The organism is Rugamonas brunnea (assembly GCF_014042345.1).
GTDB classification, from domain to species: Bacteria; Pseudomonadota; Gammaproteobacteria; order Burkholderiales; family Burkholderiaceae_D; genus Rugamonas; species Rugamonas brunnea.
Map to the genome: position 1 here is coordinate 1 of NZ_JACEZT010000023.1, position 57,671 is coordinate 57,671.

A 57,671-nucleotide genomic window follows, 5' to 3' on the forward strand; every position below is an offset into this window, starting at 1 on the left:
GACCGACAGGCGCGACTCTCATCGTGGCGCGGAGTACATCTCCAATTAGACGCCGGATAGATTTAAGCGAGCCTTCTTACAGCATACAAAAAATCAGCTTGCAAAAAAGAGGGTGACCATAGATTTTGTTTAATGCAATACGACCTTGCGCAGGAACAGCGACAGGTGGCGGGTGTCGTTCGGGCCGGGCTCGCCCGGCGCTTCGTGCTGCAGCAGGATCTGTAACTGGCCTTGTTCGGCCACGGCGGCCGGCACCGGCAGCGGTTGCGCGTCCTGCAGGTTGTGCCAGCCCAGGTCGACGCCGTTCACGTAGACCCGGGTGCGCTGGTTGCCCTTGAAGTAGTAGCCGGCCACCAGCACCGTGGTCGGCGGGTGCCGGCGGTCGAGCGCGACCTGCAGCCGCGACGTGGGGCCGTCCGACCATACGCCGTCCCAGTCGCTGCCGTTGCCTTCGGGCGTGGCCCAGCCATGCACCAGCAACTGGGTCTGCAATTGCTTGAAGTCGGCGTAGGCCAGCGTGCGGTCGGCGTTGCCGGCGCCATTGTGGCAATGCACGGGGCCGTTCAGGTAGCGCCAGCCGCGCATGCTGTGCGAGGTGCGGTTGTCTTCCTCGGCCAGCGTGTTGCCTGCGCCGCACAGCAGGGCGCCGATGGCGGTGTTGCTGCGGTTGTAGAGGATTTTCTGGCTGGGACCATCCACGCTGAGCGCCACCACCTGCTCGGGCAGCAGCATGGCGTCGTTGTGGGTGTTGCGCTCGGCGAAAATCTCGGGCTCGGGGTTGACCCAGGCCGGATGGCGTTCCATCAGCCAGGCGCTCAGCGGGCTGAGGTGGACGTAGTTGTAGCCGAACGCCTGCCAGGTGGCCACGCCCTGCACGAGGAAGATGGCCAGCAGCGGCGCGACCGGCCAGCGCGGCCAGGCGCGCAGCCGCCACAGCAAGGGGAACAGGAAGGCGCTGCCGGCCCAGAACGCGTAACGCATCTCGCCGGTGGCGGCCGAGTTCCAGTTCAGCACGGCCAGCGCGGGCAGCGCCAGCGCCAGCGAGAACACGGTGCACACGGCCAGCAGCGCCAGGTTGCGTTGCCGTTCGGCGCGCGGCCGGCCGCGCCAGCCCAACAGCAGCAGCGCGGCCCAGATGCCGGGTATGCCGATCAGCATGCCCTGGTTCAGGTCGAAATAGAAGGAGTGCAGCCGGGTGCCGTTGATTAGGCCGGGGTCGGAGAACAGCTTGGCGATCACGTTGGGCACGCCGAACTGCCACAGGTTGAACAGCGGCGCCAGCGCGAACACGGCGCCGCCGGCCGCCAGCGCGACCAGGTAGCGGCCGCGCGGCAGGGCGGCCAGCACGCCGGGCCAGCCGCTGCCCGGTTCGTAGTGCAGGCACAGCCGCAGCAGCGGGGCGAAGCCGAGGAACACGACGATGGTGGGGTTTTGCAGCGACGCCAGCCCGGCCAGCAGGCAGGCCGCCAGCGGCAGGCCGTCGCAGTACAGCACCAGCGCCGCCAGCAGGGCCGCTGCGCTCAGGCATTCGGGGCTGCCCCAGTCCCAGTATTGCAGGCCGCCGCACAGCATGAACAGGGCCACGCCCAGCAGCGCCTTGGGCCCCGAGCGGAACAGCCGATACAGGCTCAGGCCGAGGATGAACACCATCGCCAGGTTGACGATCTGGTAGGCGCGGAACGGTTCCGCGCCCACCGCTTGCAGCAGCTTGAACGGCAGCGCCGTCAGCAGCGCGTAGCCGAAGAAGTGGACCGCGTACACCTGGCCATCCTTGCCGCGCGTGAAGGCCGCGTACAGCGTCGGTTGCCGGGTCACCATGTCGTGTTCGATCAGTTCATACACTGGGATGCGGCTGGGCACCAGTTGCTTGGCCACGGCGATGTCGTCGAGCCGGATGTCGGGCGAGGCGTGGCGCACCAGCGCGATCGTTTGCAGCGAGTATTCGACGGCGTCGCCGTTGTGGTCGGGGCCGCGCGTGAACAGCAGGGCCAGCAGCAGGGCGGCCAGCAACAGGGCGAAGCGGAAGGGGCGCAGTGGCGTTGTCGTCATGTGCATGTGTGAGCGTGGGGTCAGGGCCGGCCGGCAGGCAGCCGGGCTGGCGTGGGGGACCGGCGCGGCCGGTCCCCGGCTTAGCGCAGGGCCGGCTTAAGCGCGATTTCCTGCAGGAAGAACGCCAGCTGGCGCGTGTCGGGCTGGCCCGGCGGCGGCTGGTAGGGCGCGTCATGTTCCAGTTCCAGCGTCAGCGTCGGCGCGTCGGGCAGCGGCAGTTCGGGCAGCTCGCGCAGCGCGAACCAGCCCAGGTCGCGCCCGTTGATGATCACGCGGGTGCGGCTGTTGCCGGTGAAGTAGTGGCCGATGATGAGCAGGGTGCGGTACTGGTGGCCGGCCGGCAGCGGCACGGTCAGCACCGAGCGCTTGCCGTTGGACCAGCTGCCGTTCCAGATGTCGCCGCCGGACTCGGGCTGGCTCCAGCCTGTGCCCAGCGTGATGCCGTCGTGGCTGAGGAATTGCGCCAGGCCGTAGCGCAGCGGCGCCGGGCCGGCCGGGCCGCACTGCGGCTGGCCGTCGATGTAGCGCCACATGCGGGTGGTGTCGTGGAAGCGGTTGGCGGCCGTCAGCGCGCGGCCGGCGCCGCACAGGGCCTGGTCGGCGTCCAGGTTGGCGCGGCTATACATGGTCTTGTAGACCTTGCCGCCGTCCTCGTAGACGGCCACGCGGCCTTGGGCCAGCTCGTATTCGCCGTGCCAGCTGCGTTCGGCGAACAGTTCCGGTTCCGGGTTGTACCAGGCCGGCGCGTGGCGCAGCACGGCGCGCGCCAGCGGGCTGAATTCCAGCGCGCCGTAGCGCAGGTCGTTGCGCATGGCCAGCCCTTGCAGTACCAGCAGCACGGCCAGCGCCGCCACCGGCCAGCGCGGCAGGCGGCGCAATTGCCACAGCAGCACGAACAGCAGCGGCATGGCGGCCCAGAACGCGTAGCGCATCACGCCGGCCGCGCCCGAGTTCCAGTTCTGGATCACCAGCGTGGGCAGGGCCAGCGCCAGCGTCAGCACGCAGGCCAGCACCAGCATGGCGAGGCGGCGGCCACGGCCCGGCGCGCCGCGGCGCCAGCCCCACAGCAGCAGGAAGCCGGCCAGCGCCGGGATGGCGACGATCATGCCCTGGTTGAGGTCGAAATAGAAGGAGAACAGCCGCACGCCGCTGGCCATGGCCGGGTCGGCGCCGACCTTGGCGATCACGCTGGGCACGCCGAACTGGTACAGGTTGTACAGCGGCGCTAGCGCGAACAGGGCGCCGCCCAGCGCCAGGCCGGCGATGCGGCGCGGCGCCACGCACGGCGCCAGCGCGGCGCGCCAGCCGTCGCCGGGGCGGTACTGCGACACCAGTTGCAGCAGCGGCGCGAACGCGAGGAAGAACACGGTGGTGGGGTTTTGCAGCGTGGCCAGCCCGCCCAGCAGGCCGGCCGCCAGCGGACTGCCGGCCGTGTACAGCAGCAGGCCGGACAGCAGCATCGAGGCCGTCATCAGTTCCGGGCTGCTCCAGTCCAGGTACAGCACGCCGCCGCACAGCAGGAACAGCAGCAGGCCGACGGCAGCGCGGCCGTTGCTGCCGAACACGTGGCGCAGGGTCAGGCCCAGCACGAACACGCAGGCCAGGTTGAGTGCCTGGTAGCACTTGAACGGATCGGCGCCCAGCGCGCGCAGCAGCTTGAACGGCAGCGCCGCCAGCGCGGAATAGCCGAAGAAGTGGATGGCCTGGGTGCTGCCCTCGCGGCCACGGTAGAAGCCGCTGAGCGGCACTTCGCGGTGAGCCTGCATGCCGTCGGCCAGCTGGGCCAGGGCCGCGTCGAACTGCGGCATCATCTTGCGGCCCAGCGCCACGTCGGCGGGACGGATGTCGGGGCTGCCATGTTCGGCCACGGCCACCGTCATTAAGGTGTATTCGGCCGCGTCGCCCGTCAGCAGCGGCGCGCGCAGGGCCAGCGTGGCCAGCAGCACGGCCGCCAGCAGCCACGCGAAGGCCAGCGGGCCGCGCAGGCCGGTGCGCGCGGTGGGCGCGCCGTGGAAGGGCGCCGCTGCCGGGGCGGCAGACGGGGACGCGGGCAGGGAGCGCGGCATGGTGCTCACCGCGTGAGCGCGAACGCGCCGGCCGCGATCAGCACCAGGCCGGTCAGCTTGGACACGCTCATCGCTTCGTTCAGGGCCGCGTAGCCGGTTAGCGCCACCAGCGCCATGGTGATGGCCGTCATGGCCGGGTAGGCCAGGCTGATCTGCAGCCTTTGCAGCGCCACCGAGTAGCAGATGAAGCCCAGGCCGTAGGTGGCGCAGGCACCGCCCAGGAAGGCCAGGCGGCGCAGGTTCCAGTCCGTGCCGGCCAGGCTGGACAGTTTAATCAGGAAGGTGGCGGCGGCGCTGGCTAGCGCGGCCAGCGCACACCACAGGTAGCCTATCAAGGTCGGGGACATGGCGAATACTTTCAACAATACAGGGGGCGGTCAAAGCGCGGCGGCTACGGCCAGCGCGCCGCACAGGGCGATGATGAGCAGGCTTAGGCGATCCTTGCTGACGAACAGCACCGGGTCTTCGTGCACCTGGCCACGGTAGCCCAGCATCCACAGCCGGCCCAGCCAGAACACCAGCAGCGGCACGATGCCCATCAGGTAGGCCGGATGCGGGTACAGCGGCAGCACGCGGTCCGAATTCATGTACAGCATGAAGATCAGCACCGACAGGAAGCCGGCGTTCACGCCCATGGTGCCGATCGGTCCCTTGTCGGCCGTGGTGTAGCCGCGCCCGCTGGTCTTCTCCTTGCCCTGGCGCTTCAGGTTGAACAGTTCGCTGTAACGCTTGAGCATGGCCAGCGACAGGAAGATGAAGAACGAGAACGCCAGCAGCCAGAACGAGGGCGTGATGCCGGTGGCCGCGCCGCCGCCGAGGATGCGCACCGTGTACAGCAGCGCCAGGGTGACGATGTCGACCATCAGCAGCCGCTTGAGCACGAACGAGTAGCTGAGCGTGCTGACGAAATAGATCAGCACCACCGGCAGCAGCCAGGTGCCGTCGAGCGTGCACAGCAGCAGGGCCGCCACGGCCAGCAAGGCGCTGGTGCACAGGGCCAGCGACAGCGGCAGGCTGCCGGCCGCGATCGGGCGCCGGCACTTGGTCGGATGCTGGCGGTCGTCGTGGGCGTCGAGCGCGTCGTTGAGCAGGTAGGCGCTGGACGCGCACAGCGAGAACGCCGTGAACGCCAGCAGCGATTCGAGCAGCGTCGGCAGTCGCAGCACGTGGCCGGCCAGCATGGGCAGGAACACCAGCATGTTCTTCAGCCACTGGCGCGGTCGCATGGCCTTGAGCAGGGCGGCCAGCGGATGGCGGCGCTGCGCGCCCAGCGGCTGGGTCTGGCGGCCGTCGGCCAGCCGGAACGGGCGCCGGCTCACGCTGTACGCTTCGCGGCTGCCATGCCACACGGGGACGTCGACGCTGGCGTTGCCCACGTAATCGTAGCCGCGCGCGCCGTAGTGCTGGGCCAGCGTGGCGGCCTTGTTGTGCGAGGTCAGGTTGACGCCGGCCTCGGTGGCCAGCACCAGGTCGAACAGTTGCAGATGGGCGGCGATGGCTTCCGCGTAGGCGCGCTGGGAACCAGTGGCCAGCACCACGCGCCGGCCGCGCGCCCGTTCCTCGCGGATGTGGGCCAGCAGGCGCTGGTCGTAGGGCAGCGTGGCCGGGTCGATGGCCACGTGCGCGGCCAGCTTGTCCTTGAAGCCGGCTTTGCCCAGCAGCAGCCAGCCGGGCAGGCGCCAGGCTTGCCAGAAGCGCTGCTTGAGGAACAGCAGCAGCGCTTCCCACAGCAGGTCGGAATAGATCAGGGTGCCGTCCAGGTCGATGACCAGCGGCGGTTCAGCGTGGACCGGGATGGCGCCAGGCGGGGTCAGGGGCTGGTGCGGAGAATTCATACGGTGGCGCTCTCAGGAATAGCTTCGGTTTCAGGGGCGGCGTCGAACAGCAGCGCGGCCAGCGCGCGCGCGTTGTCGCTCCAGCATTGCCAGGGCATGGCGCCAGACGCCACGGCCTGGCCGGCCGCGTGGCCGTCCAGCCAGGCGCGCAGCGCCAGCGCCAGCGCGGCGCCGTCGTGGCCGCTGAAATACTGGGCATGCTGGCCCGCCACTTCGCGGAACACGGGCAGGGCGCGCGCCAGCACGGGCAGGCCGTGGCGGGCCGCCTCGATCAGCGGCAGGCCGAAGCCTTCGCCCTCGCTGGGCGCGAGCAGGCAGGCGCAGGCCGCGTACACCTGCTCCAGGTAGTCGTCGCTGATGCCTTGCAGCCAGTGCAGGCGGCGGCCCGCTTCCGGGTGGCCTTGCAGGCGCGCGATGATGGCGGGGATGGTGCGGCGCTGCGATGGCGGCAAGCCCTGCCAGCCTTCGCGGCCGACGATCACCAGTTGCGCGTCCACGCCCTCGGCCCACAACTGCTCGAACGCGTCCAGCGTCTGCAGGTGGCCCTTGCGCGGCTCGATCGTGCCCACCATCAGGAACGCCGGGCTGGCCGCCAGCCGCGCCAGCACGGCCGGCGCCTCGTCGGGCAGGCCGGTGCTGGGCTGGGAGGCGGCGATGTCGGCGCCATGGTGCAGCACGGCCAGCGGCGGCACCGCCAGGCCGTTGGCGCCCAGCCACTGGCGCGTGTCGTCGGCCACGGCGGCGCTGATGCAGACCAGGCGGTCGGCCTGGGCTGCGATGCAGCGCAGCCAGCGGCCATGGGCGTCGCTGGCGCCGGGCGGGAAGAAGGCCGGCTGCAGCACGGGCAGCAGGTCGTGGATCAGGAAATTGACGGACACGCCGGCCGTGCGCCAGCGCTGGTACAGGCCGGCGGCGGCGGCCGCCACCACGGCGCCGGGCGCGTAGTCGGGGCTGTAGTAGACGTCGCCGCGGACCACCTTGACGGCGTCGTCGGCCACGCCCGCTTCGTTGATGCCGAGCAGGCGGTGCGTGTAGCGCTTGGCGTAGCGGTAGTGCCAGTGGCCGCCCTCATCGCTCAGGTACACGGGGCGCACCTGGTAGCGCGTGGTGGGCGTGCGCAGCAGTTCGGACAACTGGGCCCGCACCACGCGCTCGATGCCCGTTTGCAGGTCGTTGGCGGCGATGGTGGTCACGTCCACCAGCAACTGGGGCGCGGGCGCGCCGTCACCACCGAGCTGGCGGTACCACTGGCCGTGCAGCACCACGTCCATCAGCTGGTCGGCGCTCTGCTGCCAGTTCAGCCAGCGCAAGCCTTGCGGCTGCGGCGCCTGGCCGGCCGCGTGCAGGTCCAGCCAGGCGCGCAGGGCGCCGGCCAGCGCCGGCGCGTCCAGGCCGTCGAAATAGTAGGCGTGCTCGCCGGCCACCTCGCGGAACACGGGCAGGCCGCGCGCGATGATGGGCAGGTCGTGCTGGGCCGCCTCGATCAGCGGCAGGCCGAAGCCTTCGGCCTCGGATGCGGCCAGCAGGGCCGCCGCCGAACCGTACAGTTGCAGCAGCATCTCGTCGGACACGCCCGACAGCCAGAACAGGCGCTGGCCGCGCAGCGGATGCTGCTCGAGCCGCTTGATCAGCGTGTCGACCAGCCAGCCCGCCTTGCCGACGATGACGAGGTTGATGGCCACGCCCTGCTGCCATAGCAGTTCGAACGCGTCCAGCGCCTGGGTGTGGCCCTTGCGCGGCTCCAGCGTGCCCACCATCAGCAGCGTGGGGGCGGCGGCCACGGCGGCCAGCACCTGCCCGGCCTCGGGCGGCAGGCCGCTGGTGGGCGCGCTGGCGCCGATGTCGGCGCCCAGGTGGAAGTAGCCCAGTTGCAGCGGCGCCACCCGGCGGCTTGGGCGGTTCTCCAGCCACGTGGCCAGCTCGTCGGCCACGGCGCGCGAGATGCACACCACGCCATCGGCCACGTGCGACACCGTCTCCAGGTAATCGCCATAGTATTTTTCCGCGCCGAACGGGAACGATTCGGGGCGCAGCAGCGGCAGCAGGTCGTACACAACGAAGTCGATGCGCACGCCGCGCTGGTGCAGGCCGGCCAGCAGCGCTTCGTTCTGCGCCGTGCCGTTGGTGAACAGGTCGAGGCCGAGGAAATGGTCGCCGGCGCGCGCCTCGATGGGCGCGTCCTCCAGCTGCAGGCCGTGCACGCCCACCATCTCGAACGCCCAGCGGCGCGCGTAGCGGTAGCAATGGTTGCCGCCTTCACTGTAGACCGGCTCGACCCGGTAGCCGGCCGGCGGTTGCTTGAACAGGGCCAGCAGGATGCTGCGCACCACGCGCTGGATGCCGGTCTTGTGGTCGGCCTGGATCAGCGCCGAGATGTCGATCAGCAGCTGGCGCGGCGCCGTGGCCGGCAGGTTGGCGGCGATGGCGCTGGCGGCGGCGATCAGTTCCTGTTCCTGCGGCTTGGGCGACAGCGCCGCCAGCCCGTCCAGCAGCGCGCGGTAGCGGCTGGCGTGGCTGTCGCGCGCGAAGCGCTCGATGGCGGCATGGTACTGGCGCGCCACGGCGGCCGGCGCGTGGTGCGCCTGCACGTGGGCGCGGCCCCGCTCGGCCAGGCCGGTGCGCAGCGCCGGGTCGTCATACAGACTGGCCAGCGCGTCGGCCAGCGCGTCGTCGCCGAACTGGTCGGGCAGCTTGATCAGCACCGATTCGGGCAGCGTGGCGGCCGCGCCGTGGGCGTTGATGATGGTGGGGATGCCGTACAGCAGGCAGTCGAGCACCGAGGCCGACGTTTCGCCGCGGGTCTGGGTGCGCAGCTGGACGGCGGTGTCGGCCGCCGCCAGGTAGCGCCCGTAGTCGGCGGCCGTGACGAAGCCGGTCACGCGGATGCGCTCGGCGCACGGGCTGTGGGCGATCTGGCGCAGCAGTTCGTAGCCGTAGGGGCCGGGGTCGTTCTCGCCCACGAACACCAGCTGGCAGTTGCGCTGGCGCGCCAGCGGCGAGGCCAGGAAGGCGTGCAGCAGCCGTTCGTTGAGCTTGGTGCTGCCCAGCATGCCGAAGCTGCACACCAGGAAGGTGTCGTCGTCCAGGCCCAGTGCCTGACGTGCCGCCTGGCGCGCGGCCTGCGGCGCGTGGCCGGCCGGCAGGCCGCGCAGCAGCGGCAGCGTGACCCACTGGTCGGCATAGCCGGGGCCATACCACTGCTCGGCCAGCTGGCGCGAGAAATCGGCGTGGACGATCAGGCCGCTGGCCTGGTCCAGCACCGGCTTGTTGCACGGGTAGGCCCAGATCGTGTCGTTGCGGCCCAGTTCACCATGCCGCAGCAGCGCGCTGTGGCCGTGCGAGGCGTACAGGGCGGCCAGGAAGGCCTGCGGTTCGACCCGGTCGCGCTCCATGTTGTCGAGCACGCCGCTGAGGAAGAAGTCGTGCAGCACCACCACGCCGGGCTGGCGCGCCAGCAGGCCGAACATGTGCTGGTGGGCGTTGGAGTTGCCGAAATGGTAGAGCACGCGATCATAGCTGGCGGCGCGCTGCTCGAACTCGTCGGGCGTGCGCAGCGGCCAGCGGGCGGCCAGCGCCGGGTCGGCCGGCACGCTTTGCTGCACCACCAGTTCGATCTCGTAGTACGGGTCCAGCTCGGCCAGCAGTTCGGCGCTGTAGTCGGCGATGCCCGATTTTTCCGGCGGCAGCGGCGAGACGAACGCCAGCCGGGGCCGGACCGTAGCGGCGGCCGTGGCCTTGCCGGCTTTGCTCGTTTCGGCAGCGGCGGTTGCCGCCGTTGTTTCGGTGGCGGCCGCAGTTGTTTCAGTGGCCGCAGTTGTCACGCTTGAGCCGGCCACATTGCCGCCCGTGGCCGTGGCGGCCGGGCTGGCCGGCAGCGCGGCCAGCGCCTGCCACAACTGGGCTGCCGCCTCGTCCGGCTGCTGGCCCGTCACCAGCACCGGCACCGGCGCCAGCGCCGCCTGCAACAGCGCGCCATCGGCGGCGGCCGGCGTCAGCACCACGCTGGCCGCTTGCAACTGGCGGCGCTGGCGCGCGGCCACCGGCCGCAGCGCGGACGCGGAGGGCGCTTGCAGCGGGCCGGCGTCGGCCAGCCAGTAGGCGCAGGGCACGCCCAGCGCGCCGTGGTCGCACAGGCTGTCGTCGAGCGGCCGGTCCAGCAGGCCGGGGCAGAACAGGGCGTCGGGCCGCAACTGGGCCAGCGCGTTGGCACGGATCAGTTCGGCCGCGCCATGTTGCCACGCGCCCGAGCCGGTGGGCGCCGCGTAGCAGACGATGTGGGCCGCCGGCAGCAGGCCGGCGAAGGCATGGCGCAGCGCCTCGATCTGGTCGCCGTGGCGGCCGTCGAGGGCCAGCAGCACGGTGTGGCCGGCGGCGCTGCGCACCACGGCCTGGGCCAGCGCCACCACGGCGGCCGGCTCGCGCGCGGCGCCGTTCTGGCAGGATTGCAAGTCAATGACGAGACGCATGTTCAGTGTTCAGTATGTTGTTGGGCGCGCCGCAGGTCGGCCAGCACCTGGCGGGCCGATTGCGGCAGTTCGCGCAGCTGGTAGGGCAGGTCGGGCGCGTGCTGGGGCAGGCCATGGTCTTGGCGCACCACGGCCAGCACCCGCTTGAGCCGCAGCGACAGGGTCGGGAAGCGCATCTGCAGCGGCACCGTCACGCGCCGCACGGCCGGGCGCGACAGCACCCACGCCAGCGCCCGGCGCAAGGCGCTGCGGGCGCGCCGGCGCGCGATGCGCGGCAGGCTCTGCTCGCCGCGCCGCAGCAGCACGCGCATCGGCGCCGTGATGCGCCACGAGCGACTGGCGCGCATGGCCAGCAATTGCTGTTCGAGGCCGGCGGCCCAGGCCGCGTTCTGGTGCAGGCTCGCTTCGAACGCGCGCGCGCGCTGGTCGGCCTGGTGCAGCTCGGCGCGCACCTGGGCCGTGTCGTCGGCGGCCAGCCGGGTTTGGCGCTGGGCGTCCAGGATCGCTTGTTCCAGTTCCGCCTCGCGCGCCTGGTGCTGCTGCTGGTGCAGCGCCAGTTGCGTGTTCATCTCGGCCAGCGCGGCGTCGAGCCGGTCGGCCCGCTGCCAGGCCTTGTCCAGGTGATGGCTGATGTAGTCGTCGAACACATTGGGCTGGACCGTCAGGCGTTCGGCCAGTTGCGGGTGCTCGTCGGCCACGTAATAGCGGTTCAGGCCGTCGAAGTAGCAGAAGCGGTAGCCGTGGTCGGTCACCAGCGCTTCCCAGCTGTCGTGGTTGCTCACGCGGCTGTTGGGCAGGGTCGCTTCGACCACCACGATCCACGGGCGGCACGCGGTCCAGTCCATGCCGCGCAGCACGTCGCCCTCGCAGCCTTCGACGTCGATCTTGAGGAAGTGCACGGGGCCGCGCACGTGCTCGCGGCAGATGGCCGCCAGCGTGCACAGCGGCACGGTCTGCTCGACCACGCGGTGGCCTTCGGCCCGGTGGCTGGCGGCCACGGCGGCGTCGGTCGAGGCCCAGCCGTTCACGTCGGTCACGTCGAACAGCGTGATCTCGCCTTCGGCCGCGCCGGCCGCCACCGTCAGCGTCAGGTCACGCGGGCGCTGCTCGAGGAACGCGGCCCGGAATGAGGGCAACGGTTCGATGTTGATGCCGTGCCAGCCGCGCTCGTAGAAGGCCTTGGTGACGGAGTGCTGCTCGGGGTCGTTGGCGCCGACGTCGATGTAGAAGCCGTCCGGCACGTCATGCAGGGCGCGCCACAGCAGTACGTCTTCGCCGTTCTGGGCGTAGGAGATGAAGCTCATGGCTGGCCTTCCCGGAACAGGGCCGCCAGCGCCGGATCGGCGCGCACGGCCAGCGCCTCGGCCAGCGAGGGCTTGTCGTACACGAACAGCGCGATGGCGGCCTGGGCCAGCAGGTCGCGCCCGCTGAGCAGGCCGGGCGACTTCATGAAGATGGCGTCGCCCCAGCCGAGCCGGTCGCGCGACTGGCGCGCCGCCGTGCCCTCGCTGGCGTAGCGGCAGGTGCTGTGGAAGTCGATGAATTCGAAGCCCTGGCCGCGCAGCAGTTGCTCGATGTCCGAGAACAGCGCCTGGCCGGCGTAGATGGGCGTGAACGACACTTCGCAATGGACCACGGCGGTGCGCGCCAGCACGGCCGTCGCATGGCGCAGGGCCGGCAGCTCGAAGCCCTGGATGTCGAGCTTGAGGAAGTCGACCGGGGCCGCCTCGGCCAGCACGGCGTCCAGCGTGCGGGTGTCGACGTCGGCCGTGCGCACGGTGCGCAGGTGGCTCAGGTCCACCAGCTGGTCGGTCACGGCGCGGTTGAACGGCAGCAGCGACGAGGTGGCGTCCGGTTCGTTGATGTGGAACGGGTGGCGCTGGCCGTCGCCGATAAAGTCGGGGTACAGCCGGACAGTGGCCTGGCCGTCGTGCTGTTCGCGCTGTTCGCGCTTCTCGTCCAGCGGCTCGAAGCCGGTCACCTGGCAGGGCAGGCCGTGGTCGGTCAGCGGCGCGTACACGTGGCGTTCGTCGTCCAGCATCTGCGCGCCCACGTCGACGATGTGCAGGGGCTGGTCCGCGAACAGCGGCGCGCAGTGGGCCGCCAGCCGGGCGCGGGCCGGGCCGTGAGCGGCCAGGCTGGCGGTGCGGGCGCGGTATTCGTCGCTGCCGGCCAGGGCCGCGGCCAGCGCGGCCACGTCGCCGCCGCCGGTCAGCACCGTGCGCCAGTGCTGCAGGCCGACCGGGTCCGCGTCGCGGCCCAGCAGGGCGCGGTACAGGCCGTGCACCAGCGCGTCGGCGGCGTCGGCGGTGGGGAACAGGGTCTCGGACATGATCTTTCCTGAGGTTCGGTTGAATTCGGCGTTACAGTTTGTCGACGTCCAGCCGCGGCGCCAGGTTGGCCAGGCCGGACCAGGTGATGGCCGCGCTGTTGGGCAGGACCACGAAGGTGCTCACCTCGTGCAGGTAGTTGAGCACTTCGCGGAAGCTGCCTTCATCATAGCCGCCGTTGCCCAATCCGACCGTGAGCGTGTACTCGTCCGGTGCCAGTGCCATGGTGAAGGCGAAGCTGGCCGACAGCACGCCGCCGGCGGCCACCGGCCCCGGCTGTTCGCGCATGCAATAGGTGTTGGTCTCGAACAGCACCACGCCATAGCGGTTGCGGATCTTGAAGCCCACGTGCGGGTCGTCGAGCTCGCGGTGGGCGCGGTATTCTACGCGCAGCCGCACCGGCTGGTCGGCGATGATGCTCGCTTCGGGTGTGCCATCGTCGCGCACGAAGGCCACGCCCACGCAGTCGGCCAGCGGCGTGGTGATGCTGCCGTCGCTGCCGGTCAGCACGGGCGCGTCGCGCAGGCGTTCGGCGGCCGACACGGCCACCGTGTGCTGCTGGGGCGCGTGGTCGAGCCGGCCCAGCAGTTCGGCCTGGTAGCGGTCGGCGGCCGCCTTGGGGGCGCCGTCGAAGGCCAGCGCGCCCTGGCGGATGTACAGGCAGCGGTTGCAGATGTTCATCACCGTGCCCATGCTGTGCGACACGAACAGCAGCGTGGTGCCGCTGGCCGTGAAGTCACGGATGCGGTCGAAGCATTTCTGCTGGAAGTAGACGTCGCCCACGGCCAGCGCCTCGTCCACGATCAGGATGTCGGGCCGCACGCAGGTAGCCACGCTGAAGGCCAGCCGCATCTGCATGCCGCTCGAATAGACGCGCACCGGCTGCTCGATGTAGTCGCCGATCTCGGCGAACTGCTCGATGGATGGCATCAGCGCGTCGAGCTGCTGGACGGTGAGGCCGGCCAGCTGGCCGGCCATGTAGACATTCTGGCGGCCCGTGAAGTCGGGGTGGAAGCCCATGCCCAGTTCCAGCAGGGCCGCCACCCGGCCCGTCAGCGCCACGCTGCCCGTGGTGGGCTGGGTGGTGCCGGTGATCAGCTTGAGCAGCGTGCTCTTGCCGGCGCCGTTGATGCCGATCAGGCCCACGGCCTCGCCGGCCTTCACCTCGAAATTAATGTCCTGCAAGATCCAGCGCAACTGGTGGCGCGGCCCGCGCATGGGCAGCAGCCACTCGCGCAGGCGGGCCCAGCGGGTTGGATATTGTTTGTAGGCTTTGCCCAGTTGGGCGACGCGGATGGTGCCCATTACAGTTCGTCCGCCATTTCTCCCGCGCGGCGGCGGAACAGTTTCAGGCCCAGCAGGCACAGGCCGGCGGCCAGCACGGCGGCCGGCGCCAGCGAGGCCCAGTCCGGCATCTGGCCGGCCACCAGCAATTGTTGATACGACACGGTGATGGCGCTCATGGGGTTCAGGGCCAGCCACGGGCGCAGCGCCTCGGGGATGATGGTGGCCGGATAGACGATGGGCGTGAACCAGAACCAGAATTGCAGGAAGATGGTGAAGAACTGGCCCACGTCGCGGAAGAACACGTTGAGGATGCCCAGCACCAGTCCCAGGCCCACGGCCAGCGCCAGTTGCAGCGCCAGCAGCGGCAGCAGCGCCAGGGTGACCCACCCGGGGAACTGGCCCGACACCAGCAGGAACAGCAGGAACAGGCCGAAGATGATGGCGAAGTTGAGCAGCGCGTTGAGCACGGCGATCAGCGGCAGGCAGATGCGGGGGAAGCTGACCTTCTTGAGCAGGTTGGCCTGCTCCAGGAACATATTGAGCATGCGCGTGGTCAGTTCGGCGAACAGGCCCCAGGTCAGCACGCCGGCGCACAGGTAGATGCTGTAGGCGTACTGGCCGCTGGCGCCGGGCAGCTTGCTGCGCATGACCTGCGAGAAGATCAGCGTGTAGACCACGATCATGGCCAGCGGGTTGAGCACGGTCCAGGCCGCGCCCAGCATGGTGTTGCGGTACTTGGCCTGGAATTCCCGCTTGACGCTGCCCAGCACGAAACCGCGGTAGGCCCAGATGGCCCGTAGCATGGCGGACATCAGGCGGCGCCTCGCGGACGGAACGACGGTGGTGCAGAACTCATGGCAGACGGTGCGGCTCGCAGACAGTCTGCTGGCCCCTGAAATTGAAAGGGTCAGATTATACCGTACTGGCTTGCCACAGTTGTAATAGGTTGTTACGCCTCAGGCGTCGCCTTGCACCAGTTTTTGCAGCGCGTCCGGGTCCTTGATGATGAGCCGGTGTGGTTCTTTTTGCACGATGCCCTGCTGCACCAGCGTGAGCAGCGCCCGCGTCACCGTCTCGCGGCTGGTGTTGATCATGTTGGCAATGTCCTGGTGGGTGGGCAGGTTCTCCACCACGGTGCCGTCCGGGTTTTTCTTCTGCATCAGCACCAGGAAGGTGTAGATGCGGCGCGTCGTGTTGTTGATGCTGAGCAACGCGCGGAATTCCGAGTCGCGCTGGATCTTCTGCGCCAGGTGGCGCAGCATCTGCTTGGCCACCGACGGCGAATGGGTGAACAGGCGCAGTGCAATGGGCGCCGGCAGGAAGGCCACCAGCACCTCCGTCATGGCCACCACCGAGGCCGAACGCGTCGATTCGTTGATCAGCGCGATCTCGCCGAAAAAGTCGCCCGGCGCCAGCATGCGCAAGCCCACGGCGCGGCCATCCTCGGTCACGTCGATCACCTGTAACTGGCCCGACAGCAGGAACAGCAGGCCGTCGCCGCTGCCGCCCTTGTGCAGCACCACCTCGCGCTTGGCGTGGTGGCGGATGCGCAGCTCGGCCTTGACGGCGTTCATCTCCTCCTCGGACAGCTCGGCCAGCAACGGGATCTTGCGCAGGTAGATCTGGATCTGGCCCGGCGGTTCCTTGGGCGGGGTGCCCGGTGCGTCCGGCAGCGCTGCTGGTTCGCTCATGCGAATGCTCCCAGCGTGCTGACGGCGCCATAGGCCAGCCCGATCAGGCCGGCGCACGCCACCCCGGCCGCGTTGGCGGCCAGGTCGCACCAGCAGAAGCGCCGCTCCGGCACCAGCACCTGCAGGCACTCGATGGCCAGGCTGGCCAGCAGCACGCCGGCCAGGCACCACATGCCCTCGCGGCGGTCGTGCGCCAGCGGCAGGGCCAGCAGCGCCAGCAGGCCGAAACCGGCGAAATGCATCAATTTATCGTTCGGCAAGGCGGTCGGCAGCCAACTGTTGGGCAACAGACAGCCCACGGTCAGCAGCACGGCCAGTGCCGAAAACATCACCCATTTCCAGTCCATACACTACCTTGATTCGATCACGGCGGCCCCTGGCGGCGCCCCGTCACGGCGTCTGCCATTGCCAGCTCAGTTGCAATTGGCGGTCATTGTACTGAAAGATCGAGATGCTTTCCTGATTCCGGACCTGCCTGGCCTCAAGCAACAGCGATTGGCTGGCGCTGAGCGGGTAGGTCAGGGCGGCGCGCAGCAGCGTGGTGCGCTGGCGCCGCACATCGTCGATGAAGCCCGGCGAATAGGCTTCGGCGCCGTTCCAGCGCTGGTGGCTGAAGTTCAGTTCGCCCGTGAGCTGGTAGGGCAGCTGGTGCTTCCATTGCAGCGTGGCCAGCCAGCCGCGCCGGTCGCCGCCGGGGCGGGCCGCCAGCGCGCGGTCGTCCAGCCCGGCCAGGCCGATGGCGGCCAGGTCGGCGTCGCGGTGGTAAGTGAACTGGCCGCGCAGCTCCAGCGTGTTGGCGTCGAAATGGCTGAGCGTGAGGTAGTTGGCGCGGCTCACGCCCGCCGTCAGGTGGAACTGCACGCTGCCCGGCAGCGGCAGCGGCGGCCCGACCTTGACCTGCAGCTGCGCCTGGCGCTGGTAGAGCTGGCTGCCCAGCGTGATCAGGCCCATGCTGGCGCTGCCGCGCACGGTCCAGTGGCCGAAGCGCCACGGCGTGTCGGCGCCCGCGTACAGCGCCGTCGAGTTGTACTGGCCCAGGCTGTCGTAGCGGCGCGATTGCAGTTGCAAATAACCGCTGCTGCCGTTGGGCGTGAGGTCGCGCAGGTAGTCGGCCGACAGCCAGCTGAACTGGTCATGCTTGGGCTGGAAGTCGATCGGCTGGGGCAAGTCCACCTGCACCCCGGCCTGGGTCACGCCATAGCTGCTGCCGTAGGAACCCTGGTTGACGTTCTGGTCCAGCCCGCGCCCTATGCTGAGCGTGGCGTGGCTTTGCGGCTGCCAGTTGCTGCAACCGCCGGCCCGCGCTTCGCTGATCAGTTCGAGGATGCCCTGGGGCGGGTTGAAGCGCACCTCGATGGCAGCGAACAGCCGCTCGGCCTCGTCCGCGTGCCCCAGCGCGCACTGGATCAGGGCCAGGTCCAGCCAGGCGCCCGCGTGCAGCGGCTCCTTGGCCACCACTTCGCTCAGGGTGGCGCTGGCGTCGTTCTTGCGCCCTTCGGCGATCGATTGCAGCGCCTGCTGGTAGAGCAACTGGCTCTCCGTCTCGCCCGGCTCATCGGCGCGCGCGGCCGGGGCCAGCGCGAGCGCGCAGGACAGGCCGGCCAGCGCGGCCAGCCAGCGCGATGGGGTACCGATGGCCGCCCTCACGCGTGCCGCTCCCGCACGCCGGTGGTGGAGGGAGCAGCGCGTTCGGCCATGTTGTGCGTGTCGTTGATGGTATCGATGGTGGTGTCTATCGTGTAGAGCGTGGTCGGTTTTTCCTTGCCGCGCAACAGCCGCTCGCCCAGCGGCAGGAACTGGTGGCCGGTGGCGCGCGCCACCGTGCCGGCGCCCACGATCACGTCGTGGGGGTAATCGCGCGCCGCCTGTTCCAGCCGCGCCGCCGTGTTGACGCTGTCGCCGACGGCAGTATAAATGCTGCGGAACGCCGTGCCAAAATCGCCGGCCATGGCCAGCCCGCTTTCGATGCCGATGCGCACCCGCAGCGGCGGCCAGCCCTGGGCCACGCGCGCCTGGCTCAGCGCACGCACGCGGCGCACGATGGCCTGGGCCGCGTCCAGCGCCAGGTCGGCGTGGCGCGGGTGGGGCAGGGGCGCGCCCCAGAACGCCACCAGGCCGTCGCCCGTGTACTTGTCGAGCGTGCCCTGGTTGGCGATCACCGGCTCGGTCAGGCATTCGAGGAAGTCGCGCGTCAGTTTGGCCGCCTCGTCCACGGGCAGCGCTTCCACCTGCGAGGTGTAGCCTTCCATGTCGGCGATCAGGGTGGTCACGTCGAGCTGGCGCGGGGCCAGCGGGTCCTTCAGGTCGCTGCGCATCAGTTCGCTCACCACGGCCGGCGCCACGTACTGGCGCAGGGTGTCGAGCAGGTAGCGCGAGCGGTGCTGGGTCTGCTGCCACTGGAACGGCACGGCGAACGCCAGCAGGAAGGCCACCGAGGCCAGCGGCGCGCTGGGCGAGAAGCTGGCGTCGTGGGCGCTCACGGCCAGCGCGAGCAGTAGCCACAGCGCGGCGCCCGCGCCCAGCAGCAGGCCGTTGCGGGCGGCCGACAGGCGCGGCATGGTGTAGCTGGCCAGCGCCGCCAGCAGCAAGGTGTAGGCGCAGGCGATCCAGCGGCCCGGCCACGGGGCCGGTGCGTTGCCGTCGCGCCGGTCGAGCAGGGTCGACAGCATGGTTGCCTGCACGCCCAGACCGGGGCGGTTGGCCGCCAGCGGCGTGGTGACGCGGTCGGCCAGGCTCAGCGAGGACGAGCCCACCAGCGCCAGGCGGCCGCTGGCGCCGTCCGGCGCGATGCGGCCGGCCAGGATGTCGGCCGCGCTGACGACGGTGTAGGCGCTCCAGTCGCGGCGGTAGTCGATGCGGGTGGCGGCGGCGTCGGCCGGGAAGGGGGCGGGTTGGGACGACGTTTGAGGGGATGCTTGGGCCGGTGCCTGGTGTGAAGTCTGGGGCGACATTTGTGGTGAAGCTTTGCCCGAAGCTTGGGGCGGCGTGTTGGCCGAAGCTTGCGCCGGAGCCTCGGCCGATGTGGGGGCCGATGCCTGGGTGGAGGCGCCGGCGCAGCAGTCGAGCAGGGCCTGGGTGAGCGCGGGGTAGACTCGGCCTTCGAACGAGGTCAGCAGCGGCAGCCGGCGCAGCGCGCCGTCCGGGTCGGGGATGAAGCCGATGTTGCCGATGTGGGGCGCTTGTGCCAGCAGCGCGTGGTTGGCCAGGTAGCCGGTGGCGGGCTGAGTGGAGACAGCGGCCGGCGCCGCCGCCAGCGCGCCGCCCAGCACGCCGGCACGCAGTGGCTCGGGGCGGGTGGCACTGTAATCGAAGGCCTGGGCCAGCACCAGCGGGCCGTGGTTGGCCAGCAGGGCCAGGCGGGTGTCGCCGTCCGGGTCACCGGCCTTGGGCAGCACGATGTCGAGCGCCACGCCGCGCGCGTTGTAATTAGTCAGCAGCATTTCCACCAGGTCCGCGATACGGCTGCTGGGCCAGGGCCACGAACCGAGCGTGGCCAGGCTGGCCTCGTCGATATCGACTACCAGCACGCGCGGCTCGGGGGCGTTGGTGGTGTGCAGGCGGATGTAGCGGTCGCGCAGCCATTCTTCGGCGAAATAGCCGTGGCCGGGCAGGAATTCGGGGACCACCGTCAGCAGCAGGGCGACCAGCGCCATCAGCCAGCGCAACTGGCGGGGCGAAGGGCGTAGCGAGCGCAGGGCCGAGGCTGGAATCATGGAGACGGTAGGGATGGCCGGTCGGCGCGGCTTGATAAATGGCAAGTTAATGACTGGAACAGGCAGAGTATAACGGGAAACCTCGAACAACTGTCGCGGCAACCGAGGGGCAGGGAAACATGGAAGTCGGGCCGCAACCGGGGTCAGGTCATACCATTAAGCAAGATGTCCGCATCTTGCTTAATGGTATGACCCGACCCCGGTTATTGGTGCTGCTGACATTTGCTACAAAGTGTAACGCTTGGGGGGCGCCCCGGTGCTTGCAGTAAAATGTGACCTGCATCACGGAAACATCCGTGGCCGGCGCGCGATAATCGGCCTTGTAATAGGAGAAGAATATGATACGTCAACTCATTCTGGCTGCCGGCGCACTGCTGGCTGCCCACGCGGCCAGTGCCGCGGAGGCCGGCAAAATCATATTTGTCGCCGGCGCGGCCCAGGTCGTGGACCATCCGGCAGCGCTGGGCGGGGCCGTCAACGAGGGCGAATTGCTCACGACGGGCGCCGATGGTTATCTTTATGTTAAGACCGTTGACAACGGCCTGTTCATCCTGCGTCCCAACACCCGCGCCCGCATCGCCACCTACCACGTGGACCGCGAGCAGCCGGCCAACACCCGCGTCAAACTCGAACTGCTGAGCGGTGTGGCGCGCAGCCAGTCCGGCGAAGCCGTCAAGCAGGCGCGCCAGAATTTCCGCTTCAATACCCCCGTGGCCGCCATCGGCGTGCGCGGCACCGACTTCACCGTGTTTACCGACCAGGATACGTCGCGCGTGACGGTGCTGTCGGGCGCCATCACCGTCAGCGGCTTTGGCGGCGGCTGCCGCCCGGACGGCGTGGGCCCGTGCGAAGGCAACACCAGCCGCGAACTGACGGCGGCCCAAAAAGGCCAGTTGCTGCAAGTGCAGCGTGGCCAGGTGGCGCCGCAGTTGATGCAGGGTAACGGCCTGCTGGCGCCCGACCTGGTGGCGCCGCCCCGTTCGGACGAGCCGGCCAAGGGCGCGGCCGCCGGCGGCAACGTGCTCGGTGGCGACAGCCTGGTGGCCGTGGAGGTCAAGAAGATCAGCGACCAGGTCCGTAACCAGTCTGGTGGCAATAGCGGCAACGAGTCGCAAACGGTGGTGCCGCCGCTCACACCGCCCATCATCGAGGTGCAGCCGGCGCCGCCGCCGGTGCCCGTGGTCTACAAGGACATCACGTGGGGTCGCTGGACGGCCGTGCTGAAAGATCCCGCCACGTCGGGCGTGTCCAAGGACGGCTGGGACCGGATGGGCATGAACAGTTACTTCGTGTTGTTCCGCGAACACAAGGGCAACGATTTCGTCACACCGGAAAAGGGCAGCGTCAGCTTCGCGCTGGCCGACAGTTCGGCCTATGTACGCGACATCAATACGGAGAAGAAATCGGCCGCGCAATTACAGAATGGCGTGCTATCGTTCAATTTTGATAAGTCCAGTTTCGCCACCCAGTTCGATTTGCTGACGGGTGGGGAAAGTTTCCACATGGGTAACAGCGGCATCGTCAAGCGCGATGGCTCGTTCTCTGTGCTGAATCCGAGCTTGCCTGGCGCCAACATTGGCATCACGGGTTTCATGCGCGACATGAATGGCGCCACGTATCTGTTCGATGGCAGCCTTGATGCGCGCCGCGCCGTGGATGGTGTAACGGTATGGAAAAAATAATAAAAAATTAATACCGTTTTATTTGAATAGGGATTCCCGCTGTCGCTTGGTCGGCAGCGGGATTTTTATTGCCGGGGTCGTCATGGTGCGCTGTGGTGACCCCGGTAGCAGTAGGGCTGTGAGCACGCCGGCCGGCCGCAGCCGTGGCCGGTTGGCGTTGTTATATGGCTAATGCAAGGATTGATTTATCCACAGGCATATCCCATAATGTCCGCGCGGTAATATCAATGCTGCAAATTTGCAAAAAGAGGGAGTTAATTGAGGTTTGGTGTGATGACCATCACATCCATCCCCAACTATCTTCTGACATGATTCGGTACGCTGTCTTGCGGTTCCGCAAGCGTCGTGTGCCGAAGTGCTTATTTTCTAACTCAGGAGTTTTACATGGCTACAAATACCGAATTGGTCCAACAGCTGTACGTTGCGTACTACAACCGCCCAGCCGACGTTGACGGCCTGGCCTTCTACGTGAAGGCACTGGACAGCGGCGCGACCGTTGCCGAAATCGCTAAGAATTTCGCTACCGGCCCTGAGTACGTTGCTACCTTCGCTGGCATGCAAGCTGACGAAATCATCGACACGATCTACGTGAACCTGTTCGGCCGTCACGCCGACAAGACCGGCCTGAACTTCTGGGGCAACGAACTGACCTCCGGCATCTCGCCACTGGACGTGATCGTACGTAACATCGCTGCTGGCGCCCTGAACGCCGACGGCACCCTGAACGCCGACGGCAAAGTCTACGCTAACAAAGTAGCCGCTGCTGTTGCCTTCACCAAAGAAATCGACACCGTTGGCAACGAGCAAGAGCGTGTTGCTTACGCTTCGGGCCACGTGAACGGCCTGGCCAAGACCTTCCTGGCTGGCGTGACCGACGACGCATCGCTGGTTGCTGCTACCAACGCAATCCACACCACCGGCGTGGCTCTGGTTGATGCCTACACCCCAGTGACCACCACCGCTCTGACCACCGGCGTTGACCTGCTGACCGGCACTAGCGGCAACGACGTGTTCAACGGCGTGATCGGCACTGGCGACACCCTGAACGCACTGGATTCGATCGACGGCGGCGCAGGTGCTGACACCCTGAACGTTCTGGACGTCGTTGGCGGCACCGCGATTCCAACCAGCGCTGTTATCAAGAACGTGGAAACCATCGCTATCCGTAGCGCTGGCGCCACCACCTTCGATGCAACCGCTGACGCGAACATCACCGGCCTGACCAAGATCGCTGTGACCCAAGCTGCTGCAGCCACCATCACCGCTGGCAGCACCACCGCGATCGCCATTTCCGGCGCAACCGGCGCGATTGAAGGCCACGGCGGTTCGACCCAGACGGTTTCGACCTCGACTGGCAACGCTATTACCCTGGATGGCGCCGCAGGTGCGATCTCCGTAACCGACACCAAGCAAGGTGCTGCAGTTGTTGGCATTGATGGCGGCACCAACGTTGCTGTCACCGCTTCGGGCGTTTCGACCGGTACCGTCACGATCGGCCACACCACCCACGCAACCGGCGACGTGATCGTTTCGTCCACCGGCGCTGCATTCGCTAGCGCTGGCGTGACCCTGGGCGCGATCGGTGTTGAAGGCGGTGCAACGGTTTCCGTCACCCAAGCTGCAACCTCGGACGCTTCGGCTGCCGCTAAAGACACCGGCGCTACCGGCCACGCAATCGTTGAGAGCGCTGTAACCATCGCTGGTACCAAAACCACTTCGGTTACCGTTCAGCAAACCGCTACTGCTGCTGGTAAAGACGCTGTCGCCGCTGCAGCTGGTGCTAGCACCGTCGACGTGGTGACCTTCGCCGCTATGGCTAAAGGTGACACCATCACCGTTGGCGGCCTGACCTTCACGGCAGCCAAAGCCCTGACCGCTGCCGAAGCCGCTGCTGCATTCGCCGACCTGAGCGCCGGTACCCACCAAGGTAACGCTGCTGCGTCGAACGGTACCTACTCGGGTTCGTTCTCCACGAAGTTCAACTCTGGCGACATCGTTGTCAGCGGTACTAACCAGACCGTGACCTTCACCTCGGCCGCAAAAGACGGTTCCGCTACGATCGTTACCGCTGGTAGCGCTGCTGCTCCTGCAGTTTCGGAAACCACCGCTGGCTCCGCTGCTAACGATGCCACGACCGGCGTTCTGGCTGTGACCGCAGGTCAGGTTCTGATCACCAGCACCGACAACAAGATCACCACCGTGACCCTGGACGGCTACGGCGCATCGTCGAGCGTTTCGTCGGAAGCTCTGAGCACCCTGAGCCTGGCTCACAGCGATGCATCGCTGGCGATCGTCAACGGCACCGCCACCACCCTGGGCCTGACCCTGGATGGCGTTGGTGTTGCTGCTCACGCTGCCCTGGATCTGGGTACCACCTACACCACCCTGAACATCACCACCGCCAACGCCAATTCGGCTGTTGACCTGTCGAACGATGGCAACGTTGCTGCACTGAACGTCGCCGGCACGAACGTGGTGAACCTGCTGGGTTCGGCTGCACTCTCCGGTCTGAAGACCGTAACCGTGACCGGCTCCGCTGGCGTGAAAGTTGACGCTTCGGGCGCCAACGTGACCGCAGTTGACACCTCGGGCACCACCGGCAACAGCTCGGTGACCGTGAACGGCCAAAAAGCCACCTTCACCGGCGGCGCTGGCGTTGACACCGTGACCCTGTCGACCACCGCTCCTGCTAAGGCAATCGCTCTGGGCGCTGGCGACGACGTCCTGAAACTGGCTGCTGGCACCACCAGCATCGCTTCGACCGGCTCGCTGGCTGGCGGCGACGGCACCGACACCATCGTGTTCGCCGACGCAGCTGACGCTAACGTCGCCGCAGGTGCTACGCTCGACGGCGCTTTCGCTAGCAAGATCTCCGGCTTCGAAGTTCTGGGCCTGACGACCTTCGGCGCAGACAACACCGTCAACCTGCACAACCTGGACGACATCAACTCGATCGTGATCGGTGGTTCGACCGCTGGCACCCTGACGCTGGACAAACTGCTGGCCAACAGCACCGTTGAATTCGACGGCGCAAGCGCTGGTACCGTTGTCGCCAAGCTGGCTGACACCTCCGGCACCGCTGACGTGCTGAACGTAGTCACCAAGGTTGCTGACGTTGCTACCGGCTTCAACAAGCTGGTTGCTGACGGTGTTGAGACCTTCAACCTGACCGCTACCGACACCAACGACGACGCCGACGCTACCACCGTGGCTCAGCACACCATCGACCTGCAGGGCGATTCTGTGAAGTCGATCGTTGTGTCCGGTAACGCGGACGTGGTTCTGACGGGTCACCTGGTTGCTGACGCGATCAACGTGAAACTGGCACTGGTGGACGCAACCGCCATGACCGGCGCACTGACCGCTACCACCAACGGTACCCTGGCTGAAACCATCAAGGGCGGCGCTGGCGCCGATACCCTGACGGCCATCGGCAACGGCGACACCCTGAACGGTGGTGCTGGCAACGATAAACTGGTTGCTCAAGGCGACCTGGATATCCTGACCGGCGGTGCTGGCAACGACAAGTTCGACGTGTCGCACGCTACGACCAACGTGAACAGCTACGCTACGATCACCGATCTGACCGCTGGCGACTCGATCGTGTTCTCGGCTGCTGCAACGTTCGCTGCCTCGAAAGTTGTTCTGGGCGACACCGCAGTGTTCCAGGATTACGCCAACGCGGCAATCAAGGCGACCGCTAACGGCGATCTGTCGTGGTTCCAAATCGGTGGTAATACCTACATCGTTGAGCACGACAGCGGCGCATCGACGAGCTTCGTCAACGGCCAGGATATGATCGTCAAGATCACTGGTACCGTGGATCTGAGCCACGCGTCCCTGAACACCACCGACCACATCCTGCTGGTGCACTAATCTCATCCCTCCCTTCCGTTAGTCGGAAGGGATTGAGAATAGTCAAAAACCTCCAGTGCTCCGGCACTGGAGGTTTTTTTTCGTTCAATCTGCACAAAAAAGTGGCAGATCGGTAAAAATTTGTGACGAGCATCACATTTTTGACCAGTTTTGAGGGATAATCTCTCGTCTTTAATTGAGAAGACGTGCTTGCGCGCCGCCCAGGCGCCCTTTCCTTCAAGCTTATGAAAAAACTCCTGAACCCCAAGAATGAAATTGAACAGGTCCTGCTGACCTTCAAGCGCACCTTCTACACGGTGGGTGCGTTCAGCGCCATCATCAACCTGTTGATGCTGGTTCCCTCGTTCTACATGCTGCAGGTCTACGACCGCGTACTGGGCAGCCGCAACGAGATCACGCTGCTGATGCTGACGCTGATTATGCTGGGTGGTTACGCGCTGATGGCCACGCTGGAACTGGTGCGCAGCTTCGTGCTGGTGCGCGTGGGCGCCCGCTTCGACATGGAACTCAATCGCCGCGTGTACACGGCCGCCTTCGAGCAGAACCTCAAGAGCGCCGGCGGCAACGCGGGCCAGTCGCTGATCGATCTGACCAATCTGCGCCAGTTCCTGACCGGCAACGCGCTGTTCGCCTTCTTCGACGCGCCCTGGTTCCCGATTTACCTGATCGTGATCTTCTTCTTCGAGCCCAGCCTGGGCGTGTTCGCGCTGTGCGGCACGGCGGTCCTGGTCGCGCTGGCCTTCATCAACGAACGCGCCACGCGCAAGCCGCTTGCCGAAGCCAACACCATGGCCATCACGGCCAGCAACCTGGCCACCAACAACTTGCGCAACGCGGAAGTGATCGAATCGATGGGCATGCTGCCCAACCTGATGTCGCGCTGGTTCAAGCTCCATGGCAAATTCCTGCACCTGCAGGCGCAGGCCAGCGAAAAGGCCGGCATGATCAGCTCCATAACCAAATTCGTGCAGACTTCGCTGCAATCGCTGATCCTCGGCTTTGGCGCCTTGCTGGTGCTGGAGAACAAGATCACGCCCGGCATGATGATCGCCGCTTCCATCCTGGTGGGCCGCGCGCTGGCGCCGGTGCAGCAAGTGATCGGCGTGTGGAAGAGCTGGAGCAGCACCCGTAGTTCCTACGAGCGTCTGGCCAGCCTGCTGGAAAAGAATCCCGCGCGCGCCGCCGGCATGGAACTGCCCAAGCCGCAGGGGCAGCTGTCGGTGGAAGGCGTGACGGCATCGCCACCGGGCGTGACCGTACCCATTCTGCGCGGTGTGACGTTCGCGTTGCAGCCCGGCGATGTGCTGGGCGTGATTGGCCCCAGCGGTTCGGGCAAGTCCACGCTGGCGCGCCTGATGGTGGGTGTGTGGCCGGCCGTGATGGGCAAGGTGCGCCTGGACGGCGCTGACATTTATCACTGGAACAAGGCCGAGCTGGGCCCGAACATGGGCTACCTGCCACAGGATATCGAACTGTTCGGCGGCACCATCGCGGAAAACATCGCGCGCTTTGGCGAAGTGGATGCCGAGAAGGTGGTGGACGCGGCCAAACGCGCTGGCGTGCATGACATGGTCCTGCATTTCCCGAATGGCTACGACACGATGCTGGGCGACGGCGGCGCCGGCCTGTCTGGTGGCCAGCGCCAGCGCCTGGGCCTGGCCCGCGCCATGTACGGCGATCCGTCCCTGCTGGTGCTGGACGAACCCAATTCCAACCTGGACGATGTAGGCGAAGCGGCCCTGGTGCAAGCCGTGCATGAATTGCGCAAGCGCGGCAAGACGATCGTGCTGATCACGCACCGCACCAACGCCATTGCCGCCACCACCAAGCTGCTGATGCTGCGCGACGGCGCGGTGGCCATGTTCGGCCCGAGCAACCAGGTGCTGGCCGCGTTGAACGAACAGAACCAGAAGCAGATCGCGGCCCAGCAAGCGGCCCAGCAGAACGCAGCCCAGCAAGCGGCCGCACAGCAGCAGGCCGCCCAGCAGGCAGCAGCCCAGCAGGCAGCCGCCCAGCAAGCGGCGCAGCAGGCAGCGGCCCAGCAGGCGGCCCAGCAGGCGGCCGAATCCGCGGCACAGCAAACGATGGCGGCCGAGCAGCGCGCGCGCGCCGCCGCGAGCGAACAGGAGTAATCGATGGCGAACATTATCAACAAGCCTGCGGAACCCGCAGTGGAAGTATTGGCGCATGACGTGACGCCGCTGACGGTCAACACCGACGCCGGCGCCTACGCCAAGCTGGGCTGGATTATCGTGCTGTGCGGTGTGCTCGGCTTCATCGTCTGGGCCACGTTCGCGCCGCTGGACAAGGGCGTGCCGCTGTCGGGCGTGGTGGCCAAGGAAGGCAATCGCAAGGCCGTGCAATACCTGCAGGGCGGCACCATCCAGGACATCCTGGTCAAGGATGGCGACGTGGTCAAGGCCGGCCAGGTGCTGGTGCGCATGAACGCGGTGCAGGCTGACGCGGCGCTGGAAGTGTCGCGCGCCCAGTACATCTCGATGCGCGCGGCCGAGGCCCGGCTGCAGGCCGAACTGACCGGCGCCAAGTCGGTGGCCTTCCCCAAGAGCCTGGAGCCGTTTAAGGCCGATCCCCGCACGCAGGCCGCGATGGCCCTGCAGCAGCAACTGTTCAGCTCGCGCCAACTGGCGCTGCAAAGCGAACTGGCCGCCATGAATGAAACCATCGAAGGCTTGACGGCGCAGGCGCACGGCCTGGAGGAATCGCGCGACAACAAGAAGGCCGAACTGGGCTTCCTGCGCGAACAGCTCGACAACAGCCGTGACCTGGCCAAGGAAGGCTATATCCCCCGCGCCCGCCTGCTGGACCTGGAGCGCACCTACGCGTCGGTGAACGGCGCCGTGGCCGAGGACGTGGGCAACATCGCGCGCGCGCGCCGCCAGGTAGCCGAGCAGAACCTGCGCCGCGTGCAGCGCACCCAGGAATTCCAGAAGGACGTGCGCAGCATGCTGTCGGACGTGCAGAAGGAAGCCGAATCGCTGGAGAGCAAGATCAAGGCCCAGGACTTCGACCTGGCCGCCACCGACGTCAAGGCGCCGGTGGACGGCATCGTGGTGGGCAGTAATGTGTTCACCAAGGGCGGCGTGGTTGGTCCGGGCGCGCGCATGATGGAAGTGGTGCCGTCGGAAGACGGACTGGTGGTGGAAGGCCAGCTGGCCGTCAACCTGATCGACCGCGTGCACGTGGGCTTGCCGGTGGAGCTGATCTTCTCGGCCTTCAACAGCAACCGCACGCCGCACATTCCCGGCACCGTGGTGGCGGTGGCGGCCGACCGCGCCGTCGATGAGAAGACCGGCCAGCCCTACTACAAGGTGCGGGCCCGCGTGACGCCGGCCGGCGCCAAGCTGATCGCTGCCAAGAACCTCGACATCGTGGCCGGTATGCCGGTGGAACTGTTCGTGAAGACAGGCGAGCGCACCATGATGAGCTACCTGCTCAAGCCTATCTTCGACCGTTCCAAGTCGGCGATGACGGAGGAATGACCGTGGCCCGTACTCCATTGATGAAGCGGCTGCTGCCGCTGGCGCTGGCTGCGGCCGGCCTGCTGACGGGCGCCAACGCGTCCGCCATCGGCCTGCTGCAAGCGTACGAGGCGGCGCTGAAGAACGACCCGACCTTCCGCGCCGACGTGTACACGGCCGAGAGCGCGAAGGAGAACCGCGTGCTGGGCCGCTCCAACCTGCTGCCCAACATCTCGGGCAGCTACAGCGGCAACCGCAACAACACCACGGTCGAGCAGCAGGGCCATATATTCCCGGAAGACTACATCTCGCGTTCGGCCACCGTGCAGGTGCGCCAGTCGCTGTTCAACCTCGATGGCTGGGCCCGTTATAAGCAAGGCGTGGCGCAGAGCGAATACGGCGAGGCGCAGTTCGCCAGCCGCCAGCAGGAAGTGATCACGCGCCTGGTGAGTGCTTACGTGGACGCGCTGTTCAAGGAAGATCAGGTGGCGCTGGCGAAGGCCGAGCGCGACGTGTACGTGGAGCAGAAGAAGGTCAACGAGCTGCTGTTCAAGAAAGGTGAGGGCACGCGCACCGACGTGCTGGAAACCCAGTCGCGGCTGGACCTGGCCGAAGCGCAGTTGCTGGAAGCGCAGGACGGCCTGGTGGTGGCGCGCGACACGCTGGGCGGCATCGTCGGCGGCGATACGGCCGAACCGGCGCCGCTGCGGCCCGGCTTCCACGTGGCCGAGCGCGACACGCTGGGCTACGAGAGCTGGAAGAAGACGGCGCTGGAGCACAATCCCGATCTGCTGACGCTGAGCAAGGGTGTCGAGATCGCCACCCAGGAGTACAACAAGCAGCGCGCCGGACATGCGCCGCGGCTGGACCTGATCGGCACCTATGGCAAGACCGGGTCCGAATCGCTGACCACGATCAACCAGTTCAACACGATCCGCAGCGTGGGCTTCCAGCTCAACGTGCCGATCTACAGTGGCGGCTCGGTGAACGCCTCGATGCGGCAAGCGGCGGCCGGGCGCGAGAAAGCCAAGGCCGACCTGGACGCGCAGACCAGCAAGGTGCTGGTGGAATTGCGGCGCAACTACAACCTCGTGCTCAGCAGTATTGCGCGGATCGAAGCGCTGGACCGGGCGGTGGAATCGGCCCAGTTGCTGGTGACGGCGACCGAGCAGAGCATCAAGGGCGGGGTGCGCATCAACCTCGACCTGCTGACGGCGCAGCGCCAGTTGTACATGGCCCGGCGCGACCGGTCTGAAGCGCGCTACGGCTACCTGCTGGCCTCGACGCGTCTGCGCGCGGCCGCCGGCATCCTCACGCCCGACGACGTGCGCCTGATCGCCGCCTACTTCGAATAAGCCTGCCAGACAGCAAAACCGGGGTCAGGTCATGCCTTCGAGCAAAATGCGCGCATTTTGCTCGAAGGCATGACCTGACCCCGGTTTTCAGTTTTTGGTTTATTTGCCGTAGCAGTGCGGGCAGGATTTCTCGTACACGTATTCGGGCGACAGCTGCTGGCGCGGCGTGACGACGGCGCGGCAGTTGAAGCATTGCACGGTTTCCGTCGGCTCCAGCTTCGGATTGAGGGCGGTGCGGTAGTCGAAGACGAAGCAGTCGCCCGTGTAATGGGCGCCGCCCACTTCTTCAAAATACTTCAGGATGCCGCCTTCGAGCTGGTACACGTTTTCGTAGCCGATGTTCTGCATGTGGATGGCCGCCTTTTCGCAGCGGATGCCGCCGGTGCAGAAGGTGACCACGGTCTTGCCGGCGAAGTCGTCCTTGTGGTCGGCGATCACTTGCGGGAATTCCGTGAATTTCTTGATGCGGTAATCGACCGTGTTGTTGAAGGTGCCCACGTCCACTTCGAAATCGTTGCGGGTGTCGACCATCACCACCGGCTGGCCGTTGTCGTCCACGCCGTTGTCGAGCCAGCGCTTGAGCGTGGCCGCTTCCACGAACGGCGCACGGCCTTCCTCGGGCTTGATCAGTGGCATGCGCATGGTGATGATTTCCTTCTTGATCTTCACCAGCATGCGCTTATGCGACTGTTCGTTCGACAGGCTTTCCTTCACTTCCAGGTCGGCGAAGCGGGCGTCGCTGCGCACCCAAGCGAGGAACTGGTCGATCTGGCCGCGCGGGCCGGACAGGAACATGTTGATGCCTTCGGGGGTGAGCAGGATGGTGCCCTTCAGGCCCAGTTCATTGCAGATGGCCTGGTATTGCGGCCGCATTTCCTCCGTGTTGTCGAAGGTGATGAATTTGTAGGCGGCGATGTTGACGTGGACGGCGGCGGCCGTAGCGGCTGCGGCGCCGACGGCGGCGCTGGTGGTGTGAGCTTGCATGGTGCGTAGGGGGAAGAAAAGCGGATCAGGCGACATTATACGCGTAACGGCTTGATCTTCATCAAGATTGCTCAATTAATGGGCAGGGGCTGCGCGGCCGCCATGTCCCCCAGTAATCAATTCTCGGCCCAGGCCGCCGCACGGTAAAATAGCGGGTTATTGAACCAGCTTTGAGCGGCGTATGAACATGGTAGCAATCGAACAAGATAATGCGGCGGCGGAGACCCCGGCCGTCCCCGCCGGCCCGGACTTCGTCCACCTGCGGGTGCACTCGGAGTATTCCATCGTCGATGGCCTGGTGCGCATCGACGACCTGGTGTCGGCCGCCGCCAAGGACAAGCAGGCGGCGCTGGCCGTCACCGACCTGTCCAATATGTTCGGCATGGTCAAGTTCTACAAGGCCGCGCGCGGCAAGGGCATCAAGCCGGTGGTCGGGGTGGACGTGTGGATCACCAACGACGATAACCGCGACAAGCCTTCGCGCCTGATGCTGTACGCGAAAAACCGCATGGGCTACCTGCAGCTGTGCGAACTGCTGTCGCAGGCCTGGCTCACCAACCAGTACAAGGGCCGCGCCGAGATCCGCACCGAGTGGCTGATGGAGCTGACCTCGAAATCCTATCCGCTGCTGGCCGGCGAGGACCCGGCCAACGGCCTGATCGCCCTGTCCGGCGCCCACTTCGGCGACGTCGGCATGGCCATCGAGAACGGCAATCCGGAGCTGGCCGAGCGCAATGCGCAGAAGTGGGCCGCCATCTTCCCCGGCCATTTCTACATCGAGATCCAGCGCGCCGGCCAGGCCAACCAGGAGCAGCAGGTGCGCCACGCGGTGGCGCTGGCCGCGCGCCTCGGTTTACCGGTGGTGGCCACCCATCCGGTGCAGTTCCTGTCGGCCGATGAATTCATCGCGCACGAGGCCCGCATCTGTATCGCGGAAGGCGAGATGCTCGCCAACGCCAAGCGCGTGCGCCGCTTCAACGAGCAGATGCGCTTCCTGTCGCAGGCCGAGATGCGCGAACTGTTCGCCGACCTGCCGGCCGCGCTGCAAAACTCGGTGGAAATCGCCAAGCGCTGCAACCTCACGCTCACGCTGGGCAAGCCGCAGCTGCCGAACTTCCCCACGCCGGGCATGACGATCGACGAGTTCCTGGTCGCCGAAACCAAGAAGGGTCTGGAGGAACGCCTGGTGCACCTGTTCCCCGATCCGGAGCGGCGCGAGAAGGAGCGCCCGCGCTACGAGGCGCGGCTGGCGTTCGAGAACGAGACCATCATCAAGATGAAGTTCCCCGGCTACTTCCTGATCGTGGCCGAGTTTATCCAGTGGGGCAAGAACAACGGCGTGCCGATCGGCCCCGGCCGGGGTTCGGGCGCCGGTTCGCTGGTGGCCTACTGCCTGAAGATCACCGACCTCGATCCACTCAAGTACAACCTGCTGTTCGAACGTTTCCTGAACCCGGAACGGGTCTCGATGCCCGACTTCGACATCGACTTCTGCCAGGAAAAGCGCGAACTGGTGATCCAGCACGTGAAGGACCTGTACGGCCGCGACGCCGTGTCGCAGATCGCCACTTTCGGTACGATGGCGGCCAAGGGCGCCATCCGCGACGTGGGCCGGGTGATGGACTTCGGCTACAACTTCTGCGATGGCGTGTCCAAGCTGATCCCGTTCAAGCCGGGCAAGCCGGTGACGATCGCCGACGCGATCGAAGAGGAACCGATGCTCAAGGAGCGCCAGGAGAACGAGGAGGAGGTGCGCCAGCTGCTCGATCTCGCGCAGCAGGTTGAGGGCATCACGCGTAACATCGGCATGCACGCCGGCGGCGTGCTGATCGCGCCCGGCAAGCTGACCGACTTCTGCCCGCTGTACACGCAGTCGGGCGATACGGGCGTGGTGTCCCAGTACGACAAGGACGACGTGGAGGCCGTGGGCCTGGTGAAGTTCGACTTCCTGGGCCTGACCACACTGACCATCCTGGACCGTGCGGTGCGCTACATCAAGCAGCTCGACCCGGCGGACGCCGAGTTCGACCTGGCCAAGCTGCCGCTGAACGACCGGCCCTCGTATGAACTGCTGACCAAGGCCAAGACCGTGGCCGTGTTCCAGCTTGAATCGCGCGGCATGCAGGGCATGCTGAAGGATGCGCGGCCCGACCGCTTCGAGGACATCATCGCGCTGGTGGCGCTGTACCGTCCGGGCCCGATGGACCTGATCCCCGACTTCTGCAAGCGTAAGCACGGCGAGAAGTTCGACTATCCCGATCCGCGCACCGAGTCGATTTTGTCCGAAACCTACGGCATCATGGTGTACCAGGAGCAGGTGATGCAGATGGCGCAGATCGTCGGTGGCTACTCACTGGGCGGCGCCGACATGCTGCGCCGCGCGATGGGTAAGAAGAAGGCCGAGGAGATGGCCGAGCACCGCGCCATCTTCCGCGCCGGCGCCGCCAAGGACGGGCTGTCGACAGAAAAGGCCGACGAGATCTTCGACCTGATGGAGAAGTTCGCCGGCTACGGCTTCAACAAGTCGCACGCGGCCGCGTATGCGCTGCTGTCGTACCACACGGCCTATTTGAAGGCGCACCATCCGGCCGCGTTCATGGCGGCCAACATGTCGCTGGCGATGGAGGACACGGAGAAGGTCAAGATCCTGGTCGAGGATTCGATCGACATCTGCGGCCTGACCATCCTGCCGCCGGACATCAACCTGTCGCAGTTCCGCTTCACGCCGGACGGCCCGCCGCCGTCCGTGACGGGCAAGAAGGTGACGCAGATCCGCTACGGCCTGGGCGCCGTGAAGGGCGCGGGCCAGAACGCGATCGAGGCCATCATCGCCGCGCGCGAGGCGGGCGGGCCGTTCGCCAGCCTGTTCGATTTCTGCAAGCGGGTCGACAAGAAGCAGATCAACCGTCGCACCATTGAGTCGCTGATTCGCGCGGGCGCCTTCGATTGCCTGGGCGTGGACCGGGCGATTTTGCTGGCGTCGGTCGGTTTCGCCATGGAGTGCGCCGAGCAGGAAGCCCGCTCGGCCAACCAGGTCAGCCTGTTCGGCGGCGACGACAGCGACCTGGTGGCGCCACCCGAATATGTGAAGTGCGCGCCGTTCACGGACCGCCAGAAGCTGGCCGAGGAAAAGATCGCGCTCGGCTTCTACCTGTCGGGTCACATGTTCGACTCGTTTGCGCCCGAGGCGCGCCGTTTCGCGCGCACCAAGCTGTCGGAGTTGGAACCGTCGCGCGAGCCGCGCATGTTGTGCGGCGTGATCACCGGCATCCGTCCGCAGATGACCCAGCGCGGCAAGATCCTGATCGTCACGCTGGACGACAAGAGCGCCGTGGTGGAAGTGACCGTGTATTCGGAAGTGTTCGAAGAGAACAAGAAGATGTTCAAGGAGGACGAATTCCTGGCCGTGGTGGGCAAAGTGTCGGAGGACCGCTTCTCGGGCGGCCTGCGGATCTCGGCCGAGAAGGTGTTCGACATCGTCACGGCGCGCGTGCAGTACGGTCGCCAGTTGGGGCTGTCGCTGCCGGCCACGCTCGACAGCCGCAAGATCGCCGACGTGCTGGCGCCGCACCGCCATGAGCAGGGCTTGCCGATCGCGGCGCGCATCACGCCGCAGGGCGTGGCCTGCGTGCTGCAGTTCGGTGACGACTGGCGCGTGGCGCCATCGGACGAGCTGCAACTGGCGTTGCAGCAGGTGCTGGGCGCGCGCGAAGTGGCGGTCGAGTACTAAACTGCGCTGAAAACCGGGGTCAGGTCATACCGTCAAGCAAGATGCGCGCATCTTGCTTGACGGTATGACCTGACCCCGGTTGTTATCCTTTGCCGTTCAGCCCGGTGATGGCATAGCCCTTGTCGCGGATTTGCGCCAGCGGATGGGCGATGTGGTATTGGGGCAGGGTGTCGGCGCCATCTTCGTCCACTTCCACCCGCTGGGCGGCCGGTTGCCAGTCGGTGCTGATGGCTTCCTGGGGGATGGCTTTGTCTTCGGGTACGGCCAGGTAGGAAAAATCGCCGTTGTGTTCAGCTCTGCGATAGATGTCCACGCGCATGTCGCTCCTCCTTGTTGGGCAAGGCGGCCAATGGACCGGGAGTTCGATCCGGGCCGACCACCTTTGCCTATGTTACAGGAAATTGGTGCGCGTGGAGCTTCCAGTCAGGCCGGGACAGGCGCGGTGGCGCGGCTCAGGCCAGCGCCGAGCGCAAGCCCTCGTCGTCGTGCGCTGCATCGTGCGCGGGGGCGGCGTTGGCGCCGGCCGTGCTGAAGTCGTGCAGCGGACCGGCCACCGGTGCCAGCCGCGGCGCCTGCAGGCCGGCCTGCAGGATGGCGGCCAGCGCTTCCAGCGTTTCGTGGCGCTTGCGGTACTCGGAGCGCTTCTTCGAGGGGATGGCGGCCATGTCCGGCGCCGTCAGCGGCGCGCAGGCCAGCTGGTAGTCGCCGTCCGGACGCAACTGGGCGTCCAGTTCCTGCCACAGGGCGTCGTAGTCGGCATGCACCTTACCCTTGCGCAACGCCGTGCGGGCCGTGCGGTTGGCGTTGCCCACCAGCCGCAGCTGGTCGCAGCCGTAGGCGTGGCCCAGTTGGCGCAGCAAATAGACGATCAGGTTCTTGGGACGCAGGCCGTGCAGGTCGCGCGTCGCTTCCTTGATGCGCTGCTGGCCTTCGTCGTCCTGCGGCCCCTGCATGCAGCCGACGCCCAGCGTCATGCCGCGCTCGCCCTGGAAGAACACGAACGAGGTGGAAAACACCCGCTCGCCATCCTGCAGCAGGCGCAGCATCAATTCGCCTTCGCGCTCCAGCGGCGCCACGGCGTGCATTTCCAGTTGGTAGGCGCGGCCCGATTTGCCTTCCACCTGGCCCAGGATCATAGGCGCGCGCGCGAGGCGCACCGTGAGCGGGCCCAGGCCGTGCCGCAGCACGAAGCGGTAATGGTCCTCGATCGCCTTCAAACGGCTGGCGCAGTTGAGCGCGTTGCTGAGGTAGGGGCGGTAGATCTTGTACACCATCATCGGGTAGATTTGCACCAGCTCGCGGTACAGCGGATGCGAGTTGAGCAGCTCCAGCCAGTCCACCGTGGTCCGCCGGTTCAGCGAGGCCCGCAGCGAGAGCTTGAGCGTGTCACGCAGCCAGGACAAGGCGCCGTCGCGGGCGGCCAGCCCCGTGCGGAGAGTGATTAACTGCGCCACCGGGGCGGATGCCTGCATCGTCATGGGGAGGGGCTGGACGGAATACGGAATCGGATATGATATGCCCCGTGTAACATATTGTAAATTGGCAAAAGCTCTTACGGTTTTCCCTTAAGCGACGCCAGCCTGGTGCTCTGCGGCTACAGAGGCTGCGCACGGCGATTCCGTGTGTGAATAAGGGAAACACGTAGTGGCTTGCCCTAGTGTGTTTTGACAAATTGCCATGCATAATGCTACATGTCGTTACAAGCCCATTCCATGCGCCATTTTTCGCTCCGCTACCTGCATTATCCGGCGTTCATCGCGCTCTACCTGCTGTTCGACTGGGCTACTTACCTGTATCCCTTGTACGGCCTGAACATCACGCCCTGGAATCCCGATCCGGCCCTGGGCCTGGTGTTCTGGCTGCGCTATGGCTGGCCCGCGGCGCTGCCGCTGTTCCTGGCCCTGCTCGGCGGCGAACTGCTGGTGCGCGGCATGCCGGCCGGGCCGCTCGTCACGCTGGCCGGCGCACTGTGGCTGACGGCCGCCTATGGCCTGATGGGCGCCATCCTGCGGCGTGATTTCTCCAGCGCCGACATGTTCGACAACCGCAGCCGCCTGTTCCACTGGGTGCTGGTGGTGGCGGCCGGCACCCTGTTCAACGGCATCGGCTACATCTCGCTGCTGTCGGCGGCCGGGCTGGTACCGCCGGCCCAGTGGGCGCTGGCGCTGATGCGCTTTGGCATCGGCGACACGGTGGGCATCCTGGTGTCGATGCCGCTGATCTGGATGCTGGCCAGCGCCCAAGGGCGGGCCCGGCTGCGGCGCATCCTGGCCCGCGGCGAAACGCTGGCCTACCTGGCGCTGGCCATGGTGGTGTTGTACGCCGTGTTCGGCTCCATCGCCAGTTCCGAATTCAAGCATTTCTATTTCCTGTTCCTGCCCGTGATCTGGGCCGCCTCGCGCCAGGGCCTGTATGGCACGGCGCTGATCGTGTTCGTGTTGCAGACGGGTATCATCACGCTGGTGAAATGGCATGGCGCGCGCGACCTGGCCGTCTATGAATTGCAGATGCTGGACGCGATGCTGGCGCTGGTCGGTTTCTTCATCGGCATCGTGGTCGATGAGCTGCGCAAGGTGGCGGCCGATTTGCGCCAGTCGTTGCGGCTGGCCGCCGCCGGCGAGATGGCGGCCGCGCTGGCCCATGAACTGAACCAGCCGCTCACGGCCCTGTCGGCCTACTGCAAGGCTTGCGAGCATTTGCTGGAGCGGGGCGAGAACGAGGCCTTGCTGCGCGACGCCATCGGCCGCATGTTGGTCGAGGCGGGGCGGGCGGCCGACGTGGTGCGGCGCCTGCGCGATTTTTTCCGCACCGGCGCCATGCGTTTCGAGACCGTGTCGGCGGCCGCCTTGGTGCAGGGCATCGCGGCCCAGTTCCAGCTGCCGTTCCGCCAGCATGGCATCGTGCTGACGGTGGACGTGGACCCGGCCTTGACGCTGCGGGCCGACCGCCTGCAGGTGGAACTGGTGCTGCGCAACCTGCTCGACAACGCCAGCGACGCCGTGCTGGCCCAGCCGGCCGGCGCGCGCCGCGTCAGCGTGACGGCCGCGCCCACGCCGGACGGGCGGCTGCGCCTGAGCGTGGAGGATAGCGGCTCGGGCGTATCCGAAGCGCTGGCCGCGCGCCTGTTCGAGCCGTTCGCCTCATCCAAGGCCAGCGGCCTGGGGCTGGGCCTAGTCTTGAGCCGCGCCATCGTCGAAGCCCACGGCGGCAGCCTGTGGGCCGAAGTCGGCGGGCACGGCATCTTCCGATTCGATCTGCCCATGGCGGCAGCTGGAGAACAACTTGCCACATAATCTGACTGTTTTCATCGTCGACGACGACCCGGCCGTGCGCGACGCGCTGGGCCTGCTGCTGGGCGTGCGCGGCTACCGTACCGCCGTGTTCGCCAGCGGCGAAGCGTTCCTGCAGGCGTGGCGGCCGGACTGGGCCGGCTGTTTGCTGATCGATATCCGCATGTCCGGCATGGATGGGCTGGCGTTGCAGCAGGAACTGAATACGCGCGGCTGCACCATCCCCGTCATCATCGCCACCGGCCATGGCGACGTGGGCTCGGCGCGCGCCGCGTTCAAGGCCAATGCCATCGACTTCCTGGAAAAGCCGTTCGACGACGCCAAGCTGGTGGCCGCCATCGAGGAAGGGTTTGCGCGCGAGCGGGTCCAGCGCGGCGCCCAGCAATTGCGGGCGCGCGGCGCCGACCTGCTGCGCGAACTGACGCCGCGCGAGCGCGAAGTGATGCGGCTGGTGGTGATGGGCCAGCACAACCGCGACATCGGCCCGGCGCTCGGCATCAGCGTGCGCACGGTGGAAGTGCACAAGGCACGCCTGATGGCCAAGCTGGGGGTGGACAACGTGGCCGACCTGGTGCGGATCAGCCTGTCGCAGGGCGAAAGCTGAACCGGGGTCAGGTCATGCCATTACGCATCTTGCGCGACGGTATGACCTGACCCCGGTTTGCGTTTGTTGCGGGCGCGGCGCCATAGCTTGAACTGGCGGCTGGCTGTCTGGCGCAGGTGGAACAGCCAGGCGCCACGCAATATTTGACCCAGCTGGCGGGCGTTGCGGCGGTCGGCCTTGCTGGCGCCGGGGGCGCTCAGGCTGGCCCGCAGTTGCTCCACCGGGGTGAACAGGCTGGACAGGAAGATCGCGCGCAGGCGTGCCCGCACGGCCTTGCCTTCGCCCCCCGGCAACTGGTAGCTGCATTTGACGGTGCTGACGTAGAAGTCGCAGACGGTCGCATCGAAACGCTGCTGCACGGCCGCGCTGATGCCCGTTTGCGCCAGCGGCGCGCGCGCGCTGGCCAGCGCCGTCACCACGTCCTCGCACCAGCGCGCGCTGACGGCCTTGGTGATACTGGCCGGGTGCTGGCGGTAGTCGAGCAGCACGAACGGCAGGTACACCATGCTGCGGCAGTGCGCCAGCAGCAGCGGCACCACGGACAGGTCCTCGAACAGGCGGCCGGTGGGGAAGGGCGGCTGCGGCAGCCGCGCGTACACCTCGCGCTTACAGACATTGTTCCACAGGTAGGTGTGGCGGTCGTTGAAGAATGGGACCAGGATCGCGTCCTGCCCTTCGATGCGCCGGCCCGCCGGGTAGCTGAGCTGCACGTCGCGGTCCTTGTGCGGCGCGTCCGGGTGCCAGAAGCGGAACGCGGTGCTGATCACGTCCGGCTGTTCGCGCGCGATCACGGCGTCGAGGGCGGCCAGCGCGCCGGGGCGCAGCCGGTCGTCGCTGTCGATGAAGGCCAGGTACTGGCCGCCGGCCAGCGCCAGGCCGGCGTTGCGGGCGCCCGCGATGCCGGTGTTGGCTTGCTGGTGCAGCACGATGCGCAGCGCCGGATGGCGGGCCTGGATGGCCCGCACCTGCCCGGCCGTGTCGTCGCGCGAGCCGTCGTCGACCACGATCAGTTCATGCGCGGCCGTCATCTGGCCGGCAATGCGCTCCAGGGTGTCGCTGATGAAGGGGGCCGCGTTGTAGGCGGCCATGACGATGCTGATGCTGGTATGGCTCACGCCTGCAATCCCTGGGCGGCGCGGACGGTCTTGTCGGCGATGCGGCGCACCACCAGTTCACGGTTGCTGCTGGCCTGGTCGCGCTTGCTTTCGGGATGCCACAGGTGCAGCACTTCGGTGGCGAAGGCGCCATCCTTGCGCATCACGCCGGCGTTGAACAGGCGCACCACGATGTCCGAATCCTCGTAACCCCAGCCGCGGAAGCTTTCGTCAAAGCCGTTGATGCGTTCGAGGTCGCTGCGCCACATGGCCAGGTTGCAGCCCTTGATGCGCCGCCAGCTGAACTGGCGGCGGGCGCGGCCCACGTCGGGCCAGCGCGCTAATAATTGTAAGATTTTGTTAAGGTGGCCGCCGGCCCGCAGCCGCAGTTTGTCGGCCAGCGTGAGCCGGTTGACGTCCACTTGGCCGGCCAGCACGCGCGCCGTCAGCTGCTCGCTGAGCAGGATGCGGCTGCCCGAGACCATGTAGCCGCGCTGGGCCAGCTTGCGGTGCTGGCTGACGAAATCGGGCTGCGGCACGCAGTCGCCGTCGAGGAAAATCAGGTAGTCGCCGCGCGCGTCCTGGATGCCCAGGTTGCGCACCCGGGCCAGCCGGAAGCCCAGGTCTTCCTGCCACACATGGCGCAGCGGCACGGGCGCGTAGGGCTGCAGCTCGGCGATGCGCTGGGCCGTGCTGGCCGTGGAACCATCGTCGGCGACGATGATTTCATAGTGGCGGTCGTCCTGCGCGAAGCACGCTTGCAGCACGGCGGCCAGGGCGTCGGGCCGGTTGTAGGTGGAGACGACGATGGAAATGGTAAAGGGCTGGGACATACGATCAAAGAGGAGAGTGCACGCCGCCGGGGCGGATTGCCGGCACAGCAGAGTACGCATAGTACCCCAAACGGCGCCATGGCCCAACCTGGCCGGGGCGGCGTCCGCTAGCGGATGAGCGGGCTACGGCGGGGCGGCGATCCCTTATAATACTGTTTTTTACAACAACAGCGGGCCCGCTGTTGCCGCCACACCCATGAGTATAACGATCGCCGAACGTGTCAGGAACGACCCCGCCGCCATGTACGCCAGCCTGCTGGTGTTCATGCTGCCGGCGCTGGTGCTGAGCACGCGCGACGGCATGGGGCTGAGCCAGTTGCTCATGGTGCTGGGCCTGGGCTGGATGGGGCGCGCGCGCCTGGCCGCGCTGTGGGCCGAACATGGCCGCGCGTTCGGCCCCGTGGTGCTGGCCTTCGGCGGCTATTTCCTGCTGTCGCTGGCCCGGCTCGTGATCTACCAGCAGCGCCTGCACACGCTGGACGGCCCGTTCCGCCTGCTGTTGAGCCTGACCTGTTTCCTGTTCGTGGCCGGCTACCGGCCGCCGATCCGCTGGTTCTGGCTGGGCCTGTGCCTGGGCAGCGTGGCGGCCGGCGTGGTGGCCGTGGCCCAGTGGCTGGCCTGGGGCACGGACCGGGTGGAAGGTTTTACCCACCACGCCATCACCTTCGGCGACCTGGCCGTGGCCATGGGCATGCTGTCGCTGTGCGCACTGTCGTCGCTGCGCCAGACGCGCCTGGCGTGGCTGCCCGTGCTGGCTTGCGTGAGCGGCCTGACGGCGTCGGTGCTGTCGGGGTCGCGCGGCGGCTGGCTGGCCCTGCTGCTGGCCATCGTGCCCCTGCTCAAATATGGCAGCGCCGTCCATGGCCGCCGCCTCGTCGTCGGCGTGCTGCTGGCGCTGGCCCTGTGCGCGCTGGCCTGGATGGTGCCGGCCACCGGCATCGCCGCCCGCGTGGCGCAGGCCGTCGATGAAGTGCGGCTGTACCAGCTCCATGGCGACGCCACCACCTCGGTCGGGATCCGGCTGGAGCTGTGGAAGGCGTCGTGGATGATGATTGCCGAGCACCCGTGGCTGGGCGTGGGCCGCGAATCGTTCCACCAGGCCCTGAACGCGCTGCACACGCAAGGCCGGCTGCAGCAGTCGCCGGCGCTGATCTACAGCAGCAGCCATAACGACGCGATCCACATGCTGGCCACCGGCGGTGTGCTCGATTTCAGCTTCCTGCTGCTGATGTACGGCGCGCCCCTGCGCCTGTTCCTCGGCGTGCTGCGCGAGGCCGGCGCCGGCGCCGAACGGCGCGCGGCCGCGCTGGCCGGCGTGACGCTGGTGGTGTGCTTCATCGGCTTCGGTTTGACGGACGTGATGTTCTGGCTGATGATGCCCAAGGTTTTCTACGGTGTGATGGTGTGCATGCTGGCCGCGTTCTGCCTCGATGGCGGCGGCCGCGCCATCCCCGCGCGCCCGTGACGGGCCTTCACTCTTACTTAGGTTTGCATGCGTCCGCCCTTCGACCATATCCTGATTTGCCGCACTGACAATATTGGCGACGTCGCCCTGACGTTGCCGCTGGCCGGTTACCTCAAGCAGCGTTTCCCCGCCGTGCGCATCGACTTCCTGTGCCGCGCCTATGCCGCGCCGCTGGTGCGCCACTGCAGCCACGTGGACCGGGTGATCGAGCTCGACTCGCTGGGCGACCGCCAGCAGTTCTTCGCCGGCGCCGGCATCGACACGGTGATCTTCGCCTTCCCCGACCGCCGCCTGGCGCGCGCGGCCAAGCGGGCCGGGGTGCGCAACCGGGTCGGCACCAGCCACCGCTGGTATCACTGGTTCAGCTGCAACCGGCTGGCCCATTTCAGCCGCGCCCGTTCGGCGCTGCACGAGGCGCAGCTGAACTTTTCGCTGCTGCGCCCGCTGGGCCTGGACCCGCGCCCGCCGCTGGCCGAACTGCCGCCCCTGTACGGCCTGACGGCGCCGCGCCAGCCCGATTGCGACGCGCTGCGCGCCGAGGCGCCCCATTGCATCATCCTGCACCCCAAGTCCAACGGCAACGGGCGCGAATGGCCGCTGTCGCACTACACGGAACTGGCGCGCCGGCTGCAGGCGCGCGCCGACATCGTGCTGTGGGTGACGGGCAGCGCGGCCGAAGGGGCGCAATTGGCGCTGCAGGCGCCGGAGCTGCTGGCCCTGCCCAATGTGCGCGACCTGTGCGGCCGCTTCGACCTGGCCGGCCTGTGCGCGCTGATCGGCGTGAGCACGGGCTTGCTGGCCAGCGGGACGGGGCCGCTGCACATGGCCGCCGCGCTGGGCCGCCCCACGCTGGGCCTGTTCCCGCCGCTGAAGCCGATCGACGCCACGCGCTGGGGCGCGCTGGGCGCGCAGGCCCGCTCGCTGAGCGTGGAGCAGGCCTGCGCCGCCTGCGCCGACCCGGCCAGCTGCCGCTGCATGGCCGCCATCACGCCGGCCCAGGTGGAGCGCGAACTGCTGGCCTGGTGCGGGGAGGGCGCCGCGTGAACGCGCCGGCACTGCCGCTGATCGCGATCGACGCGCGCGAGCTGCGCACCACCACCGGCCGCTACGTGGAGCGGCTGCTGCACTACCTGCAGCGCGCGGACGCGCCATACCGCTACGTGGTGCTGCTCAAGCCCAAGGACATGGCGGGCTGGCGTCCCAGCCACCCGCGCTTCGCCACTGTCGCCTGCCCGTACCGCGAATTCAGCTTCGGCGAGCAACTGGGTCTGGCGCGCCAGCTGACCCGGCTGCGGCCCGACCTGGTGCACTTTCCCATGGCCCAGCAACCGTTGCTGTACCGGGGCGCCGTGGTCACCTCCATCATGGACCTGACCACGGCGCGCTTCGTCAACCCGGCCAAGAACCGGCTCGTGTTCGGCGTCAAGCAAGCGATCTACCGCGGCCTGGTGCGGCGCGTGGCGGCCCGTTCGCGGCGCCTGATCACGCTGTCGGACTACGTCAAGCACGACCTGCAGGCGTTCGCCCACATGGGGCTGGACAAGGTTACCACCACCTACCTTGCGGCCGACGCCATCGCCGCCGCGCCCGAGCCGGTGGCCGCGCTGGCCGGCGCGCCCTTCATCATGTACGTGGGCCGGCCGCAGCCGCACAAGAACCTGCACGCGCTGATCGACGCCTATGCGCTGGCGCGCGCGCGGCTGCCGGCGCTCCGGCTGGCGATCGCCGGCAGCGGCGACGTGCTGATGGACGGCTTGCAGGCCTATGCGCGCGCGCGCGGCCTGGGCGACGGCGTGGTGTTCACCGGCTACGTCAGCGAGGGCCAGTTGCGCTGGCTGTACGAGCACACGGCGGCCTACGTGTTCCCCAGCCTGAGCGAGGGCTTCGGCCTGCCGGGGCTGGAAGCGATGGTGCACGGCGCGCCCGTGGTGGCCAGCGACGCCAGTTGCCTGCCCGAGATCTACGGCGACGGCGCCCACTATTTCCCGCCGCGCGACACGGCCGCGATGGCGCAGGCCATCCTCGACGTGGTGCAGGACCCGGCGCGCGCCGCCGCTCTGGTGGCGGCCGGGCGCGCGGTGGCGGCCCGCTATAGCTGGCAGCGTTGCGCCAGCCAGACCCTGGCCGTGTACGATCAGGCCTTGCGTCCCGCGCGCACCGCCTGACGCCCGATTTTTTACTGAAGGAAGCCGCATGAGCTCAGCCGCGCCCTCGCGCACTCTCGTCATTTCGCCCAACTGGATCGGCGACGCCGTCATGGCCCAGCCACTGCTGCAACGGCTGCGCGCGGCCCATCCGGAGCGCCCCATCGACGTGCTGGCACCGCCGTCCGTCTCGCCCGTGTGGCGCCAGATGGCCGAGGTGGACGAGGTGCTGGAAACGCCGTTCCGGCACGGCGCGCTGCAACTGCGCGAACGGTGGAAGTACGCGCGCGCGCTGCGCCGGCGCGGCTACGTCGATGCCTACGTGCTGCCCAACACGCTCAAGTACGCGCTGCTGCCGTGGCTGGCCGGCATCGCGCGCCGGGTCGGCTACAAGGGCGAGAGCCGCTATGGCCTGATCAACGTGATGCACCACGACGAGCTGCCGCCGCGTCCCATGGTGGCGTTCTACGCGGCGCTGGCCGAGGCGCCGCAGACGGTGCAGGGGCCGGCCTGGCGCGCGGCCCTGCCACGGCCGGCGCTGCGCGCCAGCGCGGAGCAGATCGCGGCCGCCTGCGCGCGCGCGGGGCTGGACCCGGCGCGGCCGCTGCTGGCGTTCGCGCCGGGCGCCGAATTCGGCGGCGCCAAGCGCTGGCCGGCCGAGCATTTCGCCAGCCTGGCCGAGGCCGTGCTGGCCGCCCATCCGCGGGCGCAGATCGCCTTGCTCGGCTCCCCCAAGGACCGCGAAGTGTGCGACGCCGTGCGCGCGGCGGCCGGCGGCAACGACGCCATCGTCAACCTGGCCGGCGCCACCAGCCTGGCCGAAGCCGTGGCCCTGATCGCGCACGCGGCGGCCGTGGTGGCCAACGATTCGGGCTTGCTGCATATCGCCTCGGCCCTGAACCGGCCCGTGCTGGCCCTGTACGGCCCCACCGATCCCGACCACGCGCCGCCGTTCTCCGACCTGGCCGCCTCGCTGTCGCTGCGGCTCGATTGCGCGCCGTGCCGCCAGCGCGAATGCCCGCTCGGCCACCAGGACTGCATGCGCAAGCTGGCGCCGGCCATGGCGTGGCAAAAACTGCAACCGATGCTGGCCCCGGCGCGCTGACGCGCCGTTAGAATATCGTCTCTTTTAGTCAGGTAAAGTCCTCCGCCATGGTGTTCAGTTCCGTTTCCTTTCTGTTCTACTTTCTGCCCGCCTTCCTGTGCCTGTACTACCTGCTGCCCTGGAAAAACGGCGTGCTGCTGGCCGCCAGCCTGCTGTTCTACGCCTGGGGCGAGCCGCGCTTCGTGCCGCTGCTGATGGCCTCGGCCCTGCTCAACTACGTGTTCGGGCTGGCCATCGCGCGCGCGGGGAAGCGCGCCATGGCCGTGCTGACGGTGGGCGTGGGCCTGAACCTGGCCGTGCTGGCCTACTGCAAGTACGCCAACTTCCTGACCGAGATCCTCAACCTGGTGCTGACCCATCCGCTGGCGCTGCCCGGCATCGCGCTGCCGCTGGGGATCTCGTTCTTCGTGTTCCAGGGCGTGTCCTACCTGGTGGACGTATACCGCGGCCAGGTCGACGCGCAAAAGAGCTTCTGGAACTTCGCCATGTACAAGGCCATGTTCCCGCAACTGATCGCCGGCCCCATCGTGCGCTACCAGCAGATCGCCGGCGAAGTCGAGCACCGCGAGGTGGACGCGGCCCGCATCTGGCGCGGCCTGCAGCAGTTCATGGTGGGCCTGGCGCAGAAGGTGTTGATCGCCAACGCCGTGGCGCTGCCGGCCGACAGCCTGTTCGGCGCCGGCCCTGAACACCTGAGCAGCGCCGGCGCGTGGATCGCCGTGGCCTGCTACAGCATCCAGATCCTGTATGACTTCGCCGGTTATTCCAACATGGCGATCGGCATCGGCCACATGATCGGCTTTAGCTACCCGCCCAATTTCGACCGGCCCTACAGCGCGCTGTCGCTGACGGAATTCTGGCGCCGCTGGCACATCAGCCTGTCGAGCTGGTTCCGCGACTACCTGTACATCCCGCTGGGTGGCAACCGGGCCGGCGCGCTGCGCACCTATCTCAACCTGGGCCTGGTGTTCCTGCTGTGCGGCCTGTGGCACGGCGCGGCCTGGACCTTCATCGTGTGGGGCGCCTGGCATGGCGGCCTGCTGATGGTGGAGCGCGCCGGCCTGGATGCGGCCCTGCGGCGCTTGCCGCGCGTGCTGGCCCAGGCCTACACGCTGCTGGTGGTGATGCTGGGCTGGGTGTTCTTCCGCGCCGCCGACGTGCCCACGGCGCTGCACCTGCTGCGCATCATGTTCGTGCCCAGCGACGGCGGCGCCTTGCCCCATGACTGGCACCTGTCGATCGCCGCGCCGCAGTGGACGGCGCTGGCCATCGGCGCCGCGCTGGCGCTGTGGCGCCGCCCGGCCGCCGCGACCACCGCCGACGCCACCGGCGCCGCGCCGGCGCCGATGCCGATGCCGCGCTGGCAGCAGCCGGCCCGGCTGGCGCTGGTGCTGGGCGCGTTCATCCTGTGCAGCGCCAGCCTGGCGGCCGGCACCTACAATCCCTTTATCTATTTCCGTTTCTGATGATGTCACACCGCGAACCGCGCGCCAGGGCGCGCCTGGCCAAGATCCTGCTCGTCGCGTTGCTGGCCGCGCCAGCGCTGCTGGTGCTGCCCTCGAAGCATGACGAGGGCGAGAACCGCCACCTGGCGCCCTTCCCGTCGGCGCCCGACAGCCCGGCCGCCGCGCTGCACTACACGGGCGCGTTTGACGCCTGGGCCAACGACCATTTCGGCTTGCGCGCGCGGCTGGTGGCGCTGCACACCAAACTCGATTACGCCTTGTGGCGCCAGTTCCCCACCCACCAGGTGATCGCCGGCCGCCACGGCCGCATCTTCACGGCCGCGTTCCAGGCCGAAGCGCCGCCCTACAGCGGCATCCTGTCCGTGTGCGGTTACCAGGCTACCCAGGCGCCGATGCTGGCGCAGCAGATCGACCAGTTCGTGGTCCAGACCCGCGCGCGCGGGCTGGACGCCAAGCTGCTGGTGGTGCCCACCTCGCCCGTGGTGAACATGGAGCAGTTGCCGCGCTGGCTGTATGGCATGTGCCGCGATTCGGTCACGCCGATGTCGCAGGTGCTGGCCGGGCCGCTGGCGCCCGAGGTGCGGCGCCAGCTGTCCTATCCGCTGGCCGCCATGCGCGAAGCCAACGCGCGCGAACCGCTGTTCCCCAGCACCTATTTCCACTGGGCCGGCGCCGGGCCGCGGCTGGTGTCGGCATGGACCGTCCAGCAGTTCTGGGGCGCCACGCCGCAGCAGGCGACGCCTTACGTGAGCAAGGTGGAACGCCAGCCATCGGACATCTCGCATCTGTTCCATGGCCTCAAGCTCGAAAGCGACGTGGAGACGCTGGACTGGCAAAAGTCCGGTCTGGAGCTGTGCTATGGCGCCACCTGTTTCGACGGGCCGCTGCGGCCGGTGGTGGAGAAGCTGCGCGAGGCGATCCGCGTCACCAATCCGCGCGGCCAGCGCCAGCGCCTGGTGATTATCTCCGATTCCTACGGGCCGCCGGCGGTGGGCTGGTTCGCCCGCTACTACAAGGAAGTGCTGCTGTTTAACACCAACTTCCTGGGCACGCTCGATGCGGCCGACCTGCAATTGCTGCGCAGCTTCCTGTTCGAGCACCGCGCCGGCGACGACATGCTGGTGCTGTACCACGACGCCACCGTCTATGCGGGCCGGCTGGGGAACGACTTCAAGACCCTGATGCCGTAACCCCGGCGCCGCCGAGCCGGCCGAGGGCGCCCATGGCCACCTCGGCCGGCACCAGGTGGGGCCCTTCGAACTGCTGGAATTCCACCGCGTAGCCATCGGCCGACAGGTGGCGCGCGATCTCCTGTCCGCGCTGCACCGGCAGCACGGCGTCGGCCGCGCCATGGGCGATGAACACGCGCGGCCGGCCCATGATGCGCAGCGGCCGGGAAAAACCGGGCGAGAAGGCGAGGATGTCGCCAAACAGGTCGCCGTTGGCCAGCCCCACCGACAACGCATAGGAAGCGCCATCGGAAAAGCCGGCGATGGCCAGCGCGCCGGGCGCGATGGCGTAATGCTGCATGGTCCAGCTCAGGAGCAGATCGATGAACGACAGGTCGGGGCCGAAGCCGCCCCGCAGCAGATCCCAGGACGTGCCCAGCGCGCGCGGCGCCAGCAGGAAGGCGCCGTGCAGCATGGCGTGGCCGAGGGCGGTGGCCTCGGCGCCGCCGTCGCGCCGGGCCGCGCCATGCAGCAGCAACAGCAGCGGCGCCCCGCGCGGGTCGGCATGGGCCGGCGCATAGAACAGGGTTTCACGGCCGTTGGGGAAGACCAGCGTGTGCAGGCCGGGCGCGATGGTGGGCGCGGCCGAAGGTGGGTGGGGCCGCGCGTACAGCCGTCCTTCGCTGTAGGCGCCGTCCGGGACGGCGGAAAAGGGTGCCATGACGGCCTGTGCGCGGAATGGACAATATGGCCAGCTTACTCCCTTTGCCGCCGTTGCGGTGCGCGCGCGCAAATTAGAGGGTTTCTTCGGTTTTGCAGATTTGGGTGGTAAAAATACTTGCAATCGATATAATTGCACTGTCTTTTAGGAAACAATAATTAACAATAACTTACGATAGATAAACAGACAGGAAAAACCACATGAAATTTGCCACCGTTCTCAAGTCGTTCGCCGCCGCCGCCATCTTCGCCGCAGGCAGCAGCCACGCCGCCACCGAGCTGATCTCCAACGGCAGCTTCGAGCAGAACCTGCAAGCGTCGGGCACCTGGGGCATCTACAACAACCTGATCGGCTGGCACGGTGCCAACAAGACGGGCATCGAGCTGCGCGATAACGTGGCCGGCACCGCTTTTGACGGCAAGAATTTCGTGGAACTGGACACCACCGCCAACAGCTCCATGTGGCAGGAAGTGAACGACGTGGCCGGCAAGCACTACACGCTGAGCTTCGCGTTCGAAGACCGCGCCGGTGTGCCGTCGTCGTCGCAGGGCGTGCAGGTATTCTGGGGCAGCCAGAACCTGGGCGTGTTCAACAACGCCAAGGAATGGACCGTCAAGTCCATCGACGTCGTGGGCAACAAGGGCGGCACCAAGCTCAGCTTCGTCGCCGTCGGCACCAGCGACAGCTATGGCACCTCGATCGACAAGGTCTCGCTGACCTCGGCCGTGCCGGAACCGGAAACCTACGGCATGCTGCTGGCCGGCCTGGGCCTGGTCGCCTTCGTGGCGCGCCGCAAAGCCGCCAAGTAAGCACCGCCAGCGCCACAAACCGGGGTCAGGTCATGCCGCCGCGCATAATGCGCGAAGGCATGACCTGACCCCGTTTTTTTTGTTTTCAGACCAGCGTCATTTCGACGGTGGTGATGGCGTCGGGCCGCACGCTGACGGCCTTGTCGAGCGACAGGGGCGGCGTGCCGCGCGTGGCCAGGCGCAGCCGGTGCTGGCCCGGCGCCACGTTGACGCACGACCAGATGGTGCCCGTGAACGGCTGCGGCGCGTCGTCGTCGAGGCCGATGTCGACCGTCTGCACCTGGCCATCCTTGTGACTCAGGGCCAGCTCGATGGCGCCGCTGGCGCGGCTGGCCGTGACCGAGACCCGCACCGCGTCCAGCGCCTTGTCGCCGGCGTCGCGCTGGGCCCGGATCGCTTCGCCCAGCGCCGTCATGCTGGTGCTGAATTCGGCCGCCCACTGGCTGGTTTCCTCCGCCTGCAGGCGCACCGTGTCGTCCTCGTACTGGCGGGCCAGTTCGAACAGGGTGCGCACGTCGGTGTCGTCCAGCGCGCCGTGGCGGGTCAGCAGGTAGCCGGCCCATTCCAGTTCGAAGCGGCGGCTGCGGTTCTCGATGGCGACCACGGTGGTGATGTAGCGCAGCCAGCCGCTGGACCAGCCGAAAATGCGGTCGGCCCCTTGCAGCAGGCCGGCCAGGGCCAGCGCCACCACACCGCTTTGGGTGCATAGCAGGCGCAGCGTGCTGGCGTCGCTGAAGCCGGCGGCCACCGGCAGCAGCGAGCCGACGATCAGCAGCAGAAACGTGGCGCCGCGTACCCACCACGAGATGCGGCGCTTGACGGCGATGCTGGACCAGTACCAGCCGCGTATCGTGGCGCAGGTGGCGTTGGCATGGTCGTAGATGGTCTTGAGTGCCTCGGTCGGCGGTTTGTCCTGGTACTGGTTCCAGGGGAGCAGGTTGGCGTGGCTGACGTCTTTAGCACTCATGGGATGGCAGTGGGCAGTCGTTGATCGGCAGGCCCGCTTGCGTGGCACGCGCGGGCTTACGCGATTCTACCTGCCAACGGGCGCGCTGCGTCGCCGGCGATGGGGCCGCCTGGGCCCAACCGCCGCGCGCGCGGGGCCGCCGCCTTAGAACTCCTCCCAGCCTGCGGTGGCGGCGCTGGCGCGCCGCGCCGGGGTGGGGATGGCTGCCGCGAGCTGTCTGACCGGGGCGCCGAAGGCACGCACCAGCGCCGGTGCAGCGTGGTGTCCGCCGTCGCCATGGATTTTGAAGGCGCTGACCGTGCGCACCAGGTTGCTGGCCTGATGGCGCAGCGATTCGGCGGCGGCCGCCGCTTCCTCCACCAGCGAGGCGTTCTGCTGGGTGACGTTGTCCATCTGGCCGATCGCCAGGTTGACCTGCTCGATTCCGTCCGACTGTTCCTGGCTGGCGCTCATGATGTCGGCGATCATGTCCGTCACCCGGCGCACGCTGTCCACCACTTCGGTCATGGTGGCGCCGGCATCGATGGCCAGCCTGGCGCCCAGGTCGACCCGTTCGACCGAGTTGTCGATCAGGATCTTGATTTCCTTGGCCGCGCCGGCGCTGCGCTGGGCCAGGTTGCGCACCTCGGTCGCGACCACGGCGAAGCCGCGACCCTGGTCGCCGGCGCGAGCCGCCTCGACGGCCGCGTTCAGGGCCAGGATATTGGTCTGGAAGGCGATGCCCTCGATGACGCTGATGATGTCGACGATCTGGCGCGACGCGGCCGAGATGGAATCCATGGTGCCGACCACCTGGCCGACCACCGCGCCGCCGCGGGCGGCGATGTCCGAGGCGGCGACGGCCAGCGCGTTGGCCTGCTGCGCATTGTCGGCGTTCTGACGCACCGTGGCCGTCAGCTGTTCCATCGACGAGGCCGTCTCCTGGAGCGAGCTGGCCTGCTGCTCGGTCCGGGTCGACAGGTCGTTGTTGCCGGAGGAGATTTCCGTGGCGGCAGTCGACACCGTGTCGGAATCGCGGCGCACGGACGAGACCACCTCGGACAGCGACGACTGCATGCGGTGGACCGCCGCCAGCACGCTGCCGGTGTCGCCGGCCCGCACCTGCAGCGCGCCGGTCAGGTCGCCGCCGGCGACGCGGCTCACGGCGTCGCACAGATCGGCCGGTTCGGCGCCCAGCGCCTTCAGCAGGCGGCGCGAAATCACGGCGCCGGCCACGACGGCCAGGGCCACGGCGATCAGGCTGGCGGCCACCAGCAGGTTGCGCACCCGCGCGTAGTCCCGCTCCGCTTCGGCGATCATGGCGGCGGAACGCGCCGTCGTCACATCGCCATATTCGCGCGAGGCGGCGATCAGCGATGCCAGCAGGGGCCGGCATTGCTCGTTCATTTTGACGATCGCCTCTTCCTTCTTGTCGTGCAGGGCCAGCTCCACGATGGACAGCGCGACCGGCTCGTAGGCTTTTTCGATAGTGGCGATCTTGTCGATCAGGGCGCGCACATTGGCCGGTACGGACGGGGCTTGCGCCAGTTCCTTGAGCCGGCGCAGGTTGGCCGTGACGTCGGCCTGGGCCTGGTTGACGATCCGGGTCTCGGCGTCGCGCTCGGCCGGGGTGGTGACGAGAACCAGGTTGCGGGCCGCGATTGCGCGCAGGTCCACTGCCTCGCGCACCAGGTGGGCCGCTTCGGAGCGGGCCCGGATGCCGTTCACATAACGCTCGAAATTCTCGAATTGATGCAGGAAGCTGGTGATGGAAATGACCGCGATGACGATGATCAGCCCGGCCAGGCCGCCGAACGAGAGTGTAAGCTGGGCCCGCATGGAAAGTTTCCTCACTTTATTCCCCTTGTCAGTATCAAAGAAGCAGCCGCGCACGCCGGCTCAAAGCCAGCCCTTGGCCGCGCCCACGGTCGATGCCGGGCGCCGCAAGCGGGTCGCGGATGTCGTCAATCGGTTGGTGATGGTGCCCCTCAGTCGCGAGGGCTGCATAGGTGGGAAAGTCGCATGACCGTCCCAGACACGGGGTGGAGGTGCCGAATTATTGCGAAATAATTTATTTGGTTATTTCGATGGATTTGATGAATTCATTTTTCCATGAAACGTGATGGAGATCAATTCATTTCTGATGCGGATGAGCATATTCTTCTGCTGCGGTGCAGCAGGCGGAGGGGCGGAGGAGGAGGGGGGCGGCCGGGCGCCGCCGTCCCCCCGCGCCGGGGAGGGGCGTTACATCAGGATCACGTCGTACTGTTCCTGGTGGTAGGCCGATTCCACCTGCAGCGAGATTTTCTTGCCGATGAAGTCGCCCAGCATGGCCAGGTGTTGCGATTCTTCTTCCAGGAACAGGTCCACCACTTCCTGCGAGGCGAGGATGCGGAATTCGCGCGGGTTGAACTGCTTGGCTTCGCGCAGCAGTTCGCGCAGGATCTCGTAGCAGATGGTGCGCGACGTTTTGACCTGGCCTTTTCCCGCGCACGCGGGGCACGGTTCGCACAGGATGTGGGCCAGCGACTCGCGGGTGCGCTTGCGCGTCATCTCCACCAGCCCCAGCGCCGAGAAGCCGGACACGGAAACCTTGGTGCGGTCGCGCGACAGGGTCTTCTTCAATTCGGCCAGCACGGCGTTGCGGTGCTCGTTGTTCTCCATGTCGATGAAGTCGAGGATGATGATGCCGCCCAGGTTGCGCAGCCGCAGCTGGCGCGCGATGGCGTGCGCCGCCTCCAGGTTGGTCTTGAAGATGGTGTCGGCGAAATTGCGCCCGCCCACGAAGCCGCCGGTGTTGACGTCGATGGTGGTCATGGCCTCGGTCTGGTCGACGATCAGGTAGCCGCCCGACTTGAGGTCCACGCGCCGGCCCAGCGCGCGCAGGATTTCCTCCTCCACGCCGTACAGGTCGAACAGCGGGCGCTCGCCCGTGTAGTGCTGCAGCCGTGGCAGCACGCTGGGGGTGTAGGTCTGGGCGAACGCGGACAGGGCGATGTAGTTCTCGCGCGAGTCGACCTGGATGGTGGCCGTCTCCTCGTGCACGAAGTCGCGCAGCACGCGCTGGGCCAGGCTCAGGTCCTGGTGCAGCAGCGTGGTGGCGGGTTTGGTGCGGGCGCCGTTGGTGATGGCGGCCCAGGTCTTGCGCAGGTATTCGACGTCGGCCGCGATGTCGGCGTCGGTTGCTTCCTCGGCCTGGGTGCGCACGATGTAGCCGCCTTTCTCGTCGGCCGGCAGCAAGCCTTGCAGGCGCGCGCGCAGCGCTTCGCGGTCGGCTTCCTTTTCGATCTTCTGCGAGATGCCGATGTGCGAGTCCTGCGGCAGGTAGACCAGCATGCGCCCGGCGATCGAGATCTGGGTCGACAGGCGGGCGCCCTTGGTGCCGATCGGGTCCTTGATCACCTGCACCGTCAGCACCTGGCCGTCGAACAGGATTTTTTCGATCGGGGTGGGGGCGGCGTTCTGGCCGTCGTGCGGACGGGCTTCCCAGATGTCGGCCACGTGCAGGAAGGCGGCGCGTTCGAGGCCGATGTCGATGAAGGCTGACTGCATGCCGGGCAGCACGCGCACCACCTTGCCCGAATAGACGTTGCCGGCCAGGCCGCGCGTGAGCGTGCGCTCGATGTGCAGTTCCTGCACGGCGCCCTGGACGATGAGGGCAACCCGCGTCTCCTGCGGGGTGATGTTGATCAGGATGTCTTCATTCATGCGTCGGTCACTTGCTTGTTGGTGGTTGATGGGCGCGCATGGCGATCATACACGGTTAGCCATCATTGCAACATGGCAGTGACGCGACAGCAAAACCAGGGGCAGGCCCCGGGCACTGTCAGGGCAGCGGCAGGCCGGCCTGGCGCAGCAGCTGGGCCGTTTCGAACAGGGGCAGGCCCATGATGCCGGAATGGCTGCCTTCGATGTGCTCGATGAACTGGGCCGCCAGGCCCTGGATGCCGTAGCCGCCGGCCTTGTCGTACGGCTCCTGGGTGGCGCAATAGGCGTCGATGGCCGCCTCGCTCAGGGGGCAGAAGCGCACGTCCGACACTTGCGTCACCTGGCCGGTGAAGTCGGCGTGGTGCACGGCCACCGAGGTCAGCACCTGGTGGGTGCGTCCCGACAGCCGGCGCAGCATGGCTTTCGCTTCGTTGGGATTGGCCGGCTTGCCAAGGATCTCGCCGTCGATGGTGACGGTGGTGTCGGCGCTGAGCACGGCGCGCGGCGTCAGGTGGCGGCGGAACTGCAGGGTGTAGGCGAAGGCCGCCTTCTCGCGCGCCACGCGGGCCACGTAGACGGCTGGCGCCTCGCCCGGCAGCACGTCCTCGGTCACGTCGGCGCCGCGCGGGCCGTCGCTGCGCAGCAGCAGCAATTCGAAGTCGATCCCGATCTGGCGCAGCAGTTCGCGCCGGCGCGGGCTTTTGGAGGCGAGGTAGATCTTCTTGTCGACCGGTTTCATTTTTTAATTATAGTGAGGTCAGACCCGATGGTAAGGGTGGTTCTGCGTGATGGACCAGGCCCGGTACAGCTGCTCGGCCAGCATCACGCGCACCATGCCGTGCGGCAGGGTCATGCTGGAGATGCGGATCAGGCCTTCGGCGCGGGCCTTCAGTTCGGGATCGAGGCCGTCCGCGCCGCCGATCAGGAAGGCCGTGTCGCGTCCGTCCTGCTGCCAGGTTTCCAGCTGCTTGGCCAGGCCCACGGAGGTCAGGTCCTTGCCGCGCTCGTCGAGCGCGATGATGCGCACCGACTTGGGCAGCACCGCCTCGATGCGCTCGCGTTCGAGCGCCATGGCGGTGGCGGCCGTCTTGCTGCCGGAACGCTCGACCGGCTTGATTTCCTTGAGCACGATGCGCAGTTCCGGCGGCATGCGCTTGGCGTATTCAGCGTAGCCGGTCTCGATCCAGGCCGGCATCTTGTGGCCGACGGCCGCGATGATCAGTTGCATCAGCCCTTACTCGGCCACTTTCTTGATGCGCTTGATCACGGTCTTGGCCGGGGCTTCCTTGTCGGCGGCCGCTTTCGGGGCTTTCGGCTTCGGTGGCAGCTTCTTCAGTTCGGCGGCGGCGGCGGTGGCGGTCTTGGACTTGGCCACTTTCACCACTTTACCTGCCGGGGCGGCGACCTTCTTGGCGGCCGGCTTCTTCTCGGCGGCTGGCTTGGCAGCGGCTTTCTTGGCCGGGGCCTTCTTCTCTACCACTGGCGTGGCTTCCACGGCGGCTTTGGAGGCAGCCAGGTGGCCGCTGGTTTTCTTCGGCGCCGCGTCGGCGTCGGTCTTCTTGGCGCGCTTGGCGGCGCCCAGCTTGACCGGCTTGTCGCCCCAGATTTCTTCCAGGCGGTAGTAGGCGCGGATCGGGGCCTGCATGATGTGGACGATCATGTCGCCCAGGTCCACCAGCACCCATTCGCCGGTGTCCTCGCCTTCCATGCCGTAGACGTCGCCGCCGGCGTCCTTGACCTTGTCGCGCACGGACGCGGCCAGCGCCTTGGTCTGCCGGTTGGAGGTACCGGAGGCGATGGCGATGCGGTCGAACAGGCTGGTCAGGTGGGTGGTGTCGAACAGGACGATGTCTTGGGCCTTGACGTCTTCGAGGGCGTCAACGACGAGGGATTGCAGTTTTTTGATGTCCATTTAGCTTTTGTATAAATTATGTTGTTCAATATAGTCTAGCACTCGCGGGGAGATAAGCGAATTTGCCTGCTCCCCCCGTTGTAATGCCGCACGTATCTGGGTGGCGGAGATATCGACCGCAAAGTCCTGTGCCAGATACGTCAGACCGTGCGGGGTGTTGCGGATGTGTTCAGGGCTGCCCAGCCGGCGCGTGAATTCCGCCGCCACTTCCGGCGCCAGGCTGTCGAGCGCGAAGCCGGGGCGGGCCGCCACGCAGAAGTGGGCATAGTCGAACAAGTGCCGCCAGTCGCGCCAGGTGCCGAAGTTCTGCAACTGGTCGGCTCCCATCAGGAACGCGATCGATGCTTGCGGCCCCAGTTCCTGGCGCAGGCTGCGCAGCGTGTCGATGGTGTAGGTCTGCTGCCCCTGTTCGCTGCGTTCGATTTCCTGCAAATCCACCAGCAGCGGGAACGGCTGGTCCGCGAAAGCCAGCTGCACCATCTCGGCCCGCTGGCGGGGCGTGGCCTGCAGCGTGGATTTCTGCCACGGGCTGCCGGCCGGGATCACGCGCAGCTGGTCCGATTGCAGCAAGTGGGTGAAATGGGCGCCAAGCGCGACATGACCGACGTGGACCGGATCGAAACTGCCTCCCAGCAGTGCGATACGGCGCGTCACGTCGTCAGCCAGTCCCGTGGCGGCAGGAAGTCCGTATACAGCGCCGCTTCCGGCGTGCCCGCTTCCGGTTGCCAGTCGTAGCGCCACTTGGCCACCGGCGGCATCGACATCATCATCGATTCCGTGCGGCCGGCGCCCGACTGCAGGCCGAACAGCGTGCCACGGTCGAACACCAGGTTGAATTCCACGTAGCGCCCGCGCCGGTAAGCCTGGAAATCGCGTTCGCGCTCGCCGTAAGGCTGGTCCTTGCGCCGCTCCAGCACCGGCAGGTAGGCCTTCAGGAAAGCGTCGCCCACGCTGCGCGTCATGGCGAAGCAGTGTTCGAAGCCGCCCGCGTTGACGTCGTCGAAGAAGATACCGCCCACGCCGCGCGCCTCGCGCCGGTGCTTAAGGTAGAAATACTCGTCGCACCACTGCTTGAAGCGCGGATGCAGGTCGTCGCCGAACGGCGCCAGCGCGTCGAAGCAGGTCTGGTGGAAGTGGCGCGCGTCTTCCTGGACACCGTAGTAGGGCGTCAGGTCCATGCCGCCGCCGAACCACCAGACAGGCGTGCCATCGGCCGCGCTGGTGGCGAAGAAGCGCACGTTCATGTGCACGGTGGGCGCGTACGGATTGCGCGGGTGCAGCACCAGCGAGACGCCCATCGCCTCCCAAGGCTGGCCGCCCAGGTCCGGACGGTGGGCCGAGGCCGACGGCGGCAGTTTCGCGCCCTTCACGTGCGAGAAGTTGCAGCCGCCCCGTTCGAACACGTGGCCTTCCTCGATCACGCGCGTGATGCCGCTGCCGCCCTCGGGGCGGTCCCAGGCGTCGCGCCGGAACGGCGAGCCGTCCAGCGTTTCGAGCGCCTGCACGATGCGGTCTTGCAGATCGAGCAGGTAAGCCTTGACGGCTTCAGGGTTGGGGGAAAGCGACATGGCGCGGTGCGGGGAAAAAAATCAAGGGGGGATTGTAGCAAAAAGAACCGGGGTCAGGTCTTGAAATCGCGCAAATTGCGCAATTTCAAGACCTGACCCCGGTTTTCGGGGAGCGCGGCGGCTTAGTGCTTCAGGCCGCGCCAGCCGATGTCGCGGCGGCACTGCATGCCGTCGAAGTGGATGTGGTCCACCGTGTCGTAGGCTTGTTTCTGCGCCATCTTGATGCTGTCGCCCAGGCCCACCACGCACAGCACGCGGCCGCCCGTGACCAGCAACTGGCCGTCCACGGCGGCC

Annotated in this window: 43 protein-coding genes (1 of these 43 running past the window's edge); 15 read left to right on the forward strand and 28 right to left on the reverse strand. The window is 67.4% G+C overall.

Annotated elements, in window-relative coordinates:
- Window positions 1-129: 129 nt before the first annotated feature.
- From H3H37_RS23370 to H3H37_RS23430, 13 genes are all read right to left on the reverse strand, one after another.
- Window positions 130-2,049, reverse strand: a complete 1,920-nt coding sequence (locus H3H37_RS23370; RefSeq protein ID WP_182167041.1) for a hypothetical protein — start codon at window positions 2,047-2,049, stop codon at window positions 130-132.
- 80 nt (window positions 2,050-2,129) lie between these two features.
- Window positions 2,130-4,115 (reverse strand): hypothetical protein, encoded by a 1,986-nt coding sequence (locus H3H37_RS23375; protein ID WP_182167042.1) that lies wholly within the window; start codon window positions 4,113-4,115, stop codon window positions 2,130-2,132.
- Window positions 4,116-4,120: 5 nt separating this feature from the next.
- The gene (locus H3H37_RS23380) at window positions 4,121-4,462 is read right to left on the reverse strand and encodes an SMR family transporter (RefSeq protein WP_182167043.1); all 342 of its coding nucleotides are present in this window, start codon (window positions 4,460-4,462) and stop codon (window positions 4,121-4,123) included.
- Between the two features lie 30 nt (window positions 4,463-4,492).
- Window positions 4,493-5,950 (reverse strand): UbiA family prenyltransferase, encoded by a 1,458-nt coding sequence (locus tag H3H37_RS23385; protein WP_182167044.1) that lies wholly within the window; start codon window positions 5,948-5,950, stop codon window positions 4,493-4,495.
- Entirely contained in the window at window positions 5,947-10,416 is a 4,470-nt protein-coding gene (locus tag H3H37_RS23390; protein WP_182167045.1) for a glycosyltransferase, read from the reverse strand. The genes H3H37_RS23385 and H3H37_RS23390 overlap by 4 nt, the downstream gene beginning before the upstream one ends.
- A gap of 2 nt (window positions 10,417-10,418) precedes the next feature.
- A complete protein-coding gene (locus H3H37_RS23395) occupies window positions 10,419-11,720 on the reverse strand; it encodes an FkbM family methyltransferase (protein WP_182167046.1) in 1,302 nt (433 codons plus the stop codon).
- Window positions 11,717-12,748, reverse strand: coding sequence for an FkbM family methyltransferase (locus H3H37_RS23400; RefSeq protein WP_182167048.1), 1,032 nt, complete (start codon window positions 12,746-12,748; stop codon window positions 11,717-11,719). Before H3H37_RS23400 ends, H3H37_RS23395 begins: the two co-directional genes overlap by 4 nt.
- Before the next feature lie 31 nt (window positions 12,749-12,779).
- Window positions 12,780-14,051 carry an ABC transporter ATP-binding protein gene (locus tag H3H37_RS23405; protein WP_182167050.1) on the reverse strand — a complete coding sequence of 424 codons (1,272 nt, stop codon included), beginning with the start codon at window positions 14,049-14,051 and terminating at the stop codon, window positions 12,780-12,782.
- Window positions 14,051-14,845: an ABC transporter permease gene (locus tag H3H37_RS23410; protein WP_182167051.1), complete on the reverse strand. Its 795-nt coding sequence runs from the start codon at window positions 14,843-14,845 to the stop codon at window positions 14,051-14,053. Before H3H37_RS23410 ends, H3H37_RS23405 begins: the two co-directional genes overlap by 1 nt.
- Window positions 14,846-14,989: 144 nt before the next feature.
- Window positions 14,990-15,724, reverse strand: coding sequence for a Crp/Fnr family transcriptional regulator (locus H3H37_RS23415; protein WP_182167053.1), 735 nt, complete (start codon window positions 15,722-15,724; stop codon window positions 14,990-14,992).
- Complete coding sequence (locus tag H3H37_RS23420) at window positions 15,721-16,053, reverse strand: VanZ family protein (protein WP_229219001.1); 333 nt, start codon at window positions 16,051-16,053, stop codon at window positions 15,721-15,723. The genes H3H37_RS23415 and H3H37_RS23420 overlap by 4 nt, the downstream gene beginning before the upstream one ends.
- 61 nt (window positions 16,054-16,114) lie before the next feature.
- On the reverse strand, window positions 16,115-17,371 hold the full coding sequence (locus H3H37_RS23425; protein WP_311197581.1) for a tetratricopeptide repeat protein: 1,257 nt from the start codon (window positions 17,369-17,371) through the stop codon (window positions 16,115-16,117).
- Window positions 17,368-19,437, reverse strand: a complete 2,070-nt coding sequence (locus H3H37_RS23430; RefSeq protein WP_229219002.1) for a CHASE2 domain-containing protein — start codon at window positions 19,435-19,437, stop codon at window positions 17,368-17,370. Before H3H37_RS23430 ends, H3H37_RS23425 begins: the two co-directional genes overlap by 4 nt.
- 338 nt (window positions 19,438-19,775) lie before the next feature.
- Here H3H37_RS23430 and H3H37_RS23435 point away from each other — a divergent pair, with 338 nt between their 5' ends.
- From H3H37_RS23435 to H3H37_RS23455, 5 genes are all read left to right on the forward strand, one after another.
- Window positions 19,776-21,119, forward strand: coding sequence for a FecR family protein (locus tag H3H37_RS23435; protein ID WP_182167056.1), 1,344 nt, complete (start codon window positions 19,776-19,778; stop codon window positions 21,117-21,119).
- A 384-nt stretch (window positions 21,120-21,503) separates the two neighbouring features.
- The gene (locus H3H37_RS23440; RefSeq protein WP_182167058.1) at window positions 21,504-24,995 is read left to right on the forward strand and encodes a DUF4214 domain-containing protein; all 3,492 of its coding nucleotides are present in this window, start codon (window positions 21,504-21,506) and stop codon (window positions 24,993-24,995) included.
- A 224-nt stretch (window positions 24,996-25,219) separates the two neighbouring features.
- A complete protein-coding gene (locus H3H37_RS23445) occupies window positions 25,220-27,127 on the forward strand; it encodes a type I secretion system permease/ATPase (protein ID WP_182167060.1) in 1,908 nt (635 codons plus the stop codon).
- 3 nt (window positions 27,128-27,130) lie between these two features.
- The gene (locus tag H3H37_RS23450; protein ID WP_182167062.1) at window positions 27,131-28,495 is read left to right on the forward strand and encodes an HlyD family type I secretion periplasmic adaptor subunit; all 1,365 of its coding nucleotides are present in this window, start codon (window positions 27,131-27,133) and stop codon (window positions 28,493-28,495) included.
- Entirely contained in the window at window positions 28,492-29,829 is a 1,338-nt protein-coding gene (locus H3H37_RS23455) for a TolC family outer membrane protein (protein WP_446033169.1), read from the forward strand. The genes H3H37_RS23450 and H3H37_RS23455 overlap by 4 nt, the downstream gene beginning before the upstream one ends.
- Window positions 29,830-29,928: 99 nt before the next feature.
- Here H3H37_RS23455 and H3H37_RS23460 read toward each other — a convergent pair whose 3' ends face one another.
- Entirely contained in the window at window positions 29,929-30,813 is an 885-nt protein-coding gene (locus H3H37_RS23460; protein WP_182167064.1) for a sulfurtransferase, read from the reverse strand.
- A gap of 181 nt (window positions 30,814-30,994) precedes the next feature.
- Here H3H37_RS23460 and dnaE point away from each other — a divergent pair, with 181 nt between their 5' ends.
- On the forward strand, window positions 30,995-34,543 hold the full coding sequence (gene dnaE / locus H3H37_RS23465; RefSeq protein ID WP_182167066.1) for a DNA polymerase III subunit alpha: 3,549 nt from the start codon (window positions 30,995-30,997) through the stop codon (window positions 34,541-34,543).
- An 82-nt stretch (window positions 34,544-34,625) separates the two neighbouring features.
- Here dnaE and H3H37_RS23470 read toward each other — a convergent pair whose 3' ends face one another.
- Both H3H37_RS23470 and H3H37_RS23475 read right to left on the reverse strand, forming a co-directional pair.
- Window positions 34,626-34,862 (reverse strand): DUF6139 family protein, encoded by a 237-nt coding sequence (locus H3H37_RS23470; RefSeq protein WP_182167068.1) that lies wholly within the window; start codon window positions 34,860-34,862, stop codon window positions 34,626-34,628.
- A 133-nt stretch (window positions 34,863-34,995) separates the two neighbouring features.
- Complete coding sequence (locus H3H37_RS23475; RefSeq protein ID WP_229219003.1) at window positions 34,996-36,021, reverse strand: VirK/YbjX family protein; 1,026 nt, start codon at window positions 36,019-36,021, stop codon at window positions 34,996-34,998.
- Between the two features lie 213 nt (window positions 36,022-36,234).
- On the opposite strand from H3H37_RS23475, the gene H3H37_RS23480 reads away from it, so the two are divergent.
- Together H3H37_RS23480 and H3H37_RS23485 are read left to right on the forward strand one after the other, a co-directional pair.
- On the forward strand, window positions 36,235-37,836 hold the full coding sequence (locus tag H3H37_RS23480; RefSeq protein ID WP_229219004.1) for a sensor histidine kinase: 1,602 nt from the start codon (window positions 36,235-36,237) through the stop codon (window positions 37,834-37,836).
- A complete protein-coding gene (locus H3H37_RS23485; RefSeq protein WP_182167070.1) occupies window positions 37,826-38,437 on the forward strand; it encodes a response regulator transcription factor in 612 nt (203 codons plus the stop codon). The genes H3H37_RS23480 and H3H37_RS23485 overlap by 11 nt, the downstream gene beginning before the upstream one ends.
- Window positions 38,438-38,457: 20 nt before the next feature.
- On the opposite strand, the gene H3H37_RS23490 is transcribed toward H3H37_RS23485, so the two are convergent.
- Together H3H37_RS23490 and H3H37_RS23495 are read right to left on the reverse strand one after the other, a co-directional pair.
- Window positions 38,458-39,552 carry a glycosyltransferase family 2 protein gene (locus H3H37_RS23490; protein ID WP_182167072.1) on the reverse strand — a complete coding sequence of 365 codons (1,095 nt, stop codon included), beginning with the start codon at window positions 39,550-39,552 and terminating at the stop codon, window positions 38,458-38,460.
- A complete protein-coding gene (locus tag H3H37_RS23495) occupies window positions 39,549-40,364 on the reverse strand; it encodes a glycosyltransferase family 2 protein (protein ID WP_182167074.1) in 816 nt (271 codons plus the stop codon). Before H3H37_RS23495 ends, H3H37_RS23490 begins: the two co-directional genes overlap by 4 nt.
- A 196-nt stretch (window positions 40,365-40,560) precedes the next feature.
- On the opposite strand from H3H37_RS23495, the gene H3H37_RS25965 reads away from it, so the two are divergent.
- Genes H3H37_RS25965 through H3H37_RS23520 form a run of 6 tightly spaced genes read left to right on the forward strand, consistent with a single transcriptional unit; the run spans window position 40,561 to window position 47,734 of the window.
- Window positions 40,561-41,829: an O-antigen ligase family protein gene (locus H3H37_RS25965; protein WP_229219005.1), complete on the forward strand. Its 1,269-nt coding sequence runs from the start codon at window positions 40,561-40,563 to the stop codon at window positions 41,827-41,829.
- Window positions 41,830-41,856: 27 nt separating this feature from the next.
- Window positions 41,857-42,873, forward strand: coding sequence for a glycosyltransferase family 9 protein (locus H3H37_RS25970; protein WP_229219006.1), 1,017 nt, complete (start codon window positions 41,857-41,859; stop codon window positions 42,871-42,873).
- Window positions 42,870-43,994: a glycosyltransferase family 4 protein gene (locus H3H37_RS26175; RefSeq protein WP_182167076.1), complete on the forward strand. Its 1,125-nt coding sequence runs from the start codon at window positions 42,870-42,872 to the stop codon at window positions 43,992-43,994. Before H3H37_RS25970 ends, H3H37_RS26175 begins: the two co-directional genes overlap by 4 nt.
- A gap of 28 nt (window positions 43,995-44,022) precedes the next feature.
- Entirely contained in the window at window positions 44,023-45,078 is a 1,056-nt protein-coding gene (waaF, locus tag H3H37_RS23510; RefSeq protein WP_182167078.1) for a lipopolysaccharide heptosyltransferase II, read from the forward strand.
- Between the two features lie 47 nt (window positions 45,079-45,125).
- Complete coding sequence (locus tag H3H37_RS23515) at window positions 45,126-46,544, forward strand: MBOAT family O-acyltransferase (protein WP_182167080.1); 1,419 nt, start codon at window positions 45,126-45,128, stop codon at window positions 46,542-46,544.
- On the forward strand, window positions 46,544-47,734 hold the full coding sequence (locus H3H37_RS23520; protein WP_182167082.1) for an alginate O-acetyltransferase AlgX-related protein: 1,191 nt from the start codon (window positions 46,544-46,546) through the stop codon (window positions 47,732-47,734). The genes H3H37_RS23515 and H3H37_RS23520 overlap by 1 nt, the downstream gene beginning before the upstream one ends.
- Here H3H37_RS23520 and H3H37_RS23525 read toward each other — a convergent pair.
- Window positions 47,715-48,434, reverse strand: a complete 720-nt coding sequence (locus tag H3H37_RS23525; protein ID WP_182167084.1) for an alpha/beta hydrolase — start codon at window positions 48,432-48,434, stop codon at window positions 47,715-47,717. The genes H3H37_RS23520 and H3H37_RS23525 overlap by 20 nt on opposite strands.
- 200 nt (window positions 48,435-48,634) lie before the next feature.
- On the opposite strand from H3H37_RS23525, the gene H3H37_RS23530 reads away from it, so the two are divergent.
- Entirely contained in the window at window positions 48,635-49,243 is a 609-nt protein-coding gene (locus tag H3H37_RS23530; RefSeq protein ID WP_182167086.1) for a PEP-CTERM sorting domain-containing protein, read from the forward strand.
- 85 nt (window positions 49,244-49,328) lie between these two features.
- Here H3H37_RS23530 and H3H37_RS23535 read toward each other — a convergent pair whose 3' ends face one another.
- The 9 genes from H3H37_RS23535 to purD form a co-directional block, all read right to left on the reverse strand.
- Window positions 49,329-50,210, reverse strand: coding sequence for an SLATT domain-containing protein (locus tag H3H37_RS23535; protein ID WP_182167088.1), 882 nt, complete (start codon window positions 50,208-50,210; stop codon window positions 49,329-49,331).
- 144 nt (window positions 50,211-50,354) lie between these two features.
- The gene (locus H3H37_RS26180) at window positions 50,355-52,028 is read right to left on the reverse strand and encodes a methyl-accepting chemotaxis protein (protein WP_182167089.1); all 1,674 of its coding nucleotides are present in this window, start codon (window positions 52,026-52,028) and stop codon (window positions 50,355-50,357) included.
- Window positions 52,029-52,433: 405 nt separating this feature from the next.
- Window positions 52,434-53,897: a ribonuclease G gene (gene rng, locus H3H37_RS23545; protein ID WP_182167090.1), complete on the reverse strand. Its 1,464-nt coding sequence runs from the start codon at window positions 53,895-53,897 to the stop codon at window positions 52,434-52,436.
- Window positions 53,898-54,015: 118 nt separating this feature from the next.
- Window positions 54,016-54,636 (reverse strand): Maf family protein, encoded by a 621-nt coding sequence (locus tag H3H37_RS23550; RefSeq protein WP_182167092.1) that lies wholly within the window; start codon window positions 54,634-54,636, stop codon window positions 54,016-54,018.
- An 18-nt stretch (window positions 54,637-54,654) separates the two neighbouring features.
- Complete coding sequence (gene rlmH, locus H3H37_RS23555; protein ID WP_182167094.1) at window positions 54,655-55,125, reverse strand: 23S rRNA (pseudouridine(1915)-N(3))-methyltransferase RlmH; 471 nt, start codon at window positions 55,123-55,125, stop codon at window positions 54,655-54,657.
- Between the two features lie 6 nt (window positions 55,126-55,131).
- On the reverse strand, window positions 55,132-55,809 hold the full coding sequence (rsfS, locus tag H3H37_RS23560) for a ribosome silencing factor (RefSeq protein ID WP_182167096.1): 678 nt from the start codon (window positions 55,807-55,809) through the stop codon (window positions 55,132-55,134).
- The gene (locus tag H3H37_RS23565) at window positions 55,810-56,463 is read right to left on the reverse strand and encodes a nicotinate-nucleotide adenylyltransferase (protein WP_182167098.1); all 654 of its coding nucleotides are present in this window, start codon (window positions 56,461-56,463) and stop codon (window positions 55,810-55,812) included.
- Window positions 56,460-57,377 (reverse strand): oxygen-dependent coproporphyrinogen oxidase, encoded by a 918-nt coding sequence (gene hemF / locus H3H37_RS23570; protein WP_182167100.1) that lies wholly within the window; start codon window positions 57,375-57,377, stop codon window positions 56,460-56,462. Before hemF ends, H3H37_RS23565 begins: the two co-directional genes overlap by 4 nt.
- 122 nt (window positions 57,378-57,499) lie before the next feature.
- On the reverse strand, window positions 57,500-57,671 hold the end of the coding sequence (gene purD / locus H3H37_RS23575) for a phosphoribosylamine--glycine ligase (protein WP_182167102.1). The gene runs 1,097 nt beyond the window's last position; the window shows 172 of its 1,269 coding nt (coding positions 1,098-1,269); its start codon lies beyond the right edge, outside the window; the stop codon is at window positions 57,500-57,502.

What these genes read in the sequence shown, in the direction of transcription:
- H3H37_RS23495 (WP_182167074.1), bottom strand. Translation starts at nt 40,364, where the DNA reads ATGTCCCAGCCCTTTACCATTTCCATCGTCGTCTCCACCTACAACCGG.
- H3H37_RS23410 (WP_182167051.1), bottom strand. Translation starts at nt 14,845, where the DNA reads ATGTCCGCCATGCTACGGGCCATCTGGGCCTACCGCGGTTTCGTGCTG.
- H3H37_RS23445 (WP_182167060.1), top strand. Translation starts at nt 25,220, where the DNA reads ATGAAAAAACTCCTGAACCCCAAGAATGAAATTGAACAGGTCCTGCTG.
- H3H37_RS23415 (WP_182167053.1), bottom strand. Translation starts at nt 15,724, where the DNA reads ATGAGCGAACCAGCAGCGCTGCCGGACGCACCGGGCACCCCGCCCAAG.
- H3H37_RS23400 (WP_182167048.1), bottom strand. Translation starts at nt 12,748, where the DNA reads ATGTCCGAGACCCTGTTCCCCACCGCCGACGCCGCCGACGCGCTGGTG.
- H3H37_RS23515 (WP_182167080.1), top strand. Translation starts at nt 45,126, where the DNA reads ATGGTGTTCAGTTCCGTTTCCTTTCTGTTCTACTTTCTGCCCGCCTTC.
- H3H37_RS23380 (WP_182167043.1), bottom strand. Translation starts at nt 4,462, where the DNA reads ATGTCCCCGACCTTGATAGGCTACCTGTGGTGTGCGCTGGCCGCGCTA.
- H3H37_RS23390 (WP_182167045.1), bottom strand. Translation starts at nt 10,416, where the DNA reads ATGCGTCTCGTCATTGACTTGCAATCCTGCCAGAACGGCGCCGCGCGC.
- H3H37_RS23475 (WP_229219003.1), bottom strand. Translation starts at nt 36,021, where the DNA reads ATGACGATGCAGGCATCCGCCCCGGTGGCGCAGTTAATCACTCTCCGC.
- rsfS (WP_182167096.1), bottom strand. Translation starts at nt 55,809, where the DNA reads ATGGACATCAAAAAACTGCAATCCCTCGTCGTTGACGCCCTCGAAGAC.
- rlmH (WP_182167094.1), bottom strand. Translation starts at nt 55,125, where the DNA reads ATGCAACTGATCATCGCGGCCGTCGGCCACAAGATGCCGGCCTGGATC.
- H3H37_RS23405 (WP_182167050.1), bottom strand. Translation starts at nt 14,051, where the DNA reads ATGGGCACCATCCGCGTCGCCCAACTGGGCAAAGCCTACAAACAATAT.
- H3H37_RS23530 (WP_182167086.1), top strand. Translation starts at nt 48,635, where the DNA reads ATGAAATTTGCCACCGTTCTCAAGTCGTTCGCCGCCGCCGCCATCTTC.
- H3H37_RS23470 (WP_182167068.1), bottom strand. Translation starts at nt 34,862, where the DNA reads ATGCGCGTGGACATCTATCGCAGAGCTGAACACAACGGCGATTTTTCC.
- hemF (WP_182167100.1), bottom strand. Translation starts at nt 57,377, where the DNA reads ATGTCGCTTTCCCCCAACCCTGAAGCCGTCAAGGCTTACCTGCTCGAT.
- H3H37_RS23550 (WP_182167092.1), bottom strand. Translation starts at nt 54,636, where the DNA reads ATGAAACCGGTCGACAAGAAGATCTACCTCGCCTCCAAAAGCCCGCGC.
- H3H37_RS23385 (WP_182167044.1), bottom strand. Translation starts at nt 5,950, where the DNA reads ATGAATTCTCCGCACCAGCCCCTGACCCCGCCTGGCGCCATCCCGGTC.
- dnaE (WP_182167066.1), top strand. Translation starts at nt 30,995, where the DNA reads ATGAACATGGTAGCAATCGAACAAGATAATGCGGCGGCGGAGACCCCG.
- H3H37_RS23480 (WP_229219004.1), top strand. Translation starts at nt 36,235, where the DNA reads ATGTCGTTACAAGCCCATTCCATGCGCCATTTTTCGCTCCGCTACCTG.
- H3H37_RS23395 (WP_182167046.1), bottom strand. Translation starts at nt 11,720, where the DNA reads ATGAGCTTCATCTCCTACGCCCAGAACGGCGAAGACGTACTGCTGTGG.
- H3H37_RS25965 (WP_229219005.1), top strand. Translation starts at nt 40,561, where the DNA reads ATGAGTATAACGATCGCCGAACGTGTCAGGAACGACCCCGCCGCCATG.
- H3H37_RS23430 (WP_229219002.1), bottom strand. Translation starts at nt 19,437, where the DNA reads ATGATTCCAGCCTCGGCCCTGCGCTCGCTACGCCCTTCGCCCCGCCAG.
- H3H37_RS23535 (WP_182167088.1), bottom strand. Translation starts at nt 50,210, where the DNA reads ATGAGTGCTAAAGACGTCAGCCACGCCAACCTGCTCCCCTGGAACCAG.
- H3H37_RS26180 (WP_182167089.1), bottom strand. Translation starts at nt 52,028, where the DNA reads ATGCGGGCCCAGCTTACACTCTCGTTCGGCGGCCTGGCCGGGCTGATC.
- H3H37_RS23440 (WP_182167058.1), top strand. Translation starts at nt 21,504, where the DNA reads ATGGCTACAAATACCGAATTGGTCCAACAGCTGTACGTTGCGTACTAC.
- H3H37_RS23455 (WP_446033169.1), top strand. Translation starts at nt 28,492, where the DNA reads ATGACCGTGGCCCGTACTCCATTGATGAAGCGGCTGCTGCCGCTGGCG.
- H3H37_RS23450 (WP_182167062.1), top strand. Translation starts at nt 27,131, where the DNA reads ATGGCGAACATTATCAACAAGCCTGCGGAACCCGCAGTGGAAGTATTG.
- H3H37_RS23460 (WP_182167064.1), bottom strand. Translation starts at nt 30,813, where the DNA reads ATGCAAGCTCACACCACCAGCGCCGCCGTCGGCGCCGCAGCCGCTACG.
- H3H37_RS23370 (WP_182167041.1), bottom strand. Translation starts at nt 2,049, where the DNA reads ATGACGACAACGCCACTGCGCCCCTTCCGCTTCGCCCTGTTGCTGGCC.
- H3H37_RS23420 (WP_229219001.1), bottom strand. Translation starts at nt 16,053, where the DNA reads ATGTTTTCGGCACTGGCCGTGCTGCTGACCGTGGGCTGTCTGTTGCCC.
- waaF (WP_182167078.1), top strand. Translation starts at nt 44,023, where the DNA reads ATGAGCTCAGCCGCGCCCTCGCGCACTCTCGTCATTTCGCCCAACTGG.
- H3H37_RS23375 (WP_182167042.1), bottom strand. Translation starts at nt 4,115, where the DNA reads ATGCCGCGCTCCCTGCCCGCGTCCCCGTCTGCCGCCCCGGCAGCGGCG.
- H3H37_RS23525 (WP_182167084.1), bottom strand. Translation starts at nt 48,434, where the DNA reads ATGGCACCCTTTTCCGCCGTCCCGGACGGCGCCTACAGCGAAGGACGG.
- H3H37_RS23520 (WP_182167082.1), top strand. Translation starts at nt 46,544, where the DNA reads ATGATGTCACACCGCGAACCGCGCGCCAGGGCGCGCCTGGCCAAGATC.
- H3H37_RS23435 (WP_182167056.1), top strand. Translation starts at nt 19,776, where the DNA reads ATGATACGTCAACTCATTCTGGCTGCCGGCGCACTGCTGGCTGCCCAC.
- H3H37_RS25970 (WP_229219006.1), top strand. Translation starts at nt 41,857, where the DNA reads ATGCGTCCGCCCTTCGACCATATCCTGATTTGCCGCACTGACAATATT.
- rng (WP_182167090.1), bottom strand. Translation starts at nt 53,897, where the DNA reads ATGAATGAAGACATCCTGATCAACATCACCCCGCAGGAGACGCGGGTT.